The sequence below is a fragment of the Methanosarcina acetivorans C2A genome, from assembly GCF_000007345.1.
GTDB lineage: Archaea > Halobacteriota > Methanosarcinia > Methanosarcinales > Methanosarcinaceae > Methanosarcina > Methanosarcina acetivorans.
Genome location: NC_003552.1, coordinates 3460289 through 3517959, shown reverse-complemented (window position 1 = coordinate 3517959; position 57671 = coordinate 3460289). Strand labels below are relative to the sequence as shown.

The 57671-nt window shown below is 38.6% G+C and carries 51 protein-coding genes, 1 tRNA gene and 1 pseudogene (1 of these 53 cut by a window edge); 19 read left to right on the top strand and 34 right to left on the bottom strand.

The window, feature by feature from the left end; translation table 11 throughout:
- Positions 1-52: 52 nt before the first annotated feature.
- Complete coding sequence (locus tag MA_RS14775; RefSeq protein ID WP_011022772.1) at positions 53-460, top strand: ACT domain-containing protein; 408 nt, start codon at positions 53-55, stop codon at positions 458-460.
- A 640-nt stretch (positions 461-1100) separates the two neighbouring features.
- Here the strand turns inward: MA_RS14775 and MA_RS14770 are convergent.
- The 4 genes from MA_RS14770 to nikR all read right to left on the bottom strand — a co-directional run bounded on the left by MA_RS14770 (position 1101) and on the right by nikR (position 5536).
- Positions 1101-2357, bottom strand: coding sequence for a calcium/sodium antiporter (locus MA_RS14770; RefSeq protein ID WP_011022771.1), 1257 nt, complete (start codon positions 2355-2357; stop codon positions 1101-1103).
- A gap of 174 nt (positions 2358-2531) precedes the next feature.
- Positions 2532-3059 (bottom strand): GNAT family N-acetyltransferase, encoded by a 528-nt coding sequence (locus MA_RS14765; protein WP_226990615.1) that lies wholly within the window; start codon positions 3057-3059, stop codon positions 2532-2534.
- 1290 nt (positions 3060-4349) lie between these two features.
- The gene (locus MA_RS14760; RefSeq protein ID WP_011022769.1) at positions 4350-4919 is read right to left on the bottom strand and encodes a GNAT family N-acetyltransferase; all 570 of its coding nucleotides are present in this window, start codon (positions 4917-4919) and stop codon (positions 4350-4352) included.
- 194 nt (positions 4920-5113) lie between these two features.
- A complete protein-coding gene (gene nikR, locus MA_RS14755; protein WP_011022768.1) occupies positions 5114-5536 on the bottom strand; it encodes a nickel-responsive transcriptional regulator NikR in 423 nt (140 codons plus the stop codon).
- Positions 5537-6288: 752 nt separating this feature from the next.
- On the opposite strand from nikR, the gene MA_RS14750 reads away from it, so the two are divergent.
- Both MA_RS14750 and MA_RS14745 read left to right on the top strand, forming a co-directional pair.
- Positions 6289-7056, top strand: coding sequence for a peptidylprolyl isomerase (locus tag MA_RS14750; RefSeq protein WP_011022767.1), 768 nt, complete (start codon positions 6289-6291; stop codon positions 7054-7056).
- A 155-nt stretch (positions 7057-7211) separates the two neighbouring features.
- Positions 7212-7296 (top strand) — tRNA-Ser (locus MA_RS14745).
- A 1084-nt stretch (positions 7297-8380) separates the two neighbouring features.
- On the opposite strand, the gene MA_RS14735 is transcribed toward MA_RS14745, so the two are convergent.
- The 10 genes from MA_RS14735 to MA_RS28805 all read right to left on the bottom strand — a co-directional run bounded on the left by MA_RS14735 (position 8381) and on the right by MA_RS28805 (position 17258).
- Positions 8381-9316 (bottom strand): tyrosine-type recombinase/integrase, encoded by a 936-nt coding sequence (locus MA_RS14735; RefSeq protein ID WP_157860263.1) that lies wholly within the window; start codon positions 9314-9316, stop codon positions 8381-8383.
- A gap of 180 nt (positions 9317-9496) precedes the next feature.
- Entirely contained in the window at positions 9497-9670 is a 174-nt protein-coding gene (locus MA_RS27235; RefSeq protein WP_157860262.1) for a hypothetical protein, read from the bottom strand.
- The gene (locus MA_RS14730; protein WP_157860261.1) at positions 9670-10434 is read right to left on the bottom strand and encodes a hypothetical protein; all 765 of its coding nucleotides are present in this window, start codon (positions 10432-10434) and stop codon (positions 9670-9672) included. The genes MA_RS27235 and MA_RS14730 overlap by 1 nt, the downstream gene beginning before the upstream one ends.
- A 469-nt stretch (positions 10435-10903) precedes the next feature.
- Complete coding sequence (locus MA_RS27225; RefSeq protein WP_157860259.1) at positions 10904-11071, bottom strand: hypothetical protein; 168 nt, start codon at positions 11069-11071, stop codon at positions 10904-10906.
- Positions 11068-11688 (bottom strand): hypothetical protein, encoded by a 621-nt coding sequence (locus tag MA_RS14725; RefSeq protein ID WP_011022764.1) that lies wholly within the window; start codon positions 11686-11688, stop codon positions 11068-11070. The genes MA_RS27225 and MA_RS14725 overlap by 4 nt, the downstream gene beginning before the upstream one ends.
- Positions 11685-12068 (bottom strand): hypothetical protein, encoded by a 384-nt coding sequence (locus tag MA_RS14720; protein WP_011022763.1) that lies wholly within the window; start codon positions 12066-12068, stop codon positions 11685-11687. Before MA_RS14720 ends, MA_RS14725 begins: the two co-directional genes overlap by 4 nt.
- The gene (locus tag MA_RS14715) at positions 12068-13984 is read right to left on the bottom strand and encodes a hypothetical protein (protein WP_011022762.1); all 1917 of its coding nucleotides are present in this window, start codon (positions 13982-13984) and stop codon (positions 12068-12070) included. Before MA_RS14715 ends, MA_RS14720 begins: the two co-directional genes overlap by 1 nt.
- Before the next feature lie 15 nt (positions 13985-13999).
- A complete protein-coding gene (locus tag MA_RS14710) occupies positions 14000-14200 on the bottom strand; it encodes a hypothetical protein (RefSeq protein WP_048065529.1) in 201 nt (66 codons plus the stop codon).
- Positions 14201-14785: 585 nt separating this feature from the next.
- Complete coding sequence (locus MA_RS14705) at positions 14786-16780, bottom strand: HEAT repeat domain-containing protein (protein WP_011022760.1); 1995 nt, start codon at positions 16778-16780, stop codon at positions 14786-14788.
- 199 nt (positions 16781-16979) lie between these two features.
- On the bottom strand, positions 16980-17258 hold the full coding sequence (locus tag MA_RS28805; protein ID WP_011022759.1) for a hypothetical protein: 279 nt from the start codon (positions 17256-17258) through the stop codon (positions 16980-16982).
- 514 nt (positions 17259-17772) lie between these two features.
- Between MA_RS28805 and MA_RS14700 the strand changes: the two genes are divergently transcribed.
- Positions 17773-18912: a hypothetical protein gene (locus MA_RS14700; RefSeq protein ID WP_011022758.1), complete on the top strand. Its 1140-nt coding sequence runs from the start codon at positions 17773-17775 to the stop codon at positions 18910-18912.
- A gap of 2 nt (positions 18913-18914) precedes the next feature.
- On the opposite strand, the gene MA_RS14695 is transcribed toward MA_RS14700, so the two are convergent.
- From MA_RS14695 to MA_RS14670, 6 genes are all read right to left on the bottom strand, one after another.
- Positions 18915-19271, bottom strand: a complete 357-nt coding sequence (locus MA_RS14695) for a hypothetical protein (protein ID WP_011022757.1) — start codon at positions 19269-19271, stop codon at positions 18915-18917.
- A 3-nt stretch (positions 19272-19274) separates the two neighbouring features.
- Positions 19275-20546: a hypothetical protein gene (locus MA_RS14690; RefSeq protein ID WP_011022756.1), complete on the bottom strand. Its 1272-nt coding sequence runs from the start codon at positions 20544-20546 to the stop codon at positions 19275-19277.
- Between the two features lie 167 nt (positions 20547-20713).
- Positions 20714-20911, bottom strand: a complete 198-nt coding sequence (locus MA_RS14685) for a hypothetical protein (protein ID WP_157860258.1) — start codon at positions 20909-20911, stop codon at positions 20714-20716.
- 117 nt (positions 20912-21028) lie between these two features.
- Positions 21029-21364 (bottom strand): hypothetical protein, encoded by a 336-nt coding sequence (locus MA_RS14680; protein ID WP_011022754.1) that lies wholly within the window; start codon positions 21362-21364, stop codon positions 21029-21031.
- Between the two features lie 9 nt (positions 21365-21373).
- Positions 21374-21652: a hypothetical protein gene (locus tag MA_RS14675; protein ID WP_011022753.1), complete on the bottom strand. Its 279-nt coding sequence runs from the start codon at positions 21650-21652 to the stop codon at positions 21374-21376.
- A gap of 312 nt (positions 21653-21964) precedes the next feature.
- Complete coding sequence (locus tag MA_RS14670; RefSeq protein ID WP_048065528.1) at positions 21965-22174, bottom strand: hypothetical protein; 210 nt, start codon at positions 22172-22174, stop codon at positions 21965-21967.
- Positions 22175-22734: 560 nt separating this feature from the next.
- Here MA_RS14670 and MA_RS14665 point away from each other — a divergent pair.
- Positions 22735-23022 (top strand): hypothetical protein, encoded by a 288-nt coding sequence (locus MA_RS14665; protein ID WP_048065527.1) that lies wholly within the window; start codon positions 22735-22737, stop codon positions 23020-23022.
- 107 nt (positions 23023-23129) lie between these two features.
- On the opposite strand, the gene MA_RS25695 is transcribed toward MA_RS14665, so the two are convergent.
- Together MA_RS25695 and MA_RS29220 are read right to left on the bottom strand one after the other, a co-directional pair.
- Complete coding sequence (locus MA_RS25695; RefSeq protein ID WP_011022752.1) at positions 23130-24725, bottom strand: IS1182-like element ISMac20 family transposase; 1596 nt, start codon at positions 24723-24725, stop codon at positions 23130-23132.
- A gap of 232 nt (positions 24726-24957) precedes the next feature.
- The gene (locus MA_RS29220) at positions 24958-25062 is read right to left on the bottom strand and encodes a hypothetical protein (protein ID WP_248698047.1); all 105 of its coding nucleotides are present in this window, start codon (positions 25060-25062) and stop codon (positions 24958-24960) included.
- Positions 25063-25119: 57 nt separating this feature from the next.
- On the opposite strand from MA_RS29220, the gene MA_RS25685 reads away from it, so the two are divergent.
- The 4 genes from MA_RS25685 to MA_RS14640 all read left to right on the top strand — a co-directional run bounded on the left by MA_RS25685 (position 25120) and on the right by MA_RS14640 (position 28374).
- Complete coding sequence (locus MA_RS25685) at positions 25120-25665, top strand: group II intron maturase-specific domain-containing protein (RefSeq protein WP_345939377.1); 546 nt, start codon at positions 25120-25122, stop codon at positions 25663-25665.
- A 552-nt stretch (positions 25666-26217) separates the two neighbouring features.
- Positions 26218-26403: a hypothetical protein gene (locus tag MA_RS27215; RefSeq protein ID WP_157197147.1), complete on the top strand. Its 186-nt coding sequence runs from the start codon at positions 26218-26220 to the stop codon at positions 26401-26403.
- A 35-nt stretch (positions 26404-26438) separates the two neighbouring features.
- Positions 26439-27686, top strand: coding sequence for a group II intron reverse transcriptase/maturase (gene ltrA, locus MA_RS14645; protein WP_011022749.1), 1248 nt, complete (start codon positions 26439-26441; stop codon positions 27684-27686).
- A 52-nt stretch (positions 27687-27738) separates the two neighbouring features.
- Positions 27739-28374, top strand: a complete 636-nt coding sequence (locus MA_RS14640; protein ID WP_226990614.1) for a group II intron maturase-specific domain-containing protein — start codon at positions 27739-27741, stop codon at positions 28372-28374.
- A gap of 434 nt (positions 28375-28808) precedes the next feature.
- On the opposite strand, the gene MA_RS27210 is transcribed toward MA_RS14640, so the two are convergent.
- The 4 genes from MA_RS27210 to MA_RS27180 form a co-directional block, all read right to left on the bottom strand.
- A complete protein-coding gene (locus MA_RS27210; protein WP_157860257.1) occupies positions 28809-29381 on the bottom strand; it encodes a hypothetical protein in 573 nt (190 codons plus the stop codon).
- A 691-nt stretch (positions 29382-30072) separates the two neighbouring features.
- Positions 30073-31965, bottom strand: a complete 1893-nt coding sequence (locus MA_RS24675; RefSeq protein ID WP_011022747.1) for a PEGA domain-containing protein — start codon at positions 31963-31965, stop codon at positions 30073-30075.
- Between the two features lie 769 nt (positions 31966-32734).
- Positions 32735-38305 (bottom strand): DUF2341 domain-containing protein, encoded by a 5571-nt coding sequence (locus MA_RS28800; protein WP_048065524.1) that lies wholly within the window; start codon positions 38303-38305, stop codon positions 32735-32737.
- Positions 38306-38730: 425 nt separating this feature from the next.
- Positions 38731-38877 (bottom strand): hypothetical protein, encoded by a 147-nt coding sequence (locus MA_RS27180; protein WP_157860256.1) that lies wholly within the window; start codon positions 38875-38877, stop codon positions 38731-38733.
- A gap of 818 nt (positions 38878-39695) precedes the next feature.
- Between MA_RS27180 and MA_RS14615 the strand changes: the two genes are divergently transcribed.
- Positions 39696-40283, top strand: coding sequence for a tyrosine-type recombinase/integrase (locus MA_RS14615; protein ID WP_011022745.1), 588 nt, complete (start codon positions 39696-39698; stop codon positions 40281-40283).
- 65 nt (positions 40284-40348) lie between these two features.
- A complete protein-coding gene (locus MA_RS29460) occupies positions 40349-40471 on the top strand; it encodes a hypothetical protein (RefSeq protein WP_282678813.1) in 123 nt (40 codons plus the stop codon).
- A 646-nt stretch (positions 40472-41117) separates the two neighbouring features.
- Here MA_RS29460 and MA_RS14610 read toward each other — a convergent pair.
- Positions 41118-41486: an aspartyl protease family protein gene (locus MA_RS14610; protein ID WP_048065522.1), complete on the bottom strand. Its 369-nt coding sequence runs from the start codon at positions 41484-41486 to the stop codon at positions 41118-41120.
- On the bottom strand, positions 41479-41730 hold the full coding sequence (locus MA_RS14605; protein WP_011022743.1) for a hypothetical protein: 252 nt from the start codon (positions 41728-41730) through the stop codon (positions 41479-41481). The genes MA_RS14610 and MA_RS14605 overlap by 8 nt, the downstream gene beginning before the upstream one ends.
- Positions 41731-41814: 84 nt before the next feature.
- Here MA_RS14605 and MA_RS28795 point away from each other — a divergent pair, with 84 nt between their 5' ends.
- The gene (locus MA_RS28795; RefSeq protein ID WP_157860255.1) at positions 41815-42039 is read left to right on the top strand and encodes a hypothetical protein; all 225 of its coding nucleotides are present in this window, start codon (positions 41815-41817) and stop codon (positions 42037-42039) included.
- 745 nt (positions 42040-42784) lie between these two features.
- On the opposite strand, the gene MA_RS14595 is transcribed toward MA_RS28795, so the two are convergent.
- The 4 genes from MA_RS14595 to MA_RS28790 form a co-directional block, all read right to left on the bottom strand.
- Positions 42785-43222: a hypothetical protein gene (locus MA_RS14595; RefSeq protein ID WP_011022741.1), complete on the bottom strand. Its 438-nt coding sequence runs from the start codon at positions 43220-43222 to the stop codon at positions 42785-42787.
- A gap of 192 nt (positions 43223-43414) precedes the next feature.
- Positions 43415-43702, bottom strand: a complete 288-nt coding sequence (locus tag MA_RS14590; protein ID WP_011022740.1) for a hypothetical protein — start codon at positions 43700-43702, stop codon at positions 43415-43417.
- Positions 43703-43805: 103 nt separating this feature from the next.
- Positions 43806-44488, bottom strand: a protein-coding gene (locus MA_RS25680; RefSeq protein ID WP_085984849.1) for an IS1-like element ISMac16 family transposase whose coding sequence is annotated in 2 segments (ribosomal slippage) — positions 43806-44165 and positions 44168-44488 — 681 coding nt in all. Because the reading frame shifts where the segments join, the coding sequence is not laid out codon by codon here.
- Positions 44489-45446: 958 nt separating this feature from the next.
- Positions 45447-48632, bottom strand: coding sequence for a PAS domain S-box protein (locus tag MA_RS28790; protein WP_011022738.1), 3186 nt, complete (start codon positions 48630-48632; stop codon positions 45447-45449).
- Between the two features lie 862 nt (positions 48633-49494).
- On the opposite strand from MA_RS28790, the gene MA_RS14570 reads away from it, so the two are divergent.
- From MA_RS14570 to MA_RS14540, 7 genes are all read left to right on the top strand, one after another.
- Complete coding sequence (locus MA_RS14570; RefSeq protein ID WP_226990613.1) at positions 49495-50598, top strand: hypothetical protein; 1104 nt, start codon at positions 49495-49497, stop codon at positions 50596-50598.
- A gap of 226 nt (positions 50599-50824) precedes the next feature.
- Complete coding sequence (locus tag MA_RS14565; RefSeq protein WP_157860254.1) at positions 50825-51394, top strand: TetR/AcrR family transcriptional regulator; 570 nt, start codon at positions 50825-50827, stop codon at positions 51392-51394.
- Between the two features lie 140 nt (positions 51395-51534).
- Positions 51535-52128 (top strand): class I SAM-dependent methyltransferase, encoded by a 594-nt coding sequence (locus tag MA_RS14560; protein ID WP_011022735.1) that lies wholly within the window; start codon positions 51535-51537, stop codon positions 52126-52128.
- 591 nt (positions 52129-52719) lie between these two features.
- Entirely contained in the window at positions 52720-53511 is a 792-nt protein-coding gene (locus MA_RS14555) for a P-loop NTPase (protein ID WP_011022734.1), read from the top strand.
- Positions 53504-54127, top strand: a complete 624-nt coding sequence (locus MA_RS14550; protein ID WP_048065519.1) for a class I SAM-dependent methyltransferase — start codon at positions 53504-53506, stop codon at positions 54125-54127. The genes MA_RS14555 and MA_RS14550 overlap by 8 nt, the downstream gene beginning before the upstream one ends.
- A 284-nt stretch (positions 54128-54411) precedes the next feature.
- Positions 54412-54999, top strand: a complete 588-nt coding sequence (locus MA_RS28220; RefSeq protein WP_052279179.1) for an ABC transporter ATP-binding protein — start codon at positions 54412-54414, stop codon at positions 54997-54999.
- A gap of 36 nt (positions 55000-55035) precedes the next feature.
- Positions 55036-56262: an ABC transporter substrate-binding protein gene (locus tag MA_RS14540; protein WP_048066406.1), complete on the top strand. Its 1227-nt coding sequence runs from the start codon at positions 55036-55038 to the stop codon at positions 56260-56262.
- Between the two features lie 279 nt (positions 56263-56541).
- Here the strand turns inward: MA_RS14540 and MA_RS14535 are convergent, their stop codons facing one another.
- Both MA_RS14535 and MA_RS14530 read right to left on the bottom strand, forming a co-directional pair.
- The gene (locus MA_RS14535; protein WP_011022730.1) at positions 56542-57309 is read right to left on the bottom strand and encodes an ABC transporter ATP-binding protein; all 768 of its coding nucleotides are present in this window, start codon (positions 57307-57309) and stop codon (positions 56542-56544) included.
- Positions 57309-57671: pseudogene (locus MA_RS14530) on the bottom strand (FecCD family ABC transporter permease); it runs 720 nt beyond the window's last position. The gene MA_RS14535 and the pseudogene MA_RS14530 overlap by 1 nt, the downstream one beginning before the upstream one ends.

The following is a 57671-nucleotide window of genomic DNA, read 5'->3' as shown; positions in this document are numbered from 1 at the left end:
TTCTAACGAAACAAATGAAAAACAAGAAGGAAAATTGAAGTAGGTGCCGGGCATGAAGCAGAATAAGCTTACTTTGAGTATCCTGAAAAGCATGTTCGGGATTTGTAGACTGGATTCAGGGTCTGAAATCCCCACATGGGTTTATGAGAGCAGTTTCTTTTCAATTACGAAAACCCCTGAAGAACTTTCGTTAGTCTGCCCGGAAAGCAGTATTCCTGTAAATATCCCGGAAAAAGTCCGGACTGAGAAAGGCTGGAGTTGCCTGAAGGTTGAAGGCCCCCTGGATTTCGGGCTCACCGGAATTCTTGCAGGAATTAGCAAGGTTCTTGCTGATAATTATATAAGCGTATTTGCCGTCTCTACATATGATACCGATTACATCCTTATCAGGGAAAAATGTCTAAAACTTGCAGTAAGAGCTCTTGAAGAGGCAGGTTACGAGGTTCGAGACAAGATCTAAAACGAGATCAGAACTAGAGTTTAAAAGTAAGTCAAAAATTTATTGAAAGCGAAAAACCGTTTTTTTGAATATTTTTTGAATATTATTTCCAGCGAGGGTCATTGCTAAGCAGTTGGTATTTTACCTGAATATTGAATGGAATTAATCAGTTTTGGTCTGCTGTGCTCCAAAATAATTGTATCCAGCCCTCCAGTCAAAAGCAAACGAAAACAACTTGATGTTACTGCTATTCGAAGAAATCAAATACCAGAGAAATATCCTGGCTAAAAAATACTCCCTTGTTCTGAAAATCTTTTTTCAATTCATAATTTTAGTTTACAATTTATATGTCTTCTATTGCTTTTACTTTTGTCTTTCTTTTCCCTCTTCTTTTTTCTCTTCTTGTTTATGGGAAGACCGCTCTCCTTCGTCGAGCGGGAAAAGAACGACCCTGCACGGCTAAAGGTTGTAAGACTCAGATAGATCTATATTATTTAGTCTGCCTGAGCGAGCGATAGAGAGTGAAACGGACGGCGGGCTGTTGCACTTGAAGTGCAACTCCCAGAAAATCTCCGATTTCCTGTGATCCCGAATCGCAATTCGGGTGAGTCGCAATTCGGGTGAGTCGCAATTCGGGTGGGCCGGAAATGTGGATAATTTCTTATCCGAGGAGGAAGATGAAAAACATGAATCCGCAGTAAAGAAGGAGAAGGATAACTCCTTCAGTCCTTTTTATTCTCCAGCCCGTGCGGATAAAGAGCAGGAGCAGGAGACTGATAAACAGCATGAAGGGAGTTATATAGTAAATACTAATTTTGGTTACAGTGAGGGGGTTGACAAGCCCCGAGCAACCCAGAATCAAAAGCGTATTCGTAATATTTGACCCTATTACGTTTCCAAGAGCTATGCTGGCATAGCCGCTGCGGGCTGCAGAAATCGTTACCATAAGCTCGGGAAGGGAAGTCCCGATTGCAACAAGGCTTATGCCAATAAGGGTTTCCGGGATCTCCAACAGCAGGGCAAAAAATATTGACTGCTCTATGAAGTACTTTGCTCCAACAACTATAGCTATTCCGCTTACAATCAGCTTGATAAGCTCTTTTAAAAGACTGCTTTCAGAAGGATTTTTTATTTCACTTTCAATTTCTTTCTCGATTTCAATCTCAGTTTCCTTTTCGATTTCAATCTCAGTTTCGTTTTTGATTCCAATTATATTTTTTATTTCGTTTCTGATTTCTGATTTTTTTTCGTTTCTAATCTCATTGGCTGTTTTGTTCTTTGCCCCAATTTCTCCTTCTGTTCTGTTTTTTCTTTCGGTTTCTTCAGAGCACTTTTTTGTGATTTTTTCTTTCCTTTTTCCTTCTATTCGCCCTTGAATTCCTGTTTCAATTCTCGCTTTTAAATCGAAGATGTACTCAAACCTGAAAAAATAGTTCATAAAATCTTCGAAGTATATGTCTTCTTCGTGTTTTTTCACCTTATCAAGCAGGAACAGGAGATAGACAAAGTAGAACAAAAGAAAAATTAAGGCTTCAAGCCTTGAAATTCTGAAGTCCAGAATAGAAAGTAAAAAAATAAAGAGGGAAAACAACATTATGTAACCGTCTCTTCGAAGCATCAGCTCTTCAGTTCTCACGTTGGACAGAAGGGCAGCGGTGCTGACAATCAGTCCTATATTTGCGATGTTTGACCCGAGTACATCGCCTATAACTATCCCGCTTGCATGTTCGAGGGACGCAGTAAGGGCGGAGGCAAGTTCAGGTACGGATGTCCCGATCGATACAAGGGTCAGCCCGATTATAAATTCCGAGACACCAAATCTCTCCGCAATCCAGGAAGAGGACATTACAAAAAGGTCTGCTCCTTTTACGAGCAGCAGCAGTCCGCCTACAAAAATAAGGATGTCAACCAAGTACACATTGAACTGTGAACTCGAGTTTTATTTAAACATATCCTTTACCTGCCTGCCCTGATAAAAGGATAATAAAGGATAAGCCATAAGAAAAGGATAAAATTCTCCTCAGTTAACGAACTCCTGAAATTGGGGATTCATAAAGGAAAATGTCAAATGTAAAAACAATTAAGGAGTTAATCAGGTAAGCTTTAACTCCATTAAATAGCATTTTTCTTGCTTACCACACACTTCTTCGATTTCTTTTATCACTTGAAAACTCATTTTTTCATATAGTTTTATAGCAGGAGTATTGATAACATTTACATACAGGAGAACTGAAGCTATTCCGTTCAGCTTCATTTCCTTTATACTTTCTTCCAGCAGCTTTTTTCCATAGCCCATCCCCCGGAATTTTTTGTCAATTGCAATTGACTGTATTACAGATTTCTTTTTCAGCCCTTTGAACGAAAGTTCTGGTTTCAGGTAGTATGTGCAGTAACCTGCAATTTTATCCCGGCTTTTAATTACGTAAAAGATTTTTCTTAGTTTCTTTGAGGATTTTTGAAGCTTTTTCTGGGTTTCACTATCAAAGCTCTCGGCATGAATTCTAAAAATCTCAGGGAGCATAGTTTCATCTACAAGTACAATATTTTCCTTCTCGATACTTTTCCATTCCTTTAAGAGGTAGGCTCCGACAGCATCCCGTGGCAGTTTCTTAAAACTCATGAAGTATGCGACTAATCTTTTATAAATTTGTGTAGGACTTATAGAACCACCTTTAAGTTGAAAGCCACTGTTATAATTCTCCGTGGGTTTTTTCGTTGCTGCTATCAAAAGAAACTTTTTCCTTTGCTGCAGATCAAAAGTTACGGCTTACAGGTATACGGGGTTATAAACCATATTTTTATTGGCATTAGGGGTTGTAAACCATATTTTTATTGGCATTAGGGGTTGTAAACCATATTTTTATTGGCATTAGGGGTTGTAAACCATATTTTTATTGGCATTAGAGGTTGTAAACCATATTTTTATTGGTATGAGGGGTTGTAAACCATATTTTTATTGGCACGAAAGTACTTTCAATTACTTTCATTATTTGTGCTTGTTATTCGAAGAATTTTCTGTGTGTTTTTTATGTACTCTCGGATTAATGCACTTCTGGAGTCCTTAATTGCCGGAAAAAGGGTGTAGGGAGTACACCTTATAATAGTCTGGAAGTTAGGGAGGATTTCGATAAACCCTAATATTGACCGATTGCCTATATAATAAACATAAAAATGATTTTATTGAAAATCAAAGGTTTATCGAAATTCTCACTCTTATATAAATGAGCTTTTGTATAAAACATTTTCACTAAAAACAACCTCATTAAGTATTGATGTAAGAAGAATTATTTCAGTCGAATACCTCACTAGTTTGCTGCGGGGGTGGAAAACTTCCCCGGCAACCGTTAATGATAATATGATTTATCAATTCCATTTTTTGGTTGTAAACTTCTGCTCAAACTAAATTGTTTAAGGTTATTGTCTCCTTTAACGGAATTTGGAGCGGTGGAGCGAACATACCCCCACTGTTTGCAGCGGGGGTGAGCCAGCACAACGTTGATTGTAAAAAACTCACTTTCCACAGTAAAATTTCATACATTCATAGTTTTTAATGCTATCGATTTTCGGGTAGTGGGGGCGAGCCATTGATCAAATCTGAAAAAACGAGCACCTACTCCACGTTTGAAATTAATATGGAGAGATTTTGAGGCTCCTGTTTTTCAGTAACTCACTCCCACGACTGATTTTCAATAGAACGTGAATTTCTTGGACTTCTATGGATAAGTTAAAAATAATCCGGTGGCATATTTAGTGACCAAGAAACAGTAGTATTCAATTTTCAATAATTTCCATTCGATTCTCTATTATTTTATATGTTTTGAATACGACATCAGAAGAAATATTGATGTTTTTAAAAATGCTGAGTAATGTGGGGAAAAACATTTCCAGGGAGAGATTCATAAAAATTTGATCAAAAAAGTTTCATTTCCATTTTGTAACATCTCTCATTCTCTCCACATATGTTTTCTACTTCTTTGACTATAAAGAAACCCGTTTTTCTGTATAAATTTATGGCATGAGTATTATTTACATTTACATACAGGAGAACGGACAACACCCCATTAAGCTTCATTTCCTTGATGCTTTCTTCCAGAAGCTTCTTGCCAAATCCCTGATTTCTGAATTTATTGTCAACTGCTATCGAATAAACCACAGATTTTTTCTCAAATCCTCTGGACGAAAAAACCGGTTTCAAGTGATACATACAGTAGCCTATTACCTGATCCTGATTCTTAATAACATAAAAGACATTTCTAAATTTCTTTGAGCATTTGATAATATCTCCATGTCTTTCATTTTTAAACCCTTCTGCCTGAATTCTAAAGATCTCCGGAAGCATGGTATCGTTGACAGTTTCAATATTTTCATTCTCTAACTGTTCCCATCCTCTTAAGAGAAAAAATCCTGCCGTATCCCATAAGGTTTTTTTGAGCTCTTTTAAATAGATGTCTGGTTTTGCGTGGATTTTTCCAAGATACATATATATCCCTTAGGTATTGGAACTGAAAGAAATAGAGTAACTATTTTTTTCTAAATTCCAGGCGGTTGGATCTCAATAATTTGTTTTTCTGTTTAGGGTATACATCTAATTTCAAAAAATTTCTCACAGAAGTGATCAATAGGCGAGTTTTAGGGCGTCTGCGAAATCAGATAGATTTTTTCAGTCCTCTTTGTTTATTCTGTCTTCACTTCAGGCATGGTTGTCAATCGGGAGTGCTTAACTCCTTTCAGGCTGAGGATTTTTTCAGCCAGCTCTACTATTTTTTCCCCTTCTCCTTCGAGGATTATCGTTTCAAAGCAGAAGTCTTCTTCTATGTGGAAATGAACCGAAGAGGTTATCAGGTCTATATATTCATGCTGAATTTTTGCTAGGGTACTTGTTATACCTTTTTTTGAGCAGTCGTATACCAGAGAGATGGTTGCAGCTCTTGCGCCCTTTATTTGCTGCATCCATTCATAGTGCTGGTTATATGTCCTTATGGCATCCCTTATACCTTCAGAGCGTGAGGAGTATCCTCTCTTCATAAGGGTTTTATCGAACTTGTCCAGAAGTTCCCCGGGAAGGGAAACCCCTATTCTCATGAGCTTTTTTTCCATACACCTCTCCTGAACGCGGAGTCCTTTCTATCGGGCCTTTCCTGCTTAATTTGTTTGAATGAAAACCAAGCAAGTTTGTCAAACAGATAAAAACCACTATATCTCCTTATCCCCATCAAACATTATATCCAAGGTTGTATTTAATATTTTATCGTATTCAAAGCCATTTACAGAATCACAGAGCAAAAATGATTAATAATTAGAGAACTTTTGATTCAAAGAAGGTTTTTGGCTGGAGTAATCAAAATCACTCAGGAGACTTATCTTGAAAAGCCGAAAGGACTTTCCTAGATAACTACAATCAGCACAGAGTTTCCTTCCTGGATGGACGAAACCGTACTCCGGCTGAATAGGAGACTCAACTAATGAAAGACAGCATGACCGGCTCTTTCCGGACAGGCTTCTTTCTGCCGGAACTTCTCCTTAGAAAGCTAAGAAAAGGATATTTTGCCTCAGATGACAGTTTCAAGCCGAAGATGAAAGGAATTCTTCTTCTTTTTTACAGGTTGAACTTTTTCCATAAAGTTCTCTAAATGGCAGCAGGTGCTGTTTCAGGATAAATTTTACTTAAATTCAAATTTTTACAATGACCGGCGAGCTTTCAGGCAACCGTGTTGATTCCCAAAAAGCTTATTAAAGCCAGAGTTCTATAGCGTGGAACGCGTTTACTCTGAAAAATCAGGAATTTAATTGATAAAGGATAATTTCCTTCCTTATCAAGTTTAATTAATTTAATAGAAGAGTTGAGAATTATGGCAATTCAGAAAGGCGATTTCATAAAGTTAAACTACACAGGTAGGTTTGAGGACGGCAGGATTTTCGATACAACAGACGAAGAGCTTGCAAAAAAGGAGGAAATCTTTAACCCCCGCGGTCTTTACGGCGGAGACGTTGTTATTGTCGGGGCAGGGCACACCATTGAGGGCCTTGACGAGGATCTTGAAGGAAAGGAAGCCGGATACTCCAGCACAGTTACCATCCCTCCGGAGAAAGCATTCGGTCTGAGCAACTCCAAGCTCGTTGAGACCGTTTCCATTACCAAATTCCAGGACAGAAACGTTCACCCCGGCCTGCCAGTCGAGCTGGAAGGCAAAAGGGGGGTTGTCAGCAGGGTTATCGGCCGCAAGGTCACTGTAGACTTTAACAGCCCGCTTGCAGGCAAGACCGTCAGCTACGAGTACACCATTGAAAAGCTCCTTGAAGACGATGTTGAAATGATCCAGGGTCTTCTCGCCCTCTACACCGGCATGCGCGACATGGAAGTCGAGATCACTGACGGTGTTGCAAAGATCTACGTGCCCACAGGCCTGACCTTCAACCAGCGCTGGCTCATGGCAAAGAACAGAGTCGTTTCCGAACTCTTCAAATACGCCGGGCTCAAAGAAGTCCAGCTCATCGAGAAGCTCACAGCCGAAGCTGAAGCCCCTGTTCCCGCAGAACCTGAAGTAGAAGCAGAAGCCGAAGCTGAAGCCGAAGTTGAAGCAGAAGTTAAAGAAGAGACTTCAGAATCCCATGAATAATTTTCCTGAACTTACAGAAAAGCGAGGAGACCTTTCTCTTCGCAAATTTTATATATAATAATCAGGTTTTCTGTATACGCTTCCCACATATCAGGGCGATTTGCCAGCCTTTATCCGGAAAGCTAGAAAAAAGCATTGAATGTATTTTTCAACATGCTGAGGTAGCCAAGCGGACCACGGCGCCGGTCTTGAAAACCGGTAGCGCCACGCGCTACGGGAGTTCGAATCTCCCCCTCAGCGTAACTCTTTTTCTGGCATACAAAATATCTTTCTTCGTTCGTAATCTCAAGAACGTTTTTTCGAGCAGTCGCGGCAATTAAGAATTTTCAGTTTCATCCCCTTTTTACATCTCTGATTTGACTATTTATAAATCAGTTTGATTATTAAAACACATTTATTACATAATAAGAAAATATATTAATATGTCTTCTTAACTATCTCATTTGAGCTAATAGAGAAACATTATGGGCAACTGAATGAAGGGAGAAACATTCTTGGAATGGACTACGAAACCTATTTAAGATGGATTTATGATTCCTGCCAAACTGGATATCATTCTAGAGATCAAATGACACATGACCTTGTTCATAAAATGATTACTATTTTTTCCATTTTAGTAGCTTTTCTTAGCGCACCTTTACTTATTGATCATACAGGAAAAATTAATTGGTATTATTTTTATGTATTCATCATTTGGACAATCGGCGTTTTGTATCTAGTTTACTTTACAGTTATTCTTTGCACTATGATAAATTGTAAAATTGCATTAAGAAAACAAAGTGAATTGATTGAAAAAGAAATGAGGGTTTTACATGTCACGGTACTAAATACACCATATTTTGAAAACTACTGTATACACATAAACAACTATTACGACTCATATTCCGACACATCTCAATGCAGAAATTGTTCTGATAACTATAACAACAATATAAATAATAAATGCGAGCAGAAAAACAAGAAGTTATCGAGAGGCACAAGGATCTCGAATAAAAAAATTTACCAGTATTGGGAAAGTATAAGCAATCGCGATGGTTGTAGACTCTTTATAAAAAGTACAGACGAGGAAAAAAACTATATCCCAGTGATAGTTTGCTTCTTGTTATTGGAATGGAACTTTATATGCTATTTCTTTAATATATTTAATGAAAGTACAACAAGCTTGTTTAATCCATACCTTATTTGCAATGACTATACCACCATATTAGTGATTGGGTCCGCTATCTTAGCTTACCTAATTACATATAAATTAATAACCAATAAATGTTGGATTAAAGTAGCTATTGATCGAATAACTAAGATCTGACGTTAACACAACGGAAAATCACATTTTAATTCCAAGTTTTGGAACATACTTCATATAAGCCTCTCTGAGCTCATCATGTGTAATGTGATGATAAATATCAATTGCTTCCTTTCTGGAATCTCCCCGGAGCTCCTGAACATATTCTCGAGGACATCCAGCGCGCCTTAACCAGGTAGTAAAAAAGTGTCTGAAACAGTGAGGAGTAAATTTTTCTTCAAGCTTACCTGCAGGATCATGAAAACCCAGTTTTTCAGCGTGTTCAGTAGTAACGGTATATACTCGATCCCGGCAGATCCTGCCACCCTGAGGACCGATAAACAAAGCAGGATTATTTATATTATGATTATAACGCCATTTAATCCAATGATTCATGAAAAAGGAACATTCTTCATCATAAAAAATAGTCCTGTTAGACCGCTTAAAATGATGGTTTTTTAAGATTATCATATTCTTTTTTGGGTAAACATCTGAACGGTCAAGGTCTATGAGTTCCTGTCGTCTAATCCCTGTTTTAGCAAAGACCAGAAACATTGTTTTAATTTGAAGGTCTACTGCAGAATCTATAAGCCACTTCATTTGTTCAAGATTAATAAGCTGCCTTTCTTCGTGCCTTTGTTCCTTGTAGTATCTAATATATCGTTTCCTGAAAGAAGGTATTATATTCTCCTTTACAACCCGTTCCCATACAAGAAACTCGTAAAATGTGGAAAGGGAACAAAAATAATTTTCCACTGTAGAAACAGATAAACCCCTTTCATCTCTAAGCAAAACTAAAAAATCTTTTAAATCGTTAGTACTTGCACTAACAGGATAAAATTGTAAGAAATAGTTTAAGTGACTCTTATAACTTGCAATTGTCCGGGGTGAAAAATTCCGGACAGCGCAATCACAAAGGAATGAGTCAAGAAGATCTATTTCATTCTTTGTAGTCTCAAGTACTAAAAGATCCGGCATATCTATCAGAAAATAGTAAAACAAATATTTCAAATAACACGCTATGGACTAAAATAAAAAAATGTAGTTCAAAATGAGTTGAATATATTATTAATAGAAAAACGAAACCAATGGACTGCCCAGGCAGCCACCCCAAAGGGGACCCGGCTGCCGATAGAGCAGAAACCTTAATGGTTTCGTTTATGAACCATTAAGCCCTGGGTAAGGATAGTGGGGCAACTGCTGCAAGTGTTGAAGCGTATCATTAGCGCCCTGTTGATATCCAAAATAAGCACCAACAGCAACACCGATAATAGAACCTATCAGAATATAATCAACCCAATCGAATTTTACTTTCTTTCCTTCAAAACGCATTATACCACTCCTAAAAACCGAATTAATTTATACAAACTGAAAGAATAAGCAAGTGAAATGTAATAGTATTCCAAAAAATGATAAGGAAAGCCATCAATAGGCTTAAAAGTGAACCGGTTAAAGGTCCAGTAGTCAAAAGCATCGACAACCAATTTTTTAACCCATCTAAAAGCCCGCTCTTTTAAAGGAACATATTCGGGAAGTGATCCTTCCCAGGGTTCAAAAGTCATCGGATTAACAGGACGCTTGATTCTAAAAGCACGATGATTATAAGCGGCTCCTACCTTCCGATTAAAAAGGCTTTTATTCTGAAACTCATGTTTTCGATCCTCAAACTTTCGACGAAACCGCCGCCTAAATAATAAAGGAAACTTGCCGAGATGCCAGCAATGACACTCTACAAACATGTTTGAAATCTCCCTTACAGTTTTAACGACGCCCGTTTGTGAAATTATGATTATTACCAAACCGTTTTGCCTGGACAAACGGAAAAATGAATTATCCGCTTTTGTAAAATTCATCCAGTCAGTACTATCTATATCGCTCCATGCCTCATCTTTAATTATCCAGGCATCGACAAGCGTTTCCTTATACTCATCCTTCCACTGTAAGGACCTATGACCAGTATCAGGATCTATTATTAGAAAATTTGAAAATACAGGGATTTTTCCGGAACGTAGTACAGGTAAGACCTTTTCTACTGCCCAGGAAGTTTTTCCTGACCCTGGGGGACCGTGAACACAATAAATCCCTGGTTGTAACATATTATTACCCAAAAAAGAATTTAAAGAGAAGGAAGGGAATCCGCCCCCCTTCCAGCTCTCCGTTTAGCCGTGCATCATGCTTTTAACGGCACCAACTGCAATTGATATAGCCTTTCGTGAAACCATAAGACCGAAAGGAATAGCAAGACATGTAGTAGTGAACAACTCAGCAGTTGTAGTAATCCAACCATACCCAGCAGTCACTACGGTAGATATATTAGTAATATCGATAGCCAAAGATTTCTCACCTCCTCCCATACTTTTTTATAAATAAACAAAATGGCTAATGTATGAGCGTAAAATTATTCATCAGATAACCGCCTTCCTGCCCCAGAAAGGAAACTAACAATATATAACAGAGAAAAAATTAACAAAAGCTGACAACAGCAAGCTGTAGCATACAAAAGAGTATGTTCTACCGAAGAAGTAGGAGAACCAACAACAAATTCAAGTATACCATAAAGCAAATTCACCACCTCAGATATCTAACAAGAAATTTATCAAGAACAATAAGAAGCAGCAGACCTGCTATAATCCAGAGCACATAGAGAATATCGCCTTCATGAGCAAAAGTCACAAGAGTGACAGTCGCGTTTTCAGGAATTTCATAACCAACAATTTCGACCCCGGTAATCATAATTCATCTCCGAAATCGTCATCAAAATAAGAAACTAATTCATCATCGGAAGGATGAGAATAATAACCAGGAGAGTAATATTCTTCCTCTTCTTCTAGTTCTTCGCGCTGTTTCTTAGCAAGCTCTTTTTCTTTTTTGCGCACCTCTAACATTTCATCGAATTCGTCCCCGGAAATAATCTCATTAGCTTCTATTGCTTCTTCGTCATACATGATCGGATCTTCAAAAAAATCATGAAGACGACTCGAGCCTTTAATATTACGTTCAGCCCCATTTTCAATATTAATAGCCGTAGCTCCCATTACCTCATATAAACCAAGATGTTCAGGATCATAATTAGCTTCGAACTCAAAAGGAGCACGAACAGCGTCTCCAGGTCCAACACCATCTGAAAGAGTATCCGGGATATCATCCGGAAAATCAACCATATCAGCAGGATAATGACGTCCAGGACCTATAATCTGTTTTACCGCCCAATATGCAAAAGCAAAACCAAAAGCAATTGCCAAAATAATCTGCCAAAGCTTATACTCAAAAAAATTGATATTTCCAAGGACTTCAAAACCCTGACCTATAAGACCAGAACAAAAAGCAAGCATATCAGACGCTTCGCTCATATTTTGAACCCCAGTATTTCAACATCCTTAAGATAGCTATACACAGCTTTGAAAAGACGAATAAGAAGACCAGCACCGATTAAAAGAACCCATTCAACAGGCATAAAAGAAGTTAAGAAACCTATAGAAAGATCATAAGCCAGCCTAAAAAGTTCATAAATTGAAGTAATCAAATTAGTAATCGGACTTAACAATTCAGAAATAAAAAGCTCAATATGATAGAAAATTAACCTGAATGGATAAAAAATGGCATTGAGAAGATTAGCAAGAAAATCATTAAGGTAACTTCCGAGCCAGACCTCAAGGTCCTCAGCGGACCCAGGAGACACCAGGAGGACCAAAGCCAGGAAGAAAGAGAAAACAAGCTTAGTAAGCTTCATTATTCATTAGACCCCCGAAGCATCATTGAAACGATAGCAAGGCAAATTACAACAGAACCAAAAAGCCGATACCAAAGAGGAAAAACAGCTTTAACACCAGATCCTAAATCATCAGCAACTTCCTGAGAATCACTCAAATCCTGACCACCCAGGGAAGTAGAGACAATATAAAGAGATCCAGCCGCATCATTAAAAGGAGAAGAAACGTAATTTGCGAAAGCATGAGCGGGAGCAAAAACACCATTAATAGACTCATTTACAGAAGAATAATAACCGGAAGTAGTATTATCAGTGACCACCGTAACATTAGTTTCGTTACCGCCAGGAACATTTATGATTTCAGGAACGTTCGGAGCTTCCGGCCATGTATCATTATTTTCTGACTCATTTTCGAGAGGATCGGGAAAAGGAGAATCAGAATCAGAATCAGAATCAGGCCCATCAGGAGCATCTGGAGGGTCCAAATTATCAATAGGATTATCATCTTCATCATCCTCATCATCTGGGTTTACTTCAGGAGCATATGAATCGTCCCTGGTAGACTGATCTACAAGATAAGAATCACCATCGACTTTGAAATATGCAGAAGCATAATCAAAATATTCAGGATAATCAACAGTAACATAACCAGACTGAGAATAGACCTGAATAATCTGATCATCAGGAGCCCAGGTTTCACCAGGACCAGGGGGAAAGTAAAAAATCTTCACAAAATAAGTATATCCAGGGAGCCCCCAGAGCTCTCCAAAATCATACCAGACCTGGGAAGTATTAGCATCATAATCTATGTAATCAAATTCTTCAGTACTGTTCAGTGTATCTATAATCTGAGTTTCTTGACCTGCGAAAGTTTCAACAATAGTAACACTGATCAAATCACCATGTTCACCACCTGGGTAAGTAGGCGTGATAGTTCCGGATTGACTATCTAACTCAGTATAAACGATAGTTCCATCTTCGTATATTTCCCGGACATAGTAATCAATCAAACCAGAAGTACCCGGATTATACTCGTCTCCAACGTTGAAATTATATGATCCATCCGGATTATAATCAACGTAATTATTGTAGATAGTAGCATTTAATGTATCAACAATTTCGCCGTCAGCCTCCGCCTCTACAGTAATATAGTCCCAGGAATCAACCAGGGGAAAAGAAAAAACAGTTTGAGTAATTTCGTTATTGGTTGCAATACCTAAAGAAGTACTGTCTATTTCTCCATAAACACTACCAGTATGACCATAAGCAGTTAGATTAACAGTTTTACTGTAAGCGTTTTCAGTGGTCAGATTAATATTAACTGTAGAATCGGTTTTATAAAGAGGATAAGGAGAACAACTTAAATCATAAGTAATTGGCACTTCATCAGAATCAAAATAGAAATGGTCAACATAAACATAATGTGTAACCGTTGGTCCATCATCATAAGCCGTAGAAGAAGCATAAGCTTTCAAGGTCTGTGAACCGGTAAGATCTGAAACATCTATTGAATATTTATTCCAACTTGTATTAAATATGGTCAAATATTTAGAACCAATATATACCCTACCCAAGTTCCCTTTCGACCAAAAATAAAGAGTATTATATCCGGTAACATCTACGGTCTGATACATCTGACAGGTTTTTGTAGTACTTCCACCTTCCCCGTCATCATTCCAAACAGAACAATATACTCTGGCATTACCTGAATTGTCATAACTACCAGTAGAATAATAATTCACTTGACATGAGCCGCCCCAATAAGCATAAGGACCTCCCCAAGAACCAATACCGGAAGTAGACCAGCCGGTTAAATTTGTATTAAAATCGCCGTTATTAATATTGGAATAAGCAGAAGCAGGAAGAACAAATAAAAACAGAAGAGAGACGGCAATAAAACCGACCCTCAAACCGTTTTTAGCAGTATTCTCCATCATTTCGAAACCGCCTTTTTACCGCAATTTCTGAACAGCTTCAATGAACGGCTTATTTTTGGGATCTGTAAGAGCTGCCAACATTTCAAGAAATGAGTCCGGAGACAACTTCCCATACTTCGCTTCGGTCATAACAACACTTGCAGAAAAAGCCTTACCCATGTAATTTCCAGCAGGTCTTACCTGAACCTGACCACCAGGATATTTTATAACATCCAAATTCTAATCACCAAACTGATAATATATATAGAAAAAATAAAAACTCTTTCAATTAACTGAATCTTTATAGAGTCAAAAATAACTATGGAATTCAGCAAAATGTTAGAAATAAAACACTTTCACACATGAATTAAATTGTATAAGATTAAAAACAGAAGCAGTAAAAGCAAAATATTTGTTTTTACTTCTGAATACTTTCACCCCGTGCCAAAAATTGGAGAAGTGATAAAACACAACCGGAAGAGACGAAAAAAAAGTTATGCACAGAAATTGTGCACGCAGGACAACCAGAATCTGCACGGTTGTGCAAAAACCGAACAATGACGGAAATAAATAACATTTTGTTAGAAAAATATTACTTTTTCCAGTGGAACCGGAAGTAAATTTCCGGCGAGAAAAAACAGTAACAGGAGAGATTGAAAGAAAGTTATGCACAGAAATTGTGCACGTTTTGGTACTATCTACTAATAGCCCAAAAAGGGAAGAGAGAAAAAATCCACTGAAATTCATACAAAAATTCTATGCTTAAATAGAAGTAAAAAAGAATAAATGAAAGTGATACAATCAAATCTGAAGCATAGGATATCATTTTTTACTCTCATTGAGAGCCCAATCTATCCATTCTTTAGTTCCAAAGATTTTTTTATTTCTAGTAAGTTTAAGCTTCTCGATGGCCCGGTGATCCTTATATCTACCCAAAGATATCGCAACAGAAGAAATAACTCTATAGTTTTCATCATCAAGCGATTCAAGTAAATGAATAAAAGCTCTTTCATTTCTAATAAAACCGAGAGATTCTGCAGAAGTAGCTCTAACATCAGCATTTTTATCTTTTAGTGATTTGATAAGTGCATCTGTAGCTTCTTGATGTCCTAACCGGCCTAAAGCTTCTGCAGCTGCTACTCTTACAGCTGAATTTTCGTGAGCTAAAGACTCAATCAATGGTTTTAACGAAATAACCCCTTGATCCTTTATTCTACCTAGAGCCAAAGCAGCATGTTTTTGAACTCCAAAACTATCATCATTCTGTAAAATTTCGCACAGAATATCTACCGCTGATGGTTCCTCTAAATAACCCAGGGCATAAACAGCTGAACTTCTAGTATTAGAATTATCACTCTTAGTCGCTTGAAAAAATTTATCTAGAATTGTAGGTGGTATTTCTTGGATTCTTTTTACACCGCCCTTAGTGATTTCAATGTACTTTTCACGCGGTAAATTAATATCCGTTAACAATTTTTCACACATAATATATTTTTTTAAGTCAATAGAGTTTTTAAAGTCATCTGAGTGGTAAAAAAGATGTAGAAAAATTTCCAAAATATCTTCGAAATTCTCTAATTCCCTAATAATTTCGTTTGGGTTCATTTTGGAATTAATTCTAGCAAAATCAACAAAAGGATAAAGAATCCTGGATACAAAAATTTTCAAGTCTTCTATAAAATCGTTTACAGTTATATCATGACTTGAACCGTGAATCACATCTGACCTGATCTCATAAATATTAAACAATAAAAAAGGATTTAAAACCTCATTAAGCATCTTTTTCTGAATCAATGATGCCCTTAGAGCTAAAATTTGACCTTTTTTACCCCCTACTTCAGGAATTAGCAAAGCCTCTAAACCAGTACAATATAAAACAAGACAAACATCTGAATCTGTTTCAGTTATAGCTTTTCCAAACCAATGGATAGATCTTTCAATCCTTTTCCTTGTATCGTTGTTTAAAATTAAATCAAATTTATCCAATTCGCTTAAGGAATATTTGATGTTATTTACACAATCTTCATCCAGTATTTTGGTATAAGGGGTTTCTTTGTTGTGTCCAAAATATAAAGAAATGAATCGGTTGCTTGATTCTTTATAAACAAATGCAGAATAACTTATCGCAAAAGATCTAGCTACATAATCTTTATAATTCATTTTGAAAAGGTATAGTTTCAAACGATTCAAGCATTTGGATGCTTTTTTTCGCGCTCTTTCTATGACCAAATCTAAGTTATTACCTTCTTCATAAATAGTAATACAATAATTACCTTCAAATTCAATCAAACGATCAAAAAAAGATTCATAACCAGAATTAGAAGAGAGTGCATCTTTTCTAATGCGATCTAAATCTAACTTTTCAATTAAAGAGTCTCCAATCTCAAAAACTTGCGGTATCCTAGTATAAAAAAAGTTGAGAGGAATAATAACTTTATAAGCTTCAATAGGCTTGTAGATAGTACCCAAAATTTCTTTAATCCTTGTATTAAGCTCTTGATGATTATATTTCTTATAAAATACATCATAGACGAATTTGTTCAGCTCATTCTCTACAAACTCCCGGCCCTCTTTATTGTTACGCATATATTCAAGCCTAGTTTGTGATTTAAGAAATTCAATAAACTCGTCATAAAGCTCGACAGATTTTCCATAAATAGTTATTTTAGATACTTCATACTCAATGTCTTTTGGCACTTTTATGGGTTTAGAACCATAAATACTAAAACCGAAAACCATATCGTCTACATTAGAAAAAGAATTTGCCAATGATTTTAGCTTTTTAGTGGCAATTCCTCTATTCTCTATAATTTGCATAATGTTTACATTTTCAAAAGCCTTTTAAGTTTTTTGATTTGTATCAGAAGGGCTCAATAGAGTATTCGTGTGCATGGTGAAAAGTATAACGGGCTCCGGCTCAAGTTCAACCGATGAGAATGGATAGAGAGTGTGGGGAGTTGAACTAAGCGACATCTCCGAAGGTTACCCGGAATGAAAAGTTTACGCCTTTCTATCGTTAATCTCTCTTCGCGTGCCCTTTTTGCAGCGAGCGACTGCTTGCTTTTTTCAAGGTATCGGATGGCGGATAGGCTGTCGCCATGCCGGAAACCGAAACCATGAAAAGCAAGCCGCCGACATTTTCGCTGCGGGCACACGGCGAGAGTGATATACGATGAGAATGGCTTTCTCTTTTCCTTTCATTCTTTTTTGAACAAATTTTCAGGCCAGCTGCAGGAAGGACAGAATTTTGAAAAATGCCGACTACCTGGTTAAGGCCTTCAAGAACCTGAAGCACCAGGACCAGGAAATTGAAGGAAAAAAGGACAGCAAGGGATACTATAACATTAAAATTGGATAAGAATAAAAATAGATTAGCATTACATTCAAAAGAAATTGTGGAATTTATAGGTAAGTAATATCCATATATAGATTAAGAACACAAGAATATACATATATACAAAAGTACATATTTTTTAGTATGCTCCAACTCGATAAAGAATCAAAGACACTTGGGATCGGTATAATTGTACTCATTATATACACATTATTCAAGGCATATTCTGTAGGATTTATACAGTTGAGCTGAAAAACAATTTCGTTAAACCTTCCATTGTCTAATAAAAAAGGAAAAAGAAATTAGAGCTCAGGAATCTTGCGAATGCCTGCAGAAATAAGTGACACAAAAAGGAAAAGTTCATGTCAAGCTTTCAGGCCAACTCCAGGTAAATTTTCTCATATTCCAAAGAAATTTTTTTGCATTTCCTGGAAGAACTTTAAACAAAAAATCTTAAAAATAAGAAAATAATAATGTGATTGCTATGGAGATATTTCCTACTAATAATAACTTGATTGAAAATTTTTTTTCAATCATAATTATTGGTGGTTTATTATCTTTCTCTCTTATCATTGTACTATTCATTTTCAATAAATTAAATACAAAAAAATCTCTTGATCAAATTTGCAGTGAATTAGATTCCAAAAAAACTGAAGAGGGAAAAATATCGGTTATGAAACATATTCATTCGTACCTTCAACAATATACATTTGAAGAACTTCTACTTTTCAATTTAAAATATAAGGGACATAGATACTTTGACTACTACTACTACTTAATAGTAGTGATAAATTTTATATCTATCTCTATTGCTTCGTTGAGTCCAAACACTCAAATAAGTTCTTTATTCATATATTTAGCTCTTTTATCCCCAATTCCAGTTATTATTTTGCCAATAATTATTCTATTGGCCATAAATAGCAAAGCAGGAATTAAAGAAATTTCGGCATTTAAATTAATTAATAGGCTTTTTATGAACTTATTTGTTAGTGTACTTGTTGTATATTTTTCAACTTTAATTTTTGTTATAATGGGAAATTTAATTTTTACTAATAATCAAGAATTTATTAATAATTTGACACAAAACAAATTTCTTCTTTCTTTAAAAGATCTAACTTTTTACTTCTTAAATTTCCAGATTGAATCAGTCAACAATCAGCTTTCACTTGCTGGATTCTATTTTACATTAGCTGTAGGTGGTACGGTTGTACTATCTTTAATTGACCGGTATTATAAAAAATATGATTCATTAAAGACTCAATTATTAGGACAAGTAAAACCATTTATAGATATATATTCTGAACCCAATTCACGTTTAAACCTTAATTTGTCAAGGATCAAAGATTTTGATTATGAAAAAATCAAAAGTTTCCATGATAAAGTATTAGAACTTCAAAAAAAATTAGAATGCGAGGATATTAAGAATAACCGTATAATGTTAGATAATTATAATATTTTCATTTGGCTTATTATCATTACCTACACACTTGGTATCATTACTATTTTTATACCTGAAAATTTCGAAATTTATTCATTATACTTATTTATATTACTTTCAATTTTCTTTGGTTTATTAACTTTTGTTATATATACTGATTATAAGATGCAAAATTAGTCTTATAAGCCATTGGTTCTATATTTTAAGAGTTTTAGAATTCGAGTGTTATTTTCAGTATCCTTCATTTCCTTAAGTTCGGATTCTCTTATAGTATTGCCATCCTCGAAACCTTTTCTATAGGAAAAAACTTTAAAGCCTTCCTCAGAATCCCAGATAAAAAAAGACCCATCAGGAAAGGTAAAATTGAAACTATCCAGATAAAGACTATCATTGCCTGTCAAACCATCCTGATAACCAGCCTGATACTCAGGTTCTTCCATTGCACTGTTAACAACACTATTAAATGACAATGCATAAGTTCCTACACAAACAGCACCTAACAAAAAAAGAACTACAATTTCACCTCTATCACTCATAACTCACAACCCCGGATACAAGGATTTCTTTACAAAATGCTCATTGCCTTTAGGCTTGTACATGTTCAGAAACTCCCGAATAATCGGATTAACTATGTATTGGCCTCTTTTCTGAACATTATCAGAATCAACAAGTTTAATCAAAATGCCTTTCCTGGTAAGCCTCTGCCGCACCGATCTATTAGCTTCACATGCCTCAAAAATATCAAGGTCTTTGAGCTGGTATATCAGATCCTCAGGTTCCTTGAGAGCCTGGGAAAGGAACCTTACCACGTCATCAAGGGAGCGGTCATAACGGTCAACGTTTATGTCGTAGAGTCCCAGGTTGAAGTGGACGAAATTGATTAAATCCTCAGCAATGGACTTATCTGAAAGAGACCATTCAAAAAGCTGTTTTGCATCTTCAGAATAGATAGTAAGCTCAATCCTGGCCAGGCCAAAAGTTTTCTGATATATTTTAAGCTGTATTTTCCTCCTGGACTTACCACTATTAATTTTATTCAGGTAATGGATATCCGGCTTAAGGTCCACACTATCAATAGGGTCCTCTTTGTCATATTTGCGCTCAGGAACTGAAACGCTGTTATCAGTCTCGACCTGGTTAAGGTATATTGTCCCGCTTTGAGTGTTGTACTTTCGGAATGAAATTCCCTTAGAATAGAGCTTCAAAGCGATATCTTCAACGCTTGCAGGATACACTTCAAAGGGAAGTTCGACCTGGACAAGCTTAACCTTAATTTGCTGCAGCTCCACACCCCAATAATTAAAGACAATTTCCTTGTAAAGGTCCATTGCCTGGACTTTGAAGTCTCTGAGGGCCTTGATAAAATCAAGTATGGTAAGCTTTGAATCAACCGGTAAAAAGTTGTCATCATAAATGACATTCGAAGGCCTGATATCATGTATTTGCTGCAGATAATGGATAACATTGACGTGAAAATACATTGTCCTGCCTCCACGAAGCTGCAGCTCCCAGGCTGAATACTGAAACTCTTTTCTAAGGACCTGTTCAAACCTTCCCTTACTTACCCGGGACCTTTTGACATGCTGGATAAACTTGTCTCTAAGCTCTTTATCGAAAGGATGATCCTGGCAAACGTAATCATCATCATAGACCACGAAAAAGACCTTATCAATACAGATACGCTCTTTATCGAATTTTTCAAAATAGGTTTCATCCAGATTTTTTCCTTTCTCACTTCGATAAAAAGAAGACTGCAGGAAATCCCGCAATCCAGCCTTACAGTGTTTTTCGCGTTCTTCATTTGAATACATTGTAAGGCCTCAATATTCATATTCAGAATAGTACTTTTCACTCACACATTGATACTCACAGGTCCAGAACTCCAGGCAGTCCTCACAGTAGCAAGAACCCCAAACTAAATTGGTATACGGACAATGAAGGCACTCAACAAACCTTATTATCTCTAAAGGTTCCAGCATCAAACACGCCCCCATCCGTACCTTTTAACGACCTGGTGATAAAATAACTCTGGCCTTGTATATGTTTTCTGAAGGTCAGGACACTTATAAAGGTCTGATTTGTTCCATCTTTCCATAGCCTGCTTAACCTGGTCCTGCTCTGTTGGAGTGAGCTCTGCAAAGGCGAAGGAAACCAGAAGATTACTTTTGCACCGCATAGAAAACCCCGCATTCCTCAGTACAACGGCCATAAAAACGGTACACTACATTATATGAGGCCTCCCTTAGACTCCGGATCCGCCAGTACCTAGCTACATTCTCACAGGTTACCATCCTCACATCTCCTCAGAATCTAAAAAAACATTCACAATAGAGCTATTATTCTCTCGGCATGTAACCCATTCATCAAGCCGGCCTTTAGAAGCATCACCGAGAACTAACTGCTGGTTGTTAATTTCTACAATAGCGGCCTCGATATAATACACAACTTCCGGTAAGTCCTTACCATTAGCTCGACTGCATTGTAAAAGTTTGCCGGGTACACACTCAACCCCATAACTTTCTAAGATAAATGACCTGAGCTTATCCAATGAATTATAAGCCTCATTAGCAAGCCGGCTCATTTCTTTAATTCTGTCAATATCAACCATATAAGCGCATTTCTGAACCATAGTTACCCCTCACAGATCTGTAACCTGGTTCTTTTCGCGTTCTTTCTGAAGCTGAGAATTGAAGAGAGAAGAGTTTTCCCTACAGAAATCAATCAGTTTTTTCATGGAGGTATAGGGCAGCCTTATCCAGTCTTCCTTTGTAGGTCCATACTTCAAGCCAACTGTCCCGGGATAAGTTTTATCTCCGTTTACTTGGTCCGGAGAAAGAACGATGAAAGCTTCCGGGATCCTGAGAGTAGGAGCATCACTAAAACCAGAAACCTCTGAACCATTATTTTTTTCAGACATTTTCAGCTCCTCCCAACAATTCCTACAACAAATGAAGAAGAGTCCCTTTGCTCCAAACAAACCTGAGTACCCAGACCAATTTGAAGGGCTTTACAAAGCTCAACAGGAACATTTATTTTTTTATATCGACTCTGAGGACCGTGACCTGAAATTATGCGGTAGTACTTCACAGAACCACCTCAGAAACAGAAGAAGGAACAAAACCCTTTGACTTGAAAATTTCCTCGATCTCCCTATACTGTGAGAGATTCAAACGATAGTGAACTATAGATAACCTGCTCCTGCCACTATGGAAAAACTGAATTGAAAAACTCATTCTTCACCACCCCTGAAATTCGAATCGACATATTCCAGGTATTCAATACGTTCCACCAGTCCTTTGTATCTAAAATACAGAAGCAAAGAAGATGCAGCACAAAAAACAAAGAAAAACGCAAAAACCAGATACGCTAACAATCCCAATATTGGGTGATAAGAAAGTCCTACATTGAGACCAGGGTTCACATAAGAGTAGACTGTCATCAAAACCACCCCTTAGAATCATCAGTGGTGCAATTCGGATCTATCCGGGTAAGATGCAGGTCTTTAAGCATTGGCCTGAAACAGGCATCAGGATCTTCGACTATACGATTCTGCTGAAAAGCAGAGCTATCGCTATTAGATTTTGTATTTTCCATTGTTTGGTCACATTCACATTAGTCTGAAAACTCTGCTAAAGTTTCCAGCTAAAAAAAAGTAGTAAAGCAATCCTATAAAAAACTTTTTAAGACATTAGATATTATGATAATATTGGCTGTAGAGTCATCGTGCTGCTAACACGTCCCGGCCAGGGAGGGAAAACTTTTTTAAAAGTTTGGTCACGACCCTCTCTAAAAGGAGTTCTTGATAATCAGCCAGATTAAGAGTTAACTGATTGGGGTTTATCGGACTTTTCAAAAGTTCGGTTCTCCCCCTCAGCGTAACCCTCATTTTGGCCTCAAAAATTTGCCTATTTTGTTCGTTTCATTTGAACAGATTTTTTCTGAGTCGCGGCACTTTTCTAGAGAGATAATTTCATAAATACAAAGATGTTTTGACTATATATGATTCCAGAGAGGTACAAATTTTTACAATACTTTTTTAAAGAACTAAGAATTGAAGGATTATTAAGTATAGAATCTCATAAATCAATAACAATTCAACAATTATCAATAGAATTAGGGACGTCGGTATCAACCTGTAAAGCTCTTGCGTATCAACTTCAGAATTTTGGGCTCATCATAATTAAAGATCAAGATTTGATGGGTCCTAAAAACATATTGGAAATTACAGACAAGGGAAAACAAATGGCTACTACAATAAATGATATGTTAAATAGCTATGAACCATAGGCTTTTCTATCAATTATTATCTAACTTTTTTTCTATAATTTCATTTCAGTCGAATACCCCGCTGCAAGGAGGCTGTCCGACAATTACTGGTGGTAATAAATTAGCAGTCATCGGTTGTGAAACTGGAACTTTTTAGCTCTATTAAATTTGATTCTATCCACTATTTTTTTCTTAAAGTGAAAAGTTCCATTTATTCCATTTCTCTTTCTAATGATCTCGTTTTTATTTGAGTAAATCCATATTTTCTTTAAGTTAACTGCTGTACATACCAAATTAAATTCATTTCTGACTGATTTAATTCCCCTTGTGAGAAATTCTCTAAACCTAAGATTCTCTTTATAGTTTCCAATTGCAGGTTCTACTACCTGCTGCCTTTGTCTGTATATTTCTTTTGCTTCTTCAGTTTTCATTTTTTCGGCTAATTGCTTTCTTTCTTTTGAAAACTCTGCTATTTTTAAATGCCTAATTCCATCCTTTCTTTTTGTACAATTTTTGCTGAATTTACACTTTTTACATTCAGTTCCCTTATAAAGTCTGTATTTTCTCTTCCTTTCTTTCTCATAACCCTCATACAAAAACTTCAAGCTTTGTTTTTCAGGGCATATAAACTCATCATTTTCTTCATCATATTCAAACGTACTAATATCGAACCTTAGATCTTCAAAGTTTTCTGTTATTGTTTTAGTTACTTCTTGCTCTGGAATATATGGATCCAATTTTTTATCAATCAAATAATGTACGTTGTTTCCGCTATAGTATCCAGTGTCTGCACATATTTTAGTGCCTACTTTTAATAAACCACAATTTTTTTCTACCATTTCAATTTGAGGCTTCAATTGATACGTATCGTTTCTGTCTTGACATACATCGTTTGCAACTATAATTCCTAGTTTATGATCAACTGTTATTTGAGTATTATATGCCAGTTCAATCGTTCCTTTTTTGTTAATCATAAACCGAGATTCTTGATCAGTTAAGCTCACATTATCAATACTGTCTTTTTCAAATTCATTAAGTGCCTTCTTAATCGTATTTTCAATCTTCCCATTTCTATCGCTAGATTCATCCTTATTTACTTGCTTTATGTACTTCACGGCTACAGCTCTTACTTTATGTTTTTCACTTTCATTCAACTGATCATAACCACGGCACTTTCCAAAATGCTCATCCTCAACTTTGTCTATTTCAATACCTTTTTTTAATTCATTTTTGACATATTCTTCAATTACTTCCAAGACATTTTTCATAACCGCACTTTTTCTTGACGTAGAGGCTTTTACTTTGGATCCATCAACGCTTAATTGTTCAAGACCTATTACTCCTAGATCTTTGGCTGCCTTAACTGTGTTTTTGAACATTGCAGTAATCAGTTCTTCATTCTCTTTTCTGAAATCACTGATTGTTCTAAAATCAGGTTGTAGGTTTTCAGCTAAATAAATGTAAACTATATTTTCTCGAACATTGCGAGCTATCGCTCGCGATGATCGAACTCTATCAAGCATAGATTGAATCAAAATCTTACACATTATGCAAGGATGATAAGCAGGGTGTCCAGAACCGTCATACCTGGTTTCAAATTCACTAAAATCCATCTCATCCACAAAAGACTCAACCAAATAGCAGATATGATCTGAAGGAATAAGATCTCGGATATCTGGAGGTAAAGTCCAAACTTGATTCTTTAAAGATTTAATAAAAACCATAAACCAAAAAATTAGTAGAATAGTATATAATAATTAATATATTAAAAGCGGAAACCTCGATTACCTGAAGTAATTGTCGGACAGCCTCCTTGCTGCGGGGTGCGCCAACGCAACTTTGATTATGACTCTTTGCTCTTGCTCATCCTACAAGCCATCAATTCGTCACATATATCTTTTTTCCATCCGAGGTGACTGTAATTCCATTAGAAACGAGTCTTACAGTCACATTGGATTATACTGAATTCGTTGCAGTGTCAATGACAGAGACAGTGTTGCTGCCAACGTTTGTCACGTATACCTTTGTTCCCTGTGGGTTGACTGCAACTTTATAGGGCAAGCTTCCTACAGATACGTTGTCTACAACATTGTCTGTAGCTGTGTCAATGACAGAGACATTGTCGCTGCCGATATTCGTTATATATGCAATATTAGTGAAGGATTCAATTTCTTAGGATGGAACTTCAGGAAATACAAAGGAAAACTCCTTCCGAAGCCATCTCAAGAGTCCCAAAGGGAAGTTATCAAGAAAATCAGTGATGCAATTCACAAAGCAAAAGCATGGGATCAAGACCGACTGATACGAGACCTCAACCCAATCATTAGGGGATGGACACAGTATCACAACCATACAGTTTCCTCTGAGATTTTCAGCAAACTTGATGATACAGTCTATAACATGCTTATCTCTTGGGCGAAAAGAAGACACTCAAATAAAGGTCTCACTTGGATAATGACTAAATACTGGCATAAATCCGGTAGCAGAAAATATGTATTCTGCACAGAATTAAAGACGTTGGAGAGGTTCTCCAATGCCAAAGTTGTTAGGCAAAGACTAGCAAGCCTTAACAAAAATCCATTTATCGACAAGGAATATTTCGAACAATGGAAATTCATTGAATACCACCGGAAGAAACGCATCACCAACCCAATTCTGTTCTAAACTGACACCCGAAAGGGTAGTAGTGGCTCGAGCCGGATGATGGGAAACTATCAAGTCCGGTTCCTAGAAGACGGGGTAGAGAGTAATCCTACCCTGTTATTCGACATATCACCAATCTTGGCTAATATGACATTGGACAGTATCGAGAAGTTACTTATGGCTAAGTACCCTAAAAGAGGGAAAAATACCAAAAAGGTCAACTTCATCAGATATGCTGATGATTGTGCGCCACGAAAGCGAATCCGTGTGACAGAATGTCGCATAGTGTAACTATGCTGCATAGAAGATGAGGGTGGGCCCCTCGGAATCGCTATACAGGTAGAGATTCCAAACCACCATAAGCTGCTGTGGTCAAAAGCCATGGTAGTGAGCGTTATGGAAAAGGCGAGACTTGACCTCGTCAGGTATGTGCTATGGAGACGAACGCAATGAACCACTGATAAAGTGTCGAAAGCGTAGGGATGTCATCAAAACCAGGGGGTAGTCGTTAACCTGGGATAAGTCTGGAAGAAACCTGTTTACTGACCAGATGGTGGCCGGCATGAAGGTGGCGTGAACTTAGCACAGGCTTCTGTGTGGAACGTGGGAACCTGTACTTCGATGGTAAGAGAAAATTCCAAGCGGAGGACCCGTAAGGAGGAAAGTATCGAAGCGATGTACAGGGGCGGAACAATCCGTAGTAGTGATGAAGCTCCTGTAATGGGAGTGAAGCGAAGGGATTGTGTTATCCAGTTTTGAAAATTGGTCAACCTGACAAATCAAGGGAGGAACCCATGGACGAAACAAAGCCTTATGAAATCTCTAAAGATATAGTACAAGAAGCTTTTCAGAGAGTAAAAGCAAACAAAGGTGCTGCTGGTGTTGATGATGAAAACATTGCAGCTTTTGAATCAGATCTAACAAACAATCTCTATAAGATTTGGAATAGAATGTCCTCTGGCTGCTATTTCCCCCCATCAGTGAAAGCAATCGAAATCCCTAAAAAGAGCGGCGGAACTCGCATTCTGGGAATTCCCACAGTACTCGACAGGGTAGCACAGATGGTTACAAAAATCTATTTGGAACCGCAATTAGAACCACTCTTTCACCCCGACTCTTACGGCTATAGACCCGGCAAGTCAGCTGCAGACGCTCTTGCTGCAACACGTAAGCGTTGTTGGAGATATAACTGGTTACTGGAATTCGATATCAAAGGATTGTTTGACAATATTAATCACGATCTGCTAATGAAGCAAGTCAGTATGCATACTGACAAACCATGGATCATTCTCTACATTCAGAGATGGCTCAAAGCACCCTTTCAGATGGCAGATGGAACAGTCAATGAACGGACAAAAGGAACTCCCCAGGGAGGCGTTGTTAGTCCGCTTCTTGCGAATCTGTTTCTTCATTATGCTTTTGACCAGTGGATGGATAGTCATCATCGGTATAATCCATTTGAAAGATACGCCGATGATAGTGTCATACACTGCCGAAGCAAGAAAGATGCAGATCGACTGAGGATTAAGTTAGAAAAGCGTTTGTCTGAATTTGGACTTGAACTACATCCAACTAAAACACGGATCGTCTACTGTAAAGATGACGATCGGCAAGAGGATTATCCTGAAACAAAATTTGATTTTCTCGGATACACCTTTAGACCCCGTAGGTCCAAAAACAAGTATGGAAAACACTTTATCAACTTCACTCCTGCAGTCAGTAATACTGCTAAAAAGTCTATGCAGCAAGAAATCCATAATTGGCGTATGCACCTCAAACCCGATTTAACGTTAGAAGACCTATCCCATATGTATAATCCTATAGTTAGAGGCTGGGTCAACTACTATGGTCTCTTTTACAAATCTGAACTGTACTGTGTACTCAAGCATATGAATCGTGCCTTGACTCGCTGGGCCTTGCGCAAATACAAGAAACTTTCAGGGCACAAGCGACGAGCAAGATACTGGCTTGGGAAAATTGCCAGAAGGGATCCAAAACTTTTTGTTCACTGGCAAATGGGGATTTTTCCTGAGGCTGGATAATGGGAGCCGGATGAGCTGAGAGGTTCAAGTCCGGTGCTGAGAGGGCCTGGGGGTGAAACTCCCCCGGGCTACTCACCTCATAGTTACTGCTAATTCAGAAGAAACTGCTAGAGACATTAAGGACATGATTACTGCTTTTCTCAAAGAACGAGGTCTTGAACTCTCCGATGATAAAACTCTGATCACAAACATTAATGACGGCTTTGATTTCCTCGGCTGGAACTTCCGCAAGTATAAAGGTAAGCTTTTGATTAAACCATCCAAAAAGTCCATAAAAAGATTCACAGAAACTATCAGTCAAACCATAACAGCAGGAGCTGCGTGGTCTCAGGAAGTATTAATTGCCAAATTAAATCCCATAATAAGAGGCTGGACCAACTATCACAATTCAGTGGTCTCCTCGGATATCTTCCAGACACTTGACCATAGAATCTGGGAATTGTTATGGAAATGGGCTAAAAGAAGACATCCAGACAAACCCAAAGATTGGATTGTCAACAAATACTGGAAAAGAAGCACTTCCAGAAGGTGGGATTTCAGAACAGAGGTTAATGGGTTATTGCTCCTATCTAAAACCAAGATATACAGACATATTCCTTTAAGACTGAAAATGAATCCATTTCTTAATACGGATTACTTCCACGAACGTCAAAATAAACTTTGTTGTCGGAAGGATCACTCCATTTGAAAAAAAAAGATTGCTGCCTGATACAGAAAGGGTTATAGAATGCTTGAGCTGTATGAAGGGAAACTTTCATGTACGGTTCTTAGAAGAGGGAGAGCGAGTAATCGCTCTTTCTTATTCAACTAAATTTTCGCATATTCAGATTTTTTCCTGCTATCGATTTTCAATAAAAAGTGGATTTATTGGACTTTTATGCAGGAGGTAAAGCAGCTATATGGTGTATCATAGAGACCAAAAAACGATATCATTCAATATTCACCAAGCTCCATTAAAAGTCCAAATTAATTTGATTTTTTTCAAAAACGCTATCAAGAAAAACATTGATTTTTGAAAAAATACTGCGGAATGTGGGATTCAGGATTGCTTGCATAATTAAAAGCTCGATTTGTCACCTAAATATGAGATCCAAAGAAACAAATTTGAGTTTTGGGATGAGCTCATTTTATAATTAGTGGTAGTAATGTTGTTACTATTGGTAGTAAAAATGTTGTGATAAAAGTAGCTACCTCTTTGAAACCAAATAAATTATGGTATATATCTTTGATTTTATTTTCTTCCCTTTCAAGAATATCCAGAATTATCTTTGATTCATTCAGCTCTTTTTCGTTATCGTTATCCTTTTTGGTAGAACCAATTTCAAATATTTGATCATAAGTTTCTTTATACTTCTCGTTTATTTTTTTGAGTTCCAATTTTACGCCTTTGCCAATTAAGTTTTTGATTGTTTGATATGTGATTATAAAAAGAATTACACCTGCAAGAAGCATCAAACTCAACATGATAATATCAAATGTAATTATTGAACTAGGTGATGTGTAGATAAATATGGCCGCATTTGGTGATATATCTGCGATTATAGCCAGTGTTAGAATTATGAAATAACTGCTTACGATCAATAGAATAAAATATTTAAGAGATTTAAGTCCTCCTACTTCATCAATGTCAAACACATTGATACTTATCAAATATCTTTCCTTCAGTTCATTTACAATAAAAACTAATTCGATCATTATCCAGATAATTACTGCTATTAAGAAAAGCATCGAGTACAGAACGATGCAATTAAATATATCAAGCAATATTGACCAAAATGTAGGTTCAAATAAATAATAGTAACCAGATTTTGTTCCACTAAACAAAAAATACTCCGATAATCCATGTAATTCTGGTATTCCAAAAGAAGCGAGAACGATAAATATTGTCAAGTAATATAACCAAGATTTGCGCAATTTTTTATTTAAAAAGCATGAAAATGTTTGGTATTGCTTGTCTTGAAATAAAGGAGTAAGTTTTTCAAAAATTTGATATACATTGGAAAAAAAATAATTAACTAGAGCAAATTCGTATCCTAATATAATACTTGGTAATACTGAACCACGTATTTTATCATAATCAACCTGATTCTGATAATAAAAATTAAAGATTTCTACTTTAGATGTAAAAAATAAATAGATCAATAAAACGATTCCAGATAGTACAAGAGAAGCAAATAGATAATTTGTCGATATTTTTTTGTAAATCTCTTGAAGCTTCATATTCTCACAAATTATACCTTTGTACTCGTTTATTCTTTTGCAGAATCAAATAGCTACGAGTAAGTCATAATAAGTTAGAATCCTTTGAAATCTACCCCTTTACCTTGTTTTTCTAAAGTCAACGTCAACTTTTAGAATACTTATACTGACTTTGCCAAAACTACTTTTATCTACTCAGGGTCGGTTGTATTTCTTGTTTTTCGAGCTTATCAAATTTACACTGACCGTTCCAGTTTTTGTATCCTTCAAGTTCCAATTGAACCGAATACGTTTTCAACTCACCGATTGAAATAGACTTTGGGGTTTTCCCTATATATTTTCCATCTATAGATGCTTTTGCTCCTTCAGGAATTGAACTAATTCTCAAATCTGTAGATGGTTTTATCGGTCCAAGCGCATATTGTGGAGATGGAAAAGAAAAATCTGTATAATTCCCGCCTTCATCTCTAGATATATTCTCGACAAACATTTCTGAAGGATGATATTTATCACTTTCATTTACTGAATAGCTTATTTTATTTAATCCAACAGTCTCGTGTTCTCTGACTTTCGCTTCATCAACTTTGCGCTCATCTAACTGTAATTCCAATGATATTTCTTTCTTTTCAGGATCGATTTGCTTTATTATTAGAATATACCCATCTCCAAAATCAAGTCTTCCGCCTACCCTTCTTTTTAGCAAATACTCTCCAGAGAATTTTATTGAATCTCCTTCTTTTAGGATTTTGGTTTCAGAAGTAGGTGTATCATATCCACTTACTGGCTCGTAACTTATCGTATATGTGCTTTCAGGTGCATTTAATTTAGCCCAGTACGACCCATTTCCTATATATTTTTCATTTGATCCAATTATAGTAAAAGTTGCATTTGTTATAGGAACTGGGTCAGGATTCCAAGTTAGACTTGTGTATACATATATGTCACCAGTCTCATTCTTTCCAAGAACAGTCTGTGAGAGTTTACTAGTATTTATTAAAATTTCTTTTGAAGTTGATATATTGTACATGTAGATTTCGGACCTGTTATTGCGATCATCCACCCACACTATATTATCTCCATAAATTGCAGGAGAGTATATCAGTGATTCGCTGGCTGTAATTTGGGTCTCCGTCGCTGTGGATAAATTGTGCATATAGATACCAGAGTGATTTTCGCTATTATCTTTCCACACTATATTATCCCCATAAATTACAGGAGAATATGCTGATTCATTGGCTATAATTTGAGTTTCCGTGGATGTGGATAAGTTATGCATATAGATACCAGAGTGATTTTCGCTATTATCTCTCCACACTAACCTGTCTTCGTAGATTGCAGGGGAGTATGCTGATCCACTGGTTGTAATTTGGGTTTCGTTCTTAGTAGAGAGATCATACAAATAGATATCAGACTTCCATTCACCATTGCGTGTATCCTGCCACGCTATTCTGTCTCCATAGATAACAGGGTCTTTTGCAGATATGATTGTGGTTATTCGAGATTCCTTATTTGTGGAAAGATCATACATATAGATATCTGAGTTGATCAAGTCTCCTCCATTGCGATCGTCTTCCCACACTACTCGGTTTCCATAGATATCAGGACTCTTCTGATCTGACTTATTGGTAGTAATCTGAGTTTCTGACTGGGTAGAAAGATTATATATGTAAATATCAGAGTCCTTGCTGCGACTGTCCTCCCACACGATTTTATCCCCGTATATTTTAGGACTTGATGCTGATCCACTGGCAGTAATTCTATCGTTCGTGAAATTATTGGTATCATATAAGTAGAGATCTTCACTTGAATCTACAATGCGGTAGTTCCCCCATACTATCCTATCACCGTAGATAGCAGGATCAACGTTATTTGAGTTGTCATCGACAGCACTTATTTGCGTAGCATTTGTATCCGAATTATTTGTAACAGTAAGGAATTGGCCATCTACAGATTGATTTTGCACTAGATTTGCATCTGAATTATTTATAACATCAAGTTCTCTTGCGAATGCAAGATTGCAAATCGCGATCATAAGAAATATGGTAATTACTAAAGGTATGGTTGCTTTAGTTACTGACATTTGTTATTTCCCCACTCGAACTCAAAAATGTACAATTAACTGGATCCTAAAAAAGAAAAGTTATATTAAGGACCTATGTATATTATATATTGTATTTTATATATTCTTTTTGTTTTTAATAAAAATTAAAAGTTAATTAATTGATTATTTTTACTTTAAAGAAGTATTTATCTTCAATTTTATATTTCACTCCTTTTTATTCCTTCTTTATTTAAATTGAATCTTTTTCTATTGGTAATGTACCCAAATTTCTGTAAATTCTTATTGACTCTTCCCTTATGCTTATTTCATATACCCTCACAACCTAAAAATAAAAAGGTACAAGGATCAAACATATTTCAAACATATGTTTGAATTGAAAAAGAGGCTTTTGATACTGAAAATTCAAATTTCAAACCTATTTTCCGGGAAATAATGTTCCAGGACCTATAGTACCCCGGAGCCTGGGAAGATCTTCATCCGGGTCTAGCCTTCAAGATCCTGCCGGCAAGCAAGGAAGATTTTCCTCTCGGGAAAAGACGATGAAGAAGAGGAAGTATTAAGAAGAAGAATTTGTTTTGAGATAATAGTGTATTGTATCCTGAAATGATTTCGCAGATTCAAAAATATTTGAAATTTAGATACACAATCCAGCAACTGCAGGCAATTTGCAAAGAAAAAACTATTAAAACTATTAAAAATATTTTATGAATAAATGAAAGAAAAAAATGTGGGAAATTTGAGAAAATCTTTCTCTATTCTCCCCTTTGTTTTTTCATTTTTCTCCTCGTCAGATCATTCCAAACATATCCACAACATCATCAAAGTCTATCCTCCCATTCCCGTTGAAGTCAAAATACTCCACCGGCATGTTTTCCTCTATCCAGTCCATGTTGTGGAAGTACGCCACTATATCTACGAAACTGAACTCCCCGTTTCCAGTGAGGTCTTCATAGAGTCCGTCTCCGTCAAGGTCTCTAGGGGTATATTCCTGATCCGGCAGTGGGGACAGAAGGGTCACTTCAATTGTCCCTGTTAGGAGAGCTGGTTCGATAGAGTCTCCGGAATCTTCCTCCAGACGTTTAACCCCTATCGAAAGGTTCGCAGACCCTTTTTCCTTTCCAGAAACCGTGAGAGTAGCAAGCACAACATCTGCTGCATCTGCCTTAACGGCATCTTCCAGGTCAACAGTCTTCATGTAGATAGAAGTCCCGGGTAGGGTAGAGTTCTGAGTAATCAGAGCCCAGGAGGGGTACTCTATATCGACTATTTCGGCAACAGCCGGATCGTCAATAGCAACGGTCAGGTTGTAGCCTGAAAGACCTGCAGGGAAATTGCTGGCAACGATATTTATTTCAGTAGATTCGTTTTCTGCAACTGAGAAACTTTCAGGGTCGAAATAGAGAGTAACAGTTGATCCGGAAGCTTCAGAAACTTCTATGTAATCCGATTTTAACTCAAAGTCAGTCCCGGCAGCATTTTCTACAGTCAGATTTACGGTGTAGTTACCTGCTGCAGAATAAGTATGCGAGGGGTTCTGCTCTGTTGAGTTTGCTCCGTCTCCGAAGTCCCAGACCCAGGAAGTCGGCGATCCGGTAGACTGGTCAGTGAACTGAACTGTCAACGGGGAATCGCCGGACGTTGGTGTCGCACTGAAGTTCGCGACAGGTGTTGCTGAATTATGCGTATCATTGCCCCATTCACCCTGTACCGGTTCATTTGCCGTGTATGTACGGGCATAAAAGTCTCTGAAGTACCATTCACCCGTTTCTCGACTGGCAGTGCGGACTCCCATGTCCGGTTTATTCGTAGTTGAGAATGAACTGTTTCCTGAGAACAATAGCATGTTATTTTCGTACAGCAGTTTGTTGTTTGTGGTCTGGCCGTTGGTCCAGCTTAGCCTGTAGGTATGCCCGGGTGAGGTATCATAACCCCCCTGTACTCCGCCCCAGTACCCAAGGTGCCAGTTGGAAGTGGCGTATCCTACTCCGGTTAATATCCATGGTGGGGTGCGTCCTCCTGATTCCGAAACATCCTCAAGTGTCACGCTGCACCAGACAGGGACGCTTAACTCCTCTGTCATGACTATCCCCGCGCCTCTGTCGCTCTGGCTGTCCTGCTTGATATGGTAGCCTCCATTCTCAAACACGTGCACATTGGTATAGCCACTATCACTATCATACTGATTTTCGGTCCAGACACTGGTTCTGCGGGTGTCATCGGTGAAGTCCTCAAAAGCCATAAAGGTGTTAGTACCATCACTCATATCCGTACTGTTTGCATTGCCGTAGTAGAGTTTGATTGTGGTTCCTGAAGTGGGTATGCTGTTTACTTTTACCCAGACTACGGAGGTGTTGTCGTCTGATTTTTCGATCCAGTAGCTGAGAATGCTGTTGTTGGCGTCGGTGAATCTGATGTCGTTGGGCCAGTTAAGGGAATAATCGTTCAGGTAAACGTCAGAACCGTTGTCTGTGCCTATTCCTCGATGAATGTTCATTTTAATCTGATAGTCAGTTAACGGTCCATCAACACTACCGGAGATTGTATGCTCTTTAAAGAATAAATAAGACGTTAAGGGTAAGGTATCCACGTAGTAAACTCTGATCTGAACAGCCTGGTTACCAGCCTCGTCTACTCCCATGGACTTCAGAAGAGTTTTATCAGTGATGTGAACTGGCGCCGTGTAGAGAGTGCTGTTCGTGGTAGGAACACTGCCATCTGTAGTGTAGTATATTGTTGGATCCGTATCGACCTCGTCTGTTGCAGATAAAACTACATCCAGCTCATGGCCATACAAACCTCCCTCAGGACTGGCCGTAACAACAGGTGCAACTTTGTCGATGGTGTAGTTTTCAGTTTGAATCGGAGCCTGGTTTCCTGCAGCGTCCACAGCCATGAACTTCAGTGTGGTAGAGTTGGTTATGCTTATTGGGCCTGTGTACGCAGGGCTTGTGGTATTTGGATCTGTTCCATCGGTCGTGTAATAGATCACTGGTAAGGGGTCTATGTTATCGGACACATTTAAGGTTACAGACTGGTCAACTTGGCAAACATTTCCAAAGGGATTGGCCGTTACCACAGGAGCCAGATTATCGGAGGTGATGTAGTTAGTTTTAACCTTAGTATTATTACCTCCTTCCAGTCCGGTTACAGTGAGTTTTACGGTGTAGATTCCGTTATTGGTATAGGTGTAGGCGGGGCTTTGTTCGGTGCTGTCAGTTGTCCCGTCATTGTCAAAGTCCCAGGCCCATCCGGTTATATTGCCCACCGACTGGTCAGTAAATTGCACGGTAAGAGGAGCTATCCCGATGAGAGGTGTTGCAGAAAAACGAGCAATAACGGATTGAAGCGGCGTTTCGCTTTGCCATTCACCCTGTACCGGTTCATTTGCCGTGTATGTACGGGCATAGAAGTTCCTGTAGTACCATTCTCCCATTTCTTGACTGGCAGTGCGGACTCCGATATCTGGTTTATTCGTAGTTGATAATGAGCGGTCTCTTGAGTATAATAGCTCACTATTTTCGTATAGCAGTATGTTGCTGGTGTTCTGGGCGTTGGTCCAGGTTATCTTGTAGGTGTGCCCGGGGGAAGTATCATAACCAAGCACGCCACCCCAGTATCCAAAGTTCCAGTCGGAGGCTGCATATCCAATTCCGGTGAATGTCCATGGCGGGTTGCGACCTCCTGATTCTGAAATAACTTCCAGAAATACGTTGCACCAGACAGGGACGCTCAACTCGTTGGTCATGACTATCTCTGCGCCTCTGTCGCTCCGGCTGTCCTGCCTGATATGATAGCCCCCGTTCTCAAATACGTGAACATTGGTATAACCACTAACACCCTGATCTTGATTTTCGGTCCAGACACTTGTTCTGCGGGTGTCATCGGAGAAATCCTCGAAAGCCACAAAGGTGTTAGTGCCATCATTCATATCCGCACTGTTTGCGTTGCCGTAGTAGAGTTTGATTGTGGTTCCTGAGGTGGGTATGCTGTTTACTTTCACCCAGACTGTGGATGTGTTGTCATCAGATTCTTCGGTCCAGTAGCTGAGGATGCTATTGTTAGCATCGGTGAATCTGATGTCGTTTGGCCAGTTCAGGGAGTAATCATTCAGGTAAACGTCAGAACTGTTGTCAGTGCCTGTATCCCGGTGAATGTTCATTTTAATCTGATAGTCAGTTAACGGCCCATCAACACTACCGGAGATTGTATGCTCTTTAAAGAATAAATAAGACGTTAAGGGCACGTTATCTATATTGTAGATCATGGTCTGAACAGCCTGGTTACCGGCATTATCGATGGTTATGAATTTCAGGATTGTCCTGTTATCGATATGGATTGGTGCTGTGTAGAGAGTACTGTTCGTGGTAGGAGTACTGCCATCTGTGGTGTAGTATATTACTGGGTTTGTGTCAACGTTGTCTGTTACAGATAAAGTTACATCCAGCTCATGATCGTACAAACCCCCATTGGGGCTGGCGGTTACAGATGGTGCTATATTGTCAACTGATACGATGTAGCTGGTTTTTACTTCCTCGTCACTGCCACCGAGTCCGTTCACAGTTAATTTTACAGTATAGTTTCCGGGGATGCTGTAAATGTGGGAAGGGTTTTGGTTTGTGCTGTTTTTCCCATCCCCAAAGTCCCAGAGCCATGAATCCGGCGAGTTGGATGACAGGTCAGTGAAGTTGACTGTGAGTGGGGCGTCGCCGGTTGTTGGCGTTGCTTTGAAGTCTGCAACAGGTGTTGCTATGACAGTGATATAGTCTGCCTTTTCCTCGATACTGCTCCCAGCTGCGTTGGTAGCTGTGAGTTTGACTGTATATTTCCTGCCGGCGGTGTAGTTATGTATGGGGTTTTGCTCTGTGCTGCTGGTGCCGTCCCCAAAGTCCCAGAGCCATGAACTGGGTGTGCTGGTAGACGTGTCAGTGAACTGCACGGTGAGCGGGGCATCTCCCCTGGTTGGTGTTGCAGTGAAATTGGCCACTGGCATAATCGGTGTGTTGACAGTGATGTAATCTGCTTTTGTGCTGGAGTTTGAACCGCCAGCGTTTGTGACGGTAAGTTTCACAGTGTAGGTTCCAGAAGTGCTGTAAGTATAGATGGGGTTCTGGAGCGTGCTGTCGGTGATTTCGTCGTTGTTAAAGTCCCAGGCCCATGATGTAGGGGAGTTTGTGGACTGGTCGGTAAAGTTAACCGTAAGTGGTGCGTCGCCTGCAGTTGGCGTGGCGGTGAAGTCGGCCACAGGTGTGAGGGCTGTAGTCGTTCCTACCAGCATGGTTAGGGTATTGTTGCTCTCATTCCCTTCATTCACCACATTTTCAGGGTCTACGTTTACAGTTAATGTGTAGCTGTTTGTAGTAGTGCCGTCGGGTGTCCAGTGGAAGTCGACGTTTGTGCTGCTCTTACTTGCCAGGTTGGTAACGGTTTGTGTGTCCACGACTGTGCCGTCCACAAGGAGGGATGTATTGAAGGCTGTTGAGTTTTTATCGCCCTGATTTTCGATGGTGGCGGTTAGGGTGTTTTCGGTGTTGGGGACCACGACATTTGGTGTCAGGTTCACAGGCACAAGGTCAGTTTTTTCGTATTCGTATATAATTGAAAGGCAGTGCAGTACCACAGAACAGTAGGCATCGTCTCCCCGCCCTACATTAACGACCTGGTTCTCTGAAACAAGAGAATCTTTTACATTGTCCCAGTGGATATAGTTGAAGTAGGATCCGCCTACCGACTCGGCTGCATCAGAAAGGGAATTTCCGTTGAAATCTTCATAGTTATACCCCGTAAGGTGGGTTGAATAAAGGCTTGCACTCTGCACGTCAGCAAGGTCCACGGTCCCGTTGAAATATGTGGTAGAATTGTCGACTTCAGATCCTACGTAATCTCCGTAATGCATCCAGTCAAGACCTTCTGCAATCCAGTATTCTATCTGTGGTTTGCTTTCATTTTCCAGTACGACTACAAGAGTGCTACCATACTGCCTGCCATCTCCCGATGAAGAAGCGACAATTGCAGTGTTTTCACAACCAGGTATAACGTACTCTGTGACATCATAAGAAACCCATGTTACCCCCATATCAGAAGCGTACGAGGATGTAGAAGTAGGGGCATAGCCATTGAATGTGGTGGAGATTGTACCCGACCATACCCCAGCATAGTACCGCGCAAAAATAACTGTCCCGTTCGGCACATCAAAGTTGTTTGTAGAGTATTTGGAATCCCAGTTTGCCGTGGATGATACGTACATTTCACCCTGCACTGTGTCGTGAGCTATTGTGGGTAAAGCCGAGACAGTGCCGGTAAAAAGCAGGATTAACAATACAGGGAGTATATATATGGAGTGTTTTGAATTAATGTTCATCACCTTGTTTTGATCAATTAAAAAATAATGACAACCTTATCAGGTCGTTTCTACCTGAAAATTGATTTATTTTCTCGCTTTCAAAGCTTGCATAGTCGTTGTGAACTCTCAGATTTGCCTATGTGCTTATGCCGTTAATTTCTGAGATTCTATGACTCTGTCCAATCAAATTCTGTACTCTGAACAATTGAGTTAAGCAGAATCGCCCCGCCAAACTTGTCCTCGCAAAGGAGAAGAGTTGGTGTAAAGGAGACTCTGCTGGTCAAAATGGCCAGCATGGTGGAAAACAAGAATTTTGGTTCTGGAACAAAACAGGGCCATTGAATTCTATGACAGCTTGATCTAGATAATGGGAATTTTTGACCATTAAAGGAAGGATCTGTTGCATAAAAATTATTTAAGGTTGGCAATTGCACAGGAAAAGTTCACAGTATTCTAACTTTTACCATTTCTTTTTCTTCTATATTACCTCCTGCAACATTTTTTCCACTGTTTGAGCCAGCAACGAAATAACCCGTAGCTATCGTTTTCAGTAAATTCCGATTGGCTCCAATGAGCCTGAAAATCACCATGCACAATTGGAAAATATACGCAGGTTATTTCGTTGCAGTTCCTTAGAGATTTGATCTGAATTTGGAGCCCGAGTTCTTTGAAGTGTGTCTTTTTTCAGAATTTAAATACATTAAATATGAATGAGTGTGATCATCTATTTAAATTAATTGAAAAAATCATAATCATAGTACTTATATATTGTATATAGTAACACTAATAATCTAATTAGTAACATTTTATGAACAAATGAATTCATATATAACAAAAAAAGTAAATTCTGCTATTGGGTATTGGTTATTTGGTAGCTGAACAGTTACAAAATAGATAATTTGATACCAAATCTAAAAAGTTGAGTGAGGGATTAGCTAATATCCCGCCTAAAGCGGTAGTCAAACAGAAGAAAAAGCCAATACATACGACCGTATCACCATATATTAAGAAAAAAGCGGAAGAGAAGGTCGAAACTGAAGAATTCAGCAGTTTGCCCACCCTAAACATATATACGAAAAGTGTATTTGCAAGCAGTGAAATAATAAAAACTCGTCTTTTTTCTAATCCTGCCTTAGAACCTATCCGAAAAGTGCTACTGCTTGCTGTAACTTTTACATCGGACAATACACAACCGGAACAGATACCCGGATAGTATAGCCCTGTTGTAACCTTTGCAACATGCCATTATCGACTTTTCGGATTGGCTCTAAGTACCAGCTGCAATATACGAACGTTTCTACATAGAATGTTCGTATTTTAGGGAGAAATAGCTTCTTTTTCCATCGATATTTTGAATAATCCTCACTAAATACGAACTTTTTAATATTTCGTTCGTGTACCATTTCTCATGGATAATGGACTTGTAACCTCTGATGGAACAAAGTTTCTCACAGTAGCAGAATATGACCGATTTGTTAATTTCATTCCAATGAAGTTCAGGCCCATTTTTGAAATTAATACAATTACAGGCCTTCGATACGTGGAGCTTCAAAGGCTATACGATCACGAAGAATGGTACTATACAGAAAGAAATCAGATTATCCTTCCTAAAGGGGCACAGAGGAAAGTTAAACAAAAACTTGTAAAGAGGACAATTGATAAGTTACCAGCTACATTTCCCTATCTCTTCAAGGCTTTCTTAGAGTGTAAGAAACCACCAGCACGTAATACTTGGTTTGAGGACCTTGAAAGATGGAGTGGAAAGGCTGGTATAATTCCAAAAGTCAACCCAAAGACTCCCAGGAAGACAATTGAAAGTTGGATGCTAAAAGCAGGCATACCAGAGATTGAAATATACAGCAGGCAGGGACACGACCCTATCACCAGTCTTAGACATTACCAGAGCCTATCTTTTATAGATTACGAAATGAGGGACATCGAAAAGAGGCTCATTGAATGGGGAATTCTTAGAGGGAAAATTTGGACGACTCAATAAAAATACTAAATTGTTCCAAAATATATAAATAGAGTGTGGCCTGCTATATTGGATGGAGGTCACAAATGGAAAACAAGATAGAAGAAGTCGAGAAGGATTATATAGAATTCAGGAAAGAAATGGAAGAGGAAGAAAATAAAGAGAGTAAAAACCAGCATATAAAACCAGATAATGGAAGAAATTCGTAAATTAATAAGCAAAGAGTAATATATCCTTCTTTACAGTTCCCACCTTTTTTCATTAATGCCTCAGATTATTTATTAATAAAATCTAGCGAATTCGTTGAATTCGTTTACTCAATAAATAAAAACGATATCGATTAAAGCTTGCTATGTGTTTGAGTTGAAATCAATTCCAGAGACTATTAGAATATAAGAGTTTCCTTCGATAGCCGCTGTGGATGTAAAAAAAATGTAAGAAACACATAGGTTAGTTTTTTTAGAGTTTACTGATAACGAAAAATAGTTAATTTTAATCGTAACAAGTTTGATTTTCTTTATGCTCATGATAAACCTGGATGTTCTATAAAGATATTTTGTTTATTCGATCCAGACATGCAGGGTCCTGGCGCCTGAGAAAGTCCTTGTCCGAGTCCTTGTCCTGGCAGTTTAAGTGCCGTCGGAAATGGGAACTTGTCGGAAATGGGAACTTGGTCCCGGGCATAAACCCAAAGAACTAAACTTGGTCCTAGCCTGCAGCGACAGTAATGACTGCATTTGAGGGGCAGACTTACTCCACCGGGTCCAGATGTCTAGTCCTGCTGGCAAGGAAAGTCCTGGTCTTGACTGTAGCTTCAAAGAATAGGAAAGGAATTCGGAAAAGGAAATAGACATTTCATAGAATAGATAACTTTGAATTTCGACCATCGAATGTAACGGAATACTTATCAAGAATGTTTCGCCCAATCAAAACATCGCCATCGTCTTGGTAAAAGGCAATAATATTCCTGTGTTTGTTTTCAAGGAATTCTAAGTTTATACGTGTATACCATGCGGTAACTATGCCGCCAACAGCGCTGACATTGGAGCGGTGAGTCATCTCTAGCCCAAGTTTCAACCAAAGATCTCTTGGTACGACAACTGCATCTGAACCCGTATCAAGATATGCATAAGCATTAACTTTTTTATTAGAGACGGAATTAACGAGAGTTACTACAACAAGAGGATCATTATCGATATAATCGAAAGTGGTACTCTCAGACATAGTTTCGATTCCGAAGCTTGACAACTGCAGGATTTTTTCCTACTCTACGCATGAATATTTGGTGACCTGGTCGCTTTCTCCTTGCTTCCATATCGACATCACTAATGTTTTCCCCCACGGATACAAAGTCGTTAGAATCAATATCTATGGCTATTATCTTTCCATTGTATAATTTTTCCCATTCTGCCTTATGGGCTTCATAGATACTTTTTGCCTTTTCATCGAATTTATTAGGTTCTAGCATATGTTCACCCTATAAATTAGAGATTTCTTGCTTTTTTATATATATTTTACTAAAGCTTGTTGTAAGCATGGAAGTGAAGCTTCCTTGGAGACTTTCCTCCGGATCCAGACCTGCAGGATCTTGGCGCCCGGGAAAGTCTTGGTTCGAGTCCTTGTCCTGGCAGTTTATGTGCCGTTGGAATGGAAGCTCCGTTGGAAATGGAAAGAAAGTCCAGGTCCTAAAGTCCAGGTCCTGGTCTGCAACTGCAAGGAAAGTGGGCAAGGAAAGTGGGCAAGGAAAGTGGGCAAGGAAAGTGGGCAAGGAAAGTGAAACTTCCCTAGAAGGCCTTCCTCCGGATCCAGACACTTCAAGGGAAGAGAAATGAAGTCCATTTTGGCAGGCTATTTACCGGGAAATAATGTTCCAGGACCTACAGTATCTTGGTACCCAGGAACGTCTTGGTAGTGTAGCCTTTTTTTAGCATTAAGAGAAGGAGAATAACTTCTCGAATATGGCTCTTCTCATCGATTTCGTTTACCCAAAATTTCTAATCATTTCTTAGCGTACACCTACGTTAAAATCAGGATGATTACTCTTATTTTACCTTTTCGTGGTGTTGGGCGAAAATAACCAATGCTCAGCATATGATATTTGACCAAGTACAAACCCAAGCCAGATATAGCCAGCTTCATTAAAAAAACGCCATGTTAGAATGCTCATAAAAAATAACATAGCAACCGTTAACCGTAGACCCATTATTGAAAGCTCCATATTATTTAATAGTGCGCTTGATTAAACAGACTTCAATATATATCAGCATCACTGGGATATAAAAAGGCAGTCCTTTTTGCAGGCTATTTCCCGGGAAATAATGTTCCAGGGATGCAAGGTGTCTTCCCTGGGATGCAGGTTCCATTTTCAAGGGCTGTTTACCCTCTCCTAGTCCTCCTCTTATGCCCTCCAATATATCCGGCCTTACTTTTTCTTCATCCGTTCTTTTTCGTCATTACAAGGGTTCTCTTGAGCTCCAGGAACGTTTGTTTTATTCCAGTTTATTGCCATTTTCTATCCTCCATCATATGTAATAATTAAAATATGCACTCATAAACAGCATGCCTAACAAAAAACTGAACCCAATCGACCATATCTGAAAAGTACTGATGCCTGCAATATAATAAGGCCAGGTCTTTTGTTTCGGAGCTGTTAATTTCAGGATCCTGGTATCCAGGCTAGAAATTAACCTATCCTTTTCCTCAATCCAGCTTGAGAGCTCCGAGATCTGCCTTTCCTTTGCTTCTGTCCTGCTTTCTGCTGCTAAGATTCTATTCTCCATTTCATTTTGTATCTGCTCACAGTCGGACTCTTCCTTTCCTCTAAGCAGCATCTTCCATGCTTCTATTGTGCCCTTTGTAATCCCATACCCAGCATTTATAAATTCTATGTATAGGTTCATCGGTACTTCTATATGTATCCCTTTCTTCTCATCGGCAACGGCTGACATATGTACACCCATGTGTTTTATTTGAACATGTTTTGTGTATGGTCGATTGATATTGATTTTACGAAGATTAAATGTTTAAGTTTGCTTTTGATATACGCCTTCATTCGATATCGATTTTAAAAAAGCATAAATCTGAATCCTCTTGATGCTGATTTTTGTGTATATAATACAAAACTTGCCAGAATTAAAGACAATTTGGTATCCTCAAATCGTTGTCGGCTTCTTCCTTGTCCGTGGTTGATTAAGAGTCGGGGAGTTTGCCGTCGCGAGCGAATTTTTTTTGTTTGCTTTAGTTGTCTTGGTTATTTTTGTCCTTGCCTTCTTTGCTTGTTTGACTGCTTCAGCATCTACCTTTTTTGGTTTGAAGATATTCCAGCTGCTCGCTGTCTGTCTCTTGATACCCATTAGTCCGCCTATATCATCCTGGCTTAAACCCTGGTCCTGCAGGCTCCTGGCAAGTGCGGCAAGGGCTTCCTCTTTCTTTTTCAACATTGCAACTTCTTTTTCATCGACTTTCTTTTCTTTTCCCTCAAGATTTTTGAAAAATTCATTCTTTCTCTTTTTATATTGCTGGATAAAACTATTTTTGGTATTGTTAATTAAATATAGATAACTCTTTATTTCTGTTTTTCATCAATAGAAGAACAGAGTACTTTAGCATTTCAAGACTCTTCGTATAACACTTTGTCTTTCGTCTCAACCTTGCCAGAAAGTGCCTTAGTATGCCGTTATATCCTTCAACTGTATACGTTTCTGCTTTGGATTGAGTATGAATGGTTTCAGGAATAAACTCTGCATATGCCCTCCAGTGATCAGTCATCACTTCTCCAATCTCTTTCTTCTTTAATTTTTCCCAGAGTAGTTGTCCAGTTTTCGTTCCTCTGCTACCAAAAGAGCAGTTGATGAATTTTTTCCCAACTCTATCAACAGCAATCCAGATCCAGCAATATTTTTTTTGTTGCCGATGTAAGTGTGCATCTCATCCAGTTCAACAATAGATATCTCATTTTCGCTTTTTAGCTCCTCTATCTCCTGACCAAATTTCTTTATCCATTTTTGGACAGAAACATGACTTACCCCTAAAAATCGTCCTATTGAACGAAATCCTAATCCCTCAAGATAAAGTTGCAAAGCCTGTCTCTTAACTAAAGGAGAACTAGCAGTTGATTTTAGCTCGACTGAATAGTTATATCCACAATCGTGGCATTTGTAGCGTTGACGTCCACAAACTATACCGTTTTTTGTGTGATTGGAACTTTTGCATCTTGGGCAGTTCATGCAGAAATATAGGTTTTCATAATATATAACTATAATTAAATACCAATACCGATTTATTTAATAAAAACATTTCTACTAATATTATAAAATGCTAATTTTTCAAATTGGTATATTATATAAAAAGATAAATAAAAAAATAAATTTAAGATGTTGTTACAAATAATAATATTTATAACTTCATTTGAAGATTTTATTACATAAAGAACTTAGAGGATAATGAATATTTAACATTCACATATCATTTGACAATTACTGTGGAAAAATTAGTTTTTCTTTTTAATATATTATATTCCATACGATATATCAAAAGAAATATTAATTATTAAGGTTTATTTTCTTTAACTGTATAAATGTATATACATTTATTCTACTTTTTAAGTCAACTGAAGTTATTTTCAAATAAATAGACTATTAATCATTCCAATATTAATTACAGAGATATTTATGCATAAAAAATGGGTTTTAAGTTATTGTTAGCTAAAATTTTCGCGAAATAACGAAATAACTATACTATTAATATTGTTTGAAACGAAGGAACACTGTAGAAAATAGCAAAACCTTATCTGCATAACTTTTAAGAAATGCCGTTATCGATTTTTCGAATAGTCTCTCAATCATTTTCTCTAGCTTATGATCTTTTTCAGAGCTTACAGAATATATCAGAACTGATTTTAATTTTGCAAGTAATATAAATTAATTTAAGGATGTGCTGATATAAAGGAGCTCGGGATCACTTGAACATTCTATCGCATTTTGGGGGATAAAGATGAAGAATAAAGCTCTATGAATATTTTTAGTTTTTCTTTCCATCTACTACAATAACAGTACTTGAAGATAACAGTTCAAGCAGTGGGAGCAATAGTGATGGCGGTGAAGTGCTGGTGGCTCTCTGAATATTACATACCTTAATAACTTTACAATATATTATTGACTTTTGAACAGGCTCTTATTCGATTAATTATTGTTGAGCTGGAACTGATACCTGATTATCCTTTTCTGTTACTGTGAACCTTATAATGAATTCTGTCCCGTTATTCCTTTCCAGTTCCAGTTCTCCGTTCAACTGTTTAACAAGAGAAGTTACAAGTTGAAGGCCTAGACTATCAAGCTCTTCAATATCAAGGTCTTTGAGAATGCCGACACCATCGTCTGAGACAGATAGAACATAAGCAGTACTATTAAGATCCTCTATATCTTGTTCTCTGTCTTCTTCTCTGTACAGTTTAACCTGGATTTCTCCATGATTTCTTCCCTGAAATGCGTATTTTAGAGAGTTTGAAATAAGCTCATTGATGATAATGCCTAACGGAACTGAAGTGTCCATGTCGAAGAAAATGTTTTCTTCTATATCTTTATTAAATCTGGTGCCGTCATTTCCAAGCTTATAGGTGAGGAAGAGATTATCCGCAAGTTCCTTAATATACTGTGAAAAATTAAGCTTATCAAGCCCTTCGTTTCTATGCAATTCTTCATGGATAAGCGCCATTGAAATTACACGATCCTGGCTTTCCCTGAAGGCTTCAAGAACTTCCGAATCCTTAATATCCTCTCTATCCTTGAACTTTTCAGCCTGTAAATCCAGCAGGGATGAGATAACTTGCAAATTATTCTTAATGCGATGGTGAATCTCTTTTTTACGAGCACTCTCAATATTTACCAGGGCTTCCTCAGCTTCTTTTCGCTTGGTGATATCAGTGTACATGCACAGTGAGCCTGCAAAATCCCCGTCTCGATTAAAGAATGGTTTAGCGCTTATAAATGCCCAAAAGAGTGAGCCGTCCTTGCACTTTAACTTCAATTCATAGCTCTCACTGATACCACAGCGCCTCTTTTCCAGACTATTTTCAGCTAAAGGTTTGCTTTCGTCACAAATAAAATCCATTACAGGCCTACCGATAGTTTCTTCATGAGGGTACCCCATTAGTTCTATAGTTTTTTTATTGGCATATATGATCTTGAATTCGGCATCCATCAAGAATATACCTTCGTTTGCTGTCTCAACGATATTGCGGTACTTCTCCTCACTTTCACGGAGTTGTTCTTCTGCTCTTTTACGTTCAGTAATATCCTGAACCGTTCCTCTCATTCGAATAGGGGTATTACTCTCATCAAAAATAACTTCAGTTTTTGCATGGATTGCTCGCTCAGACCCGTCAGCAAGGATGATTCTATAATTAATGTTAAAGGGTTCACCAACTAAGGCTTTTTTAAAGGCATTGTTTACGTAATCCCTATCAGCTGGGTGCACATAAGTTAAAAACAAGTCATAAGTCACTTCAAGTTCTTCAGGCTTAAGTCCAAAAATGCGATATAACTCATCAGACCAGAGCAATTTATTATTTACAATATCCCAGTTCCAGTTTCCAATATGAGCCATTTGCTGAGCTTCAGCAAGCCCTCTTTCACTTTCTTTCAATGAATTGAAAGCTATTTCAAGCTCTTCTGTACGTACTTTTACTAAGTTTTCCAAATTGTCAAGAGTTTCTTTAAGCTTTGTCTCAACTTCTTTTCTTTTGGTGACATCAGTGAACATACATAATGAGCCTGCGAAATCACCGTACCTATTGAAAAATGGTTTAGCACTTATAAGTGCCCAAAAGAGGGAGCCGTCCTTGCACATTAACTTCAATTCATAGATTTCACTAATACCGCCACGCCTTTTTTCCAGATTCCTTCTGGCGATAGATTTGCTCTCTTCACAAATAAAATCCATTACCGGCCTACCAATAATTTCTTCCTGAGCGTACCTCATTAGCTCCGCAGTTCTCTTATTAGCGTAAATAACATTGAATTCAGCATCCATCAAGAAGATGCCTTCATTTGCTGTCTCAACGATATTGCGGTATTTTTCCTCACTTTCGCGCAATGCCTTCTCCATCTGTTTGCGGTCGGTAATATCCTGGACCGTTCCTCTCATCCGGATAGGTGTATTATTCTCATCGAAAATAACTTCAGTTTTTGCATGGACTGCACGCTCAGACCCGTCAGCAAGGATGATTCTATAATTGACGTCAAAGGGTTCACCAATTAAGGCTTTTTTAAAGGCTTTATCTACGTAGTCCAGGTCATTTGGGTGCACATAAGTTAAAAACAAGTCGTAAGTCACTTCAAATTCCTTAGGTTTAAGTCCAAAAATGCGATATAACTCATCAGACCAGAGAAACTTATTATTTACAATATTCCAGTTCCAGTTTCCAATATGAGCCATTTGTTGAGCTTCAGCAAGACTTTCTTCACTTTCTTTCAAATAACTATAAGCCTTCTCAAGTTCTGCCGTTCGTTCTATAATTTTCTCTTCTAAATTGTCGCGAGCCTTTCCAGGTGCTTCTCTCTTCTCCCTTTTTTTAGTGACATCTTTGAAAAGCAACGCAAGTTTTCCATTTTCAGGGCTAAACGCATAAACATCAAGAGACCTGTCTTTAACTTCTATACTCTTGACTTCATAATAAGTCGGTACATCAGAAAGTGCTACTTTTCCATATTCCTTTAACCCTACAGGATCGGCATCAGGAAACACTTCAAGTGTCGTCTTGCCTAATAACTGTTCTTTCTTCAAGCCTGTCTGACACTCATAAGCGGGGTTAATCTCAAGGAAACGATAGTCATAGGGCGTGTCATCCTTATCGTAAATAACTTCCGCAAGGAAGAAAGCATCTGTCATATTTGTGAACAGCATTCGGTAACGCTCTTCACTTTTCCGCATCGCCTCTGCAATCAGCTTGCGCTCTGTGATGTCCCTGATAATCATGACCGTTTTCACCTGACCATTCTTATCGGAGAAAAACGCAGTTGATAACTCCCCAGGGAAGATAGTACCATCTTTCCTTTTAAAATTGAGTTCTCCTTTGAACTTGCCGGTTCCGGTTCCTTCAAGAGCAAGCTTGAGTCCTGAGTCGGATGTGTCTACAACCCCGGATCTCCCAGCCCGTATGATTTCCTCTTCGGTCATCCCGAAAATCCGGCAGGCTTCGGGATTAGCCGTATAAACGGTTCCGTCAGGTGAAGTGAGAAGAACGGCGTCATTGCTGTTCTCGAAGAGCGCCCTGCACAGTTCTTCGCCATCCCGAAGTTTTTCTTTATCTTTCTGGTCACTTACATCGAATCCAGAGATAGACACACGTTTATCCTCCTTCAGGTGAAACATAGATAATTATACTTTTTTTCCATTTTTAACTTCCATTTAGTATATAATGTCCGGCAAATTATCCTTTGTACACAATCTCTGCTGGGAAGAATACTTTTCCAATACTGCAGTTCATTTATAAAATAAAATTTTACCAGCTTCGATAAATAAAGAATAATTCCACCTTATCTACCGGGAACAAAAGATTTGGATTTATTGCCGAAAATTGATCTGCTTTGATTTGCATTTTTCGGTTTAGATCCATTTCCTTGATAATAAGGTCTTACTTTCAATTATCATACAAGATAAAAATTAATGTCAGAACGCTTTTATTTCGTAATAATTTATTTGTAAAAAAGACGTAAACTACTCCTTATTTAAGATTAATGTCATCAATATCTTTTCAAGAAATTCGAGACTTTTTTGTAACTCTCCCTTTTCTTACTTCCTGTTAGAGCGCCAGTGGATCCGGGATATCAGACCTCAGGACCGTTGTTCCCACTTTTTTGCTTGAATAAGTGACATCAACCCTGGTGGGTCTTGCCTACAGTTCCATCACTATCATTGGCTAAGCGAATAGCTGACAATATATGGATTTTAAATAACTTATTAACTTTCAGAATTCTTGCCAGACAACTCGGAACGTGATCTTTTTTGATTATTTCTTAAATCACAAAACTCACAATTTTAATAACTTAACATAGAGAGATTTTTTATAAGTAAAGTTGCGATATTATTTTAAATCCATTCTCTATTTTGGAAGCTATTAAAATTCAAGAAAATAGCTTACCGAATATGAGTTAATCATATAGGAGAGAGTTATTTGAACCCAAAATACTTGAAAATGATGATTTTATTGCTTCTTATACTCTGCACCGCAAGTATGGCAGGCGCGGAGCCGAACAGCAAAAACTCAAAAAATGCAGCAGTTTTGGATTACACTGAAGGAGGACACAACGATACAGATTTCAATGCTACCTTTATGTCGGAATGGTGGTATCAGAATGGGGATATGAAGCTTGTTGCAAAGGATGGAGAAAAGAAGAAACTTGCTTTCTTTATCGTAATGGCTCATCAGGAGTCTCCGGAACTCAAAGATGCCTCAGGCACCAACTTGTCATACTTGTCTACATTCTACGGGCTTTATCCCTATGAAGAAAACGCTACTCACAATTTTACCCGGACACTTGTGCCAAGGTCCAGTATTGAAAATTACATTGAGTTTCATGTGCCTTACCTTAACTTCACTTATCCTGATGGTTTAAAGAGATTTTATGGTTCAGGTTCCAGAGGATACATGCTGAATTACTCCTTTGATAATATGCAACTAAATTTGTTTTTCAAGCCTCGTGTTAAAAAAACAGTCGATAGTGCCATAGAGCCTGTGAATTTCACCACATATGAATACGCTTACGGAAAGCTCGGAGGCAGTGTGGTGCTTGACGGCAAGGAATACAGGGTTATGCAGACTAATGGGTACTTCGACCACATGATCCCCTATACCCCTGACCAAGCTACATGGCAAATGGAAATGCACGGATGGAGCTGGTCGGAAGTTACAACGGATAAATACCAGACAATTTTCTACGGTGTAAGAAGCATTGATGACGGCTATGAGAACTACACATACAAGCACCTGACCCTTATAAACAAACATACAGGTAAAATAATCGCAGAATACTTCGGGGACCAGGTTAGTGTCGATGAAGAAGAATGGGTGAACACGATAATAAAGGACCGTACTGTTAAAAGGCCTTCCAAACTTGAGATCTCGACTCCAGACCTGGATATTTCCATAAATGCTCAAAGTGTGGTTCAACTTGATGAGACCTCCCTACCAAATGGACAGTCTGTAGGTTTTGTCGATTTCATGGCTTTCCAGCCCGATGAAGCAACAATCAAGTACAGGAGAGATCTTGAAATGGGAAGCGCATTCTACGAGTATATGGTAACTGACCCGGGTATATCTACCTCTTCTCCCGAGTAAGCCCTGAGAGGGCGGTGAATAAAATTTCTGGAGTTCCTGTCAAAAGGAACTTCCTTTATTTTCTTTATTTTCTTTATTTCGATTAAAAATCAGGCAAAACTCTGATTTTACAAAATATGTGTACCCAAAATATACTTATACGAAGAAATACTATACTGATTGACAGTCAATCAATAATAGGATGTAAGCAATGACCAGAATAGTAAAAGACCCCGCAGAGAGAAGGTTGGAACTGATTGAAGCGGCCGAGAGCCTTTTTGCAAAAAAGGGATATGAAGACACGGCAGTCAGTGAGATCGTCAAAAAGGTTGAGGTTGGTCAGGGAACATTTTACCATTATTTCAAGTCCAAGGAAGATATTCTGGAAGCAGTAGCCGAAAAGATTGTAGCCCCGTATGTTGAAGACGTAAAGAATATTGCAAAAGGCAATGAAGACCCGACAACAAAGATTAACTCCATACTGAATAGAGTTCTAAAAGCCAATGACTCAGATCTGGGCATTATGAAACTTATGCATCAAAAAGGAAATCATTTGCTTCATCAGAAAGTGGAGAAAGCTCTCGAAGAGGGAATGTCACCAGTCGTAACTGAGATATTATCAAAAGGTACTGAAGAAGGAATTTTTAAAACAGAATATCCAGGCGAATCATTTGGATTTCTGATTGCTTCAACGCTTTATCTTTCTCATAATTTATCATGGGATCACGAAACTCGTAAGAGAATGAAGGCCGCTTTAGAGGAGATTATATCCAGGGTGCTTGGAGTAAATGACTATCGTTTCCACCTGGAAATTTAACTTTTGTTAATACCTAAATGATAATTTTTTTGAACTCGTTCTTGATTGACAGTCAATCAATACAATGACATCATTTTTCAGTTGAATCAAATAAGTCGTAAAACAAAATGGAGTCAAGAAAATAAAAGGAAGAAGAAAATATGACGAAAAAATCTACGGATGTATGTCCTTATCAAAGAGCCTGGAGCCTTGACAACTGGCTTCGCAAGATTTTGCAAAACCCTTACAAAATTGTTGGTAGATATATCAAAGAAGGCCAGACTGTCCTGGATCTGGGCTGCGGGCCGGGTTTCTTTTCCTTGGCAATGGCTAAGCTGGTAGGCGAAGAAGGAAGGGTTATCTCAGTGGACATTCAGGATGAGATGCTTCAGATACTAAAAAATAAGAGCAAGCGTCAGGGACTTAATTCTCGTATATTCCTTCATAAAGCCCAGCCTGAAAAGCTGGGTATCTCCGAGATGACGGATTTTGCACTGGCATTCTATATGGTACATGAAGTTCCGGATAAAAAGAGTTTTTTGAGCGAAGTTGCTTCCCACCTCAAGCCTGATGGCAGGTTTTTGATCGTTGAGCCTAAATTCCATGTCTCAAAGTCCAATTTTGATACTACACTGGAGGTTGCCAGCTCTGTAGGGCTGGAACAGGTCTCTGGACCTAAGTTTCCTTTCGACAGAGCAGTACTTTTGAAGCTCGGGTCCAGGGAAAAAAATCTAATACTGCAAAAATCCAGTTAAAAAAAACCTGATCTAAATTTAAATTTTTATCAGTGAGCCCATCCCAAAACCCAGTTTTATCTAATTATCCAGGATTATTCAGGATTGCTTCATAAACGAGGCTAGATATGTAGTTTAAATATGATATCCAAAGAAGCAAATTTTGAGTTTTGGGATTAGCTCAGTAACTATAATTACAGTAACGTTCTACTCTTCAGGTTTACTTTTGGGCCTGACAAAACTTGGAACGTACAGGTGACATTTGCATTCATATCCCATTGACAGGATTATTTTTTTCTGTAAGCTTCCTTCTGCTTGAATAAAACTTTCCTTATTAATTTTAAGATATGCGTTTCAAATCATAAGATATAAATATAATTTGCTATCAATTAGTTAGTATTCTTACAATACGAATACAAAATATCTTATTTACGACTATTAGTATTCTTATTGTATTACTAAACGATATGTTAATTCAGAAATTTAAACTCAAACAAGCCTGGAAAACCGATCATAAAAAGCATCAGGACATGGAAAATATTCGCAGGGATATTTCTGTCACTGTGAAAAAAGGAGAAAAACAAAACTTGTTGGAATACTGGAGAAAAAAATATGATGAATAATAAAAAAGCATACAAACTCGCTATATGTGGAAAAGGAGGAAGTGGTAAGAGTACTATTGCAGCTCTCCTCGCAAAGGCTCTTGTGGAAAATGGAAACTCTGTTCTTGTAATCGATACAGATGAATCGAACTTCGGCCTTCACAGACAACTGGGAGTTGATCTTCCTCCCGATTTCATGGAATATTTCGGCGGCAAAAGTGCTGTACTTGAGAAAATCATGCAGGCGGCGCCTGAATGGGATTCGGTCTCTTTCTTTGAAGGCAAATTAAGTTTTGCTGACATTCCTCAGGCATATCTTTCGGAGAACGGGGAAGTGAAGCTCCTTGCCATAGGAAAGATACACGAAGTTGGAGAAGGATGCGCTTGCTCGATGGGAATACTGGTAAAAGAATTTATCGAAAAGTTGAGATTGAACCATGGTGAGGTAGTTATTGTTGACACTGAGGCGGGAATCGAACATTTTGGAAGGGGTATCGAAAAGAGCGTGGATGCGATCCTTATGGTTATCGACCCGTCCTACGAATCTCTGAGATTATCCGAAAAGGTAGCGGAATTAAGCGGCAGCATCGGCAAACCGATATTCTTTGTCCTGAACAAAGTCGATAAATCAAACGAACAATTCATGTGGGAAGCTATTGGCGACCGGCACACAGTCATTGCAGCTATTCCGGCAGATCCTACTCTTTCTCTGGCAGGACTTAGAGGCGAGGAGGTTATGACAAGAAACACCGAAGTTCAGCATATATTGCAGGTTCTTGAGGAGAAGTGCATATATGACTGATACAAAAATATGTAAAAAAGGATGTGACCACGATACAAGTCATAGAGAAAACGAACAAAGATGTGGTCGAGGCAGCTTCTGGATGCATGATCCTGATTTAATATTCAGCGAGCTAAAACTGAAAGCTGGAGAATTTTTTCTTGATATGGGCTGCGGGCCGGGAGACTATTCAATTTGGGCTTCTAAAATAGTCGGGAATTCCGGGATGGTGTACGCGCTGGATAAATGGCAGGAGCTTATTGATAATCTGACAGAAAAAGCTGATCTGGAAGGAATAAAGAATATCAAGGGAATGGTTTCTGATATTGCCAGACCATTACCAATCGAAGAAAGCTGTATCGATGTGTATTTTATTTCTACTGTGCTGCATTCGCTTGATCTGGCTAAAGATAGTGACGTGATATTCAGCGAAATCCACCGGGTTTTAAAACCTGATGGGCGCCTGGCAATTGTCGAATGTAAAAAAGAAGAAATGTCGTTCGGTCCACCACTCCACATGCGTTTGTCACCTGAAGAGCTGGAAAATTTAATAGCGAAATATGGTTTTGAAAAGATAAACCTTGTTGATCTCGGTTATAATTACATGATTCAGTTCAGGAAAAGCTATCAAAAGTAATCCAAGTCCAAGCACAAGTACAAACAATTGAAAGTAAGGTTTTTCCGAATAAGTATGATTTTTATGAATAAGTAAGATTTTTATAAATAATTAAAATAAAAACGTTTTTTAAAAATACATCTGCTGCCTGGCCCTTTTATGTGATCAATCGCCGAGTACATCATTTTGGACTTCCCTGACCCGAGTAATTCCTGACCCGAGTAATTCCTGACCCGAGTAATTCCTGATCCGAGTAATTCCTGATCCGATTATTTTTTTGAACTATATCATAATAGGAGTAAAAGATGGTTGCATCAATCTCAACAAAAAATTTACTCTCCACCTTGGGCTACGAGAAAAACAATAACCTTTTCGAAGTACGAAAAATCGGCATTCTTGTGGTACTGGGAATTACGCTTATCTTTATAGCCAGTGTCGCTGTCATGACGGGAAATTACTATATTGCCACTAATGACGTCATACACACTATCACGAAGCACCTGACTTTCGGAGATATCTCTGCTATTCCTTCCCTACATAACATGCGCAATGTCGTTGAGGACGGCAGAACTGTCATCGCCTGCAGTCACGATCCTAATCACGTTGCCTGGTTCTGCGACCGTGTTGTCGTTGTCGGAAATTGTGGAGTGATTGCTGACGGCAGCCCTGTAGAAACAATCAACGAGCGGACCCTTGACCTGATTTACCAGAATACCTGCGCTGTGCAGACGGCGGGAGGAATAAGAATAGTCATGCCTGCAGACCTGCAGACCCGAAAGGCCGGAAAAATGCAGGAGAATAGCTACAATCAGCATGCTTTCGATCAGTATGTAGAGCAAAATGCAATACGGAGAATTGATTATGACATCGGATACGATAAACTGGAACAATGATGTGATAGATTATATGATCTGGTGGGAGGGGAAAGGATGCAGCAGCGATCTCTAATTATATTGGGCCTGATCCTTCTCTTTGCGACGGCTGTTGCAGGATGCACTCAGTCACCCATGCAGACCGTGGAGGAAAAAACCATAACCGACGACGAGTACCGGATCGTCATCGATAGCCGGGGAGTTGAGGTAAAGGTGCCTGTCAACATTGAGAGGACTGTTACCGTCTCTGATGGCCTCGTAGAAGAGGTGATGGTGGTCCTTGGCGTAAATGATACACTTATCGGTCTTGGTTCCAAAGGCCTCCAGTATGAAGGAGACTTTACTTATCCTACAGATAACGGCACGAATGTTACTGTGAGTGGAGGCAAACATGTGGCTCTGGCTCTGTCTCCGGATTTAAAAGATCTTCCACTTGTAGTGGATTATGGTGTGGCGATGAACTACGAAACCCTTGCTTCTCTTGAACCCGATGTAGTTATAATTCGCATGGGAAGCTCCGCATTCCTGTCTAGTGAAGACGAAAGGGCACAGAAGAGTATCCAGACAATCGAATCTCTTGGAATCCCTCTTGTCGTTCTTTATAGTCCCAACTGTTACGATAATTCGAATCCAACGGCGATTTCAGATGAGATTCACATCATAGGACAGGTCTTTGGAAAGGAAAAAGAAGCTGATCGAATCGCCTCATGCCTCGAGTCCAGGCAGGAGCTGATCAAAGAACGGACACAGAATATTTCGGATGAAGAAAAACCTGATGTGCTGGTGTTTGGCCTCTCTCCTATGCACCGTACGCAGACCTCAGCCGGGATTGCCTGGGGCCTGAAAACAACGGAGTCGTATATGATCGAGGACGTTATCAATGCAAAAAACGCTTTTCGCTCCGATCTTGGTTCCTTTGAGGTGATCAGTACCGAACAGGTCCTGGCAATAGATCCCGATATCATTGTAATCGGCACTGCGGCACACTATGCTCCTCCTGAAGAACTTTATGAAGCTCCCTATTACAAAAACCTTCACGAACTCCAGGCCGTAAAAAACCGCCGGGTAGTCTCTCTTCCTTATTCTCCCCGAAACAGTGAAAAGCGCCTGGAATATCCTATCGATCTGATGGTTATCGCAAAGGCAGCATACCCTGAAAAATTCGCGGACATTGACCTTAACGAATGGGTCCTGTCATTTTATCAGGAAGTCTATGGCGTGGATCGTGAAACAGCGATTCAGCTTCGTTCGGCTCAGTTGATGGACTGGTGCTTGGAGACATAAACTGAAAAGCCATTTCTGCGGATCTTTGATTAAGATGGAGTAGTTGAAAAGACCCTTTATATCCTAACATCTCAGGATGTTTTTGTTTCCAGCACTTAACTAAAATCGCATCAACATCCTGTTATGTTAGTATTTTCTCCTGAACTTTTGCATAGGTAGAGGTGTTCTTCAGCAATGCTCCTTCAACCTTAAACTATCAAAGATTTTTTTACCGATACATATCCCTGCTATAGATTATTATTTGTTCGGGAAACTTTTTCCAATAAGCTTTTGATGACTTCATACCGGTCTTTTTGGGATAATATGCGGCAGATTGTCCTCGAGCACCACCGCAGCTTCGACTCCATAGACTGCCCTAATATTCTTCTGTGTCAGGACAGAGACAGGATCTCCAGCTGCGTATATCTTCCCATCTTTGAGCATGATAAGTTTGTCAGCGTATCTGGAAGCAAGGTTGAGATCATGGATTACAAGAATAGAAAGCAGACCTCGTTTGTCTACAAGGGCACGGATGATATCCATCACTTCAAGCTGGTGCCTGATGTCGAGTTTGGAAGTCGGCTCGTCAAGGAGGAGCACCCGGCTATTCTGGGCGAGTGCTCGGGCTATCATTACTCGCTGTTGCTGACCACCAGAGAGTTCCGAGTGGTACCTGAGTGCGACCTGCTCGAGGTTCAACATTTTGACGGCTCCAGCAGCGATTTCAACATCATTCCTGCTAACCCTCCAGGACGAGAACGGACGCCTGCCCATAAGTACCGTGTCAAAAACAGTTGCTTGAAAGGTTATCGGGAACTCCTGGGGAACATATCCGAAATTTCGAGCGATTTCAGCCGCGTCCATGTCATAGGTTTTCTGCTCATCTAGACAGATCCTACCGCTCTTAGGTGTAAGGACATTATTGATACAGCGGAGTAGCGTACTCTTTCCGGCGCCGTTTGGCCCTATTATACCGACAACGCCCGGTTCACAAAATTCCATTGAAATTCCGTGCAACACCGTCACCGAAGCGTATGAGAGCGTGACCCCGTCGAGCGAGAGCTTCATCAGTACTCCCTCCTGTACATAATAAGGTACACAAAGAAAGGAACGCCGAGGAATGCAGTGATCACCCCTACGGGAATAACTGCGGGTGAGAGAACTGTCCGTGCAATAGAATCAGAGATAATCAGGAAGACTGCTCCTATCAGCCCGGATGCAGGGATCAGGAAGCGATTATCTCCTCCAATGATCAGCCGGCAGATATGAGGCGAGATCAGCCCGATAAACCCGATAGCTCCGACAAAACTGACTACTCCTGCAACCAGAAGCGAGGAGACTGCCATGATGAGAACCCGGAACCTTTTGACATTTATCCCGAGGCTCTTTGCGCTCTCGTCCCCTGCCCCTATGATGTTAAGGTCTCAGGA

Bases quoted from the DNA above. Each gene is read 5' to 3' on its own strand.
- MA_RS14550 (WP_048065519.1), top strand. From the start codon at position 53,504: ATGACTGATACAAAAATATGTAAAAAAGGATGTGACCACGATACAAGT.
- MA_RS25695 (WP_011022752.1), bottom strand. From the start codon at position 24,725: ATGGTTTTTATTAAATCTTTAAAGAATCAAGTTTGGACTTTACCTCCA.
- MA_RS14775 (WP_011022772.1), top strand. From the start codon at position 53: ATGAAGCAGAATAAGCTTACTTTGAGTATCCTGAAAAGCATGTTCGGG.
- MA_RS29460 (WP_282678813.1), top strand. From the start codon at position 40,349: ATGGAAAACAAGATAGAAGAAGTCGAGAAGGATTATATAGAATTCAGG.
- MA_RS27180 (WP_157860256.1), bottom strand. From the start codon at position 38,877: ATGGTGATTTTCAGGCTCATTGGAGCCAATCGGAATTTACTGAAAACG.
- MA_RS24675 (WP_011022747.1), bottom strand. From the start codon at position 31,965: ATGTCAGTAACTAAAGCAACCATACCTTTAGTAATTACCATATTTCTT.
- MA_RS14555 (WP_011022734.1), top strand. From the start codon at position 52,720: ATGATGAATAATAAAAAAGCATACAAACTCGCTATATGTGGAAAAGGA.
- MA_RS14690 (WP_011022756.1), bottom strand. From the start codon at position 20,546: ATGTATTCAAATGAAGAACGCGAAAAACACTGTAAGGCTGGATTGCGG.
- MA_RS27235 (WP_157860262.1), bottom strand. From the start codon at position 9,670: ATGCGTTTTGAAGGAAAGAAAGTAAAATTCGATTGGGTTGATTATATT.
- MA_RS14610 (WP_048065522.1), bottom strand. From the start codon at position 41,486: ATGTCTGAGAGTACCACTTTCGATTATATCGATAATGATCCTCTTGTT.
- MA_RS14735 (WP_157860263.1), bottom strand. From the start codon at position 9,316: ATGCCGGATCTTTTAGTACTTGAGACTACAAAGAATGAAATAGATCTT.
- MA_RS14730 (WP_157860261.1), bottom strand. From the start codon at position 10,434: ATGTTACAACCAGGGATTTATTGTGTTCACGGTCCCCCAGGGTCAGGA.
- MA_RS28220 (WP_052279179.1), top strand. From the start codon at position 54,412: ATGGTTGCATCAATCTCAACAAAAAATTTACTCTCCACCTTGGGCTAC.
- MA_RS14595 (WP_011022741.1), bottom strand. From the start codon at position 43,222: ATGGGTGTACATATGTCAGCCGTTGCCGATGAGAAGAAAGGGATACAT.
- MA_RS14750 (WP_011022767.1), top strand. From the start codon at position 6,289: ATGGCAATTCAGAAAGGCGATTTCATAAAGTTAAACTACACAGGTAGG.
- MA_RS28800 (WP_048065524.1), bottom strand. From the start codon at position 38,305: ATGAACATTAATTCAAAACACTCCATATATATACTCCCTGTATTGTTA.
- MA_RS14685 (WP_157860258.1), bottom strand. From the start codon at position 20,911: ATGCGGTGCAAAAGTAATCTTCTGGTTTCCTTCGCCTTTGCAGAGCTC.
- MA_RS14695 (WP_011022757.1), bottom strand. From the start codon at position 19,271: ATGAGTGATAGAGGTGAAATTGTAGTTCTTTTTTTGTTAGGTGCTGTT.
- MA_RS14605 (WP_011022743.1), bottom strand. From the start codon at position 41,730: ATGCTAGAACCTAATAAATTCGATGAAAAGGCAAAAAGTATCTATGAA.
- nikR (WP_011022768.1), bottom strand. From the start codon at position 5,536: ATGGAAAAAAAGCTCATGAGAATAGGGGTTTCCCTTCCCGGGGAACTT.
- MA_RS14765 (WP_226990615.1), bottom strand. From the start codon at position 3,059: ATGAGTTTTAAGAAACTGCCACGGGATGCTGTCGGAGCCTACCTCTTA.
- MA_RS14670 (WP_048065528.1), bottom strand. From the start codon at position 22,174: ATGACAGTCTACTCTTATGTGAACCCTGGTCTCAATGTAGGACTTTCT.
- MA_RS14570 (WP_226990613.1), top strand. From the start codon at position 49,495: ATGGCAGGCGCGGAGCCGAACAGCAAAAACTCAAAAAATGCAGCAGTT.
- MA_RS14680 (WP_011022754.1), bottom strand. From the start codon at position 21,364: ATGGTTCAGAAATGCGCTTATATGGTTGATATTGACAGAATTAAAGAA.
- MA_RS27210 (WP_157860257.1), bottom strand. From the start codon at position 29,381: ATGATCGAATTAGTTTTTATTGTAAATGAACTGAAGGAAAGATATTTG.
- MA_RS14705 (WP_011022760.1), bottom strand. From the start codon at position 16,780: ATGCAAATTATAGAGAATAGAGGAATTGCCACTAAAAAGCTAAAATCA.
- MA_RS14590 (WP_011022740.1), bottom strand. From the start codon at position 43,702: ATGTTGAAAAAGAAAGAGGAAGCCCTTGCCGCACTTGCCAGGAGCCTG.
- MA_RS14675 (WP_011022753.1), bottom strand. From the start codon at position 21,652: ATGTCTGAAAAAAATAATGGTTCAGAGGTTTCTGGTTTTAGTGATGCT.
- MA_RS14535 (WP_011022730.1), bottom strand. From the start codon at position 57,309: ATGAAGCTCTCGCTCGACGGGGTCACGCTCTCATACGCTTCGGTGACG.
- MA_RS14560 (WP_011022735.1), top strand. From the start codon at position 51,535: ATGACGAAAAAATCTACGGATGTATGTCCTTATCAAAGAGCCTGGAGC.
- MA_RS14715 (WP_011022762.1), bottom strand. From the start codon at position 13,984: ATGATGGAGAATACTGCTAAAAACGGTTTGAGGGTCGGTTTTATTGCC.
- MA_RS27225 (WP_157860259.1), bottom strand. From the start codon at position 11,071: ATGATTACCGGGGTCGAAATTGTTGGTTATGAAATTCCTGAAAACGCG.
- MA_RS14615 (WP_011022745.1), top strand. From the start codon at position 39,696: ATGGATAATGGACTTGTAACCTCTGATGGAACAAAGTTTCTCACAGTA.
- MA_RS14720 (WP_011022763.1), bottom strand. From the start codon at position 12,068: ATGAAGCTTACTAAGCTTGTTTTCTCTTTCTTCCTGGCTTTGGTCCTC.
- ltrA (WP_011022749.1), top strand. From the start codon at position 26,439: ATGGACGAAACAAAGCCTTATGAAATCTCTAAAGATATAGTACAAGAA.
- MA_RS14540 (WP_048066406.1), top strand. From the start codon at position 55,036: ATGCAGCAGCGATCTCTAATTATATTGGGCCTGATCCTTCTCTTTGCG.
- MA_RS14725 (WP_011022764.1), bottom strand. From the start codon at position 11,688: ATGAGCGAAGCGTCTGATATGCTTGCTTTTTGTTCTGGTCTTATAGGT.
- MA_RS14665 (WP_048065527.1), top strand. From the start codon at position 22,735: ATGATTCCAGAGAGGTACAAATTTTTACAATACTTTTTTAAAGAACTA.
- MA_RS28790 (WP_011022738.1), bottom strand. From the start codon at position 48,632: ATGTTTCACCTGAAGGAGGATAAACGTGTGTCTATCTCTGGATTCGAT.
- MA_RS14760 (WP_011022769.1), bottom strand. From the start codon at position 4,919: ATGTATCTTGGAAAAATCCACGCAAAACCAGACATCTATTTAAAAGAG.